Origin of the sequence: Citrobacter europaeus (assembly GCF_037482245.1) — a bacterium.
Classification (GTDB): Bacteria; Pseudomonadota; Gammaproteobacteria; order Enterobacterales; family Enterobacteriaceae; genus Citrobacter; species Citrobacter europaeus.
The window spans coordinates 1-53,198 of sequence record NZ_CP148085.1 but is presented as its reverse complement, the minus strand read 5'-3'; the positions used below and the strand labels follow the sequence as shown (position 1 = coordinate 53,198).

Sequence of the window (53,198 nt, the reverse complement as noted above, 5' to 3'; positions counted from 1 at the left end):
CAACACCTTTGGTAGAATGCCTGGCCTGCTTCCGCAGGCTCATCAGATATCCAATAACACCAATGATCCCAACGATTGCAGCGACACCTATGATTAGCCTTGTCAGCGGTTCCTGACCACCGTTAGCAACCTGAATTAATACCGATTCTAAATCCATAGTTTCGCCTTTTTAGGTCCTGATTAGCGGATAAGGCCTTTACTTGTTGTAACGATTCTATTTTCAGTATCGATACCTGTAATGGTGACTCCGCCAAGTTGACTTCCGACCTTCACAGCATACGTCTGGTTTTTGTATTTTACCCAAGCAAGATCGCCAGATAAATCATTAATTGAAAAACCTCTCAACAAAGGTAATGCCTGTGACGTTGCACCGGAAATTGTTCCACTCTGATTACCAAATGAAGGCCCATAACCAGCGGCTTTCATTTTCAGTTCCTGAACCTGATTGTTCAGATTTTTAATTTGTTCATTAGCGCTTTGTAACTGACTGGAAAGGATCATCATTCCATTTTTAGAAGTTGATTCTATCGCGTCCAGCCGTTCCTTTTGCTGCAGCAGAATCCCGGAAATCTGCTCGCGGAAGTCACCAGAATCCTGCCCTGCAGGGGCAGACTGTACGCGCGGACGTTGCGCTGAAGACTGGATCGCCCCATTCCCCGTCGCTGGCGCAGTATCACTATCGGAGCCCCCAAACAACCAGACTAAAAGCAGGATAGCGATGACAGCGATACCACCAATCCATGCATAGTCACTGATATTAAGCGGCTTTTTGCTCGCTTTTGCTGCTGGCGTCACTGTCGGTTTTGGCTTTTCAGCAGGCTTAGCAGACACCGGTTCCTGGGCAGGAGCTGCTTCGTTTTTATTGTCATCTTCAAACAGATTCATTATCAATCTCCTTAACGGTAATACGGGTTATTGGTGCCATACCCGTAGCCGGGGTAGCTTGGAAAGTTTTGCTGAGGGTAATTAGGAGCCGGAGGCTGAGGCATCTGCTGAGGTTGCACACTAGATAGTGTGGGAGTTGCTTGCTGCTGCACCTGCTCTGCAGAAGCATTTTCCATATTCTCGCCACAGTCGCTTTCATACACAGGCGCGACAAACTGGATGCCTATGAGTTGGTTACGGTCAACCGTAACCTGCTTAATCGGCAGGCGGGCTGCATCGTCGGCCAGGACACGCCCTGCTTGCTCACCCATCCCGCCAATAATGGTACCGGCAACCGCTTTGCCATCAGGTGTACCAGTTGAACGATATGCATTCCCGCCGTCAGTGATAATCATCTGCGAATTGCTGTCCGCATACAGCTGACCAGTTCGGCCTAATCCGTTAGCAACAGCCGGCAGAATAATACGGCTGAACCAGCGGTTATTTACATTTGAGGAAACGGCCGCGCGCAACGAGTCGGAAGCCACGCCATACGCATCGACCTTACACTGCACTCCGTTCAGCTCCATGCCGGTGAAGTGAATTCGAATACCATCGCCGGCAAGACGGTTTTGGCCAGAATAGAATTTGGCGCCGGCCTGCGCTCCAGTTGGAACATGGGCAATAGCAATACTGTTCTGATCGTCACTGTCCATCGCCGTATCCATTACTGCCGGCACAAGCGTGTAAGCCGATACAAGCCGGGCTCCTTTATCTTTGACCTTATTCTTCGCCCCCTGTTGTTTTTCAGCATCCGGCTTTTTGTTCTGCGGATAGACCGAATCGGTCCACCCTGAGAAGGTGCCGCCGTTCTTGTCATTACCCTCTGCTCCCAGAGGGGTTGCAAGAGCAACACCCGTGACAACCGGTGTTCTGGCCTGGTCTATTTTCTGCAGTAACGTAGCCACAGCTTTAGCCTGACGCTCACGCTCTTTCTGCTCAGCATCATTAGCCTTACTGTTATCGCCCGACTGTTTTGCTGACGATTCCCACGAATATTTTGGTGGCGGTGCTTTGGTGCCGTAATCAACGGCCACCGGGTTACTGGCTGACAACGTGGATATGAAACTATCCCCCGTGAGAGCCGCTTTTTCTGAGTTATCAGCATTCCACTCATTCAGCAGCTTGTTGTATTGGGGATCATTAGCTTTTTCCCTGCCAGTTTTCCCTTCCAGCCCCTGGGCCTTCACCTGCGACCCGCCCGTTGCCGGCTCATCTGATGAGCCAAACAACCAGTACCCTCCCAGAAGCGCCACAACTGCAGCGGCGCCACCGACGTAGAGCATCATTTTTCTGGTTTCTTTACCTTTATCTGTAGCCATCGTCGTTCCCCTTAATTCAGCTCAACTTCAACGTCACGCGCCTGACCGTTAACCGAAAAAGTCAGCACTGGTGTTGCCGGCAGCACGTAAACATGTGTGCCATCGATAGCGGAAAGCGTTTTTTCAAACTCATCCTGCAGCTGCATGTTACTTCTGACGTAGAGCTCATCACCGATCTGCCAGACTTTGGTACTCCCTGGCGCGTTTTTAAGTTTCAACCGCTGAGCATCTTCAGGCGGGATGCCATCGAGCACGCTCTGCAGCTGCTTGTCATACAGTGAGATTTTTTTCTCAGGAGTAGCGGTATAAACCGGTGTGTCAGGACTGCGCTTCGGGATACGGAGATCCAGACGATAATCAACATCAACGGTTTTTGATTTAACGGAGGGTTCTGCCCCCTTCACGTTAATAATGACCGGCGTAGCCAGCCCCTTCAGAAGCACTGTGATGTTCCCGCTGGCATAGGCATTGGTCGGCTGGATTGTGAATACCGCCGATCCTGGAATATAGCCAACACACAGTTCACCACCAGATGCACAGGGACTCGAATTATATGGAGGGGCGCCTAATACCCAGGGGTGTCCGGTTGCATCTGAAAACGTCACTGTGGTTGCCTGGTTTGGAAATACCCGTACCTGCGGAATGGATGCACCAGCTGACAGTGATACCGTCTGGCTTGAAATTCGTGGGATCGGCGTTAATGGTGAGGTTTTGGCCGCCGCGCTCATATCTTCCATTGCGCTGCGGGCAGACCGCACCTGACCAGGGGTAATAGGCTGGATCTGCTGCAGAACAGGTGCAGGTAACTCTTCCAGTGTCTGCGGATTAACATGAGTAACCTGCTGCTGTGGTGGAGGAATCTGCGGCATGGGTGCAGGAGGCAGTGCAGTAGTTGGCTGCTGTTGGGCCTGTGCCTGTGGTTGTTGGCCTTGCGCCTGCTGCTGACCTTGTTCCTGTGCTGTTTGCTGTGGAGGCTGTTGCACCTGTGACTGCTGATTTACGGGCAACCCGGAACTGGCCTGCTGCCATTGAGCAATATCACCACCAGGCACAGCTGGCGCCGTTTGCTGCGGCGCTCCATTACCAGTCGGCGCATCAGCTGCAGATACAGAATTTGCCGAAAACAGTGCGGCCATAAGTACAGTTAACAGTTTAATCTTCATGATTGACCTCAGTAGTTCCGGGGTTTGAGAATGGCCTGTGCTACTTGAATACCCCGTGGATCTTCGTCTTCTTTTACGCGGCGTACCTGAACCATCAAATCGTAAGGTTGCGGTCTGTAGTCCTGAGCCTGCCCAACAAGCTGAACAGTCACCGGAATGCGGTATTGCCAGGCATAGGTTTTGGTGCCACGGATAAGACCTTCCGTGATCAGGGTTCCAGGAGTTGTGGAAAGTTTTACGTTCAGACGTTTTTCACTGATATCTTTCAGCAGCCCACTATCGGACAGCGCTTTACGGAAACTAACGTACCCTTCAGCGCTAAAATCGCCGCGGACGCTGGTTAATTGGTTTTCGTAATTCACAAAGTTCAGTGAAAGCGATTTGATCATTGTACGGTTGGCAAAGTCCATCACCTCTTCCGCCGTGTAAGCGGGTTCATCGGTTGGATGAACTTCTGTGATCATGCCCCCATTCGTTGCAATATATTTGGTTTTTTTCTGGTGAAGCCAGTAACCCTGAAGACCAATGATAATGATTGCGACTAATATGATTAGCGTTTGAATCAAAATTACTTTTAAACCATGTTTCGATACGATTTCTTGTACCGTTCGGTTACTCTCTTCAGCCAGAGCTGGAGCAAGGGCGTTGCTGTCATCATCAACGACTGAGTTTTGATCCGAGTCAGTTTGATCCATAATATTTTCACCATTTTGTGTTTTCATAGAGTTTCTCTTTTCAAAAGTTTGTGTTAGAAAATCACGCAGATCGTTAATGAACAATGAGGTATACATGAGCGAACATAATGATTACGAATCCTGTGCAGTTATCATGTGCGAACGACGAAAAGCCACCGCCGTTTTGCGCAAAATCCCGCCAGAAAACCTTGAACAACTCATTAATATGTGGTCCGACATTGCACAGGGAATGATCGAGAAATTTAAGGAAGAACAGAAGGCCACTGAAGAGAAAGCCGCAGCCACAAAGCGGTTCATGGAAGAACACAATATTACGGCTGATGAAGCTCTCCAGATCTTCGAAAATCTCTTTGGTCCGTCCACGAAAAGTAAATCCACTTTTGGAAAAGTGAAGTACCGGATCGAAGTTGATGGAAAGTCCATAACCTGGACAGGAAAAGGTCGCCGACCTGCAGCGTTTGCCGAGATGAGCGACGATGAGCTCAAAAAATATGAAATCAGCTGAAGACTGGCTGCATACTGTCAGACGTTTCATGAATGAAGATTCGCTTGATACGTATGTAGACTCAAAACGTGATGTTCTACCTGCCACAGAATTTATGCGTTTACTAACCGCGGCGGAACACCGCCGCGTTGAAATACGAACCGGCAAGCTATTCGATAAAATCCCGAAAGGACTCTTCCGGTAGTTACAAATGGAACGGGAATGCATCACTGTTTGCATCCTCACCACTTCCACTCGCAGCTGCCGGATTGTTTAATTGCACATTTTTAGAAGATGCGTTGGGCAGGATACCTGACGTATCTGGCAGTCGGGATGAAATCGTTGACCACGGGTCCAGCGTCGTATTAGTCAGGCTCCCCCACTTCTCATTAATCTTCGATTTAACCGTATTGCATACCTCATCCTTCACCTTATCAATAATGTCGCTGATAGACGGAAACTGTGGGATTTTAAGTGATACCGATAGCGACCCCAGGCACTGTCCGAGAGAATCAGACGTACTGGATTCGCTTTTTGCGGCGTTGTTAATCCTTTCCACTTCCTGCTTATAGGCAGCATCTGCACCAGCTTTTGCCAGTTCGTATGCTGCACAGGTCTGTGTTGCCGCAAATGAGCTCACAGAAATGCAGGAAAACCCTACTGCAACGAGTAGGGTTTTTGTTTTATGGCCGAGGCGCTGACTTTGCGACTGGTGCATGAGTCTGTTCTCTCCTTTCATCATCTTTTCTTTTTGCAGAATTTGAAGGATGAAAAAGCTGCTTCATTACTGTTTTGTTTTTTACCTCATCTGAGGCCGCTTGTAAATGCTGAGGCTGTTTTTCATTTGCAATTGTGTTTTTGTAAAGCAAATTTTTACCCCCCTGATCTACATGTCCATAACCATGCAAAACAATTCCACTTTCGGCATTTTTATTGATTGCTGAAAGAGTCATATACGTTTTCCAGTTTCCGTCTTTATCAATACGCTTGTTCACTTTTCCAATCACGCTATGGTACTCACCGGACTCCTTATCCTTTGCGATCCCCTGCATGAATCCTTTACGCGACTCAACAAGGAAATAATCTGGGCGTTCGCCTTTTTTATGCGGTGCGATCAGCAAAGGTGTACCCGCGGTTTTTGACTCTTGAGGGAGTTTATAGCCTGTGGGCTTTGTCATGCTTTCTGGAGCTGGCTTACCATTAGGCAAGAACCAGTACAGTTCTTTTTCAGGCACGGCCTCACGGCTGAGATCAACACCGGTAATCTGCTGAATTGTTGTGCGGAGCTTCTGGAAGGTTGCAGCATCATACGGAACCAGTTCAGAAGGCTTATAGGCCTGTTCATTCCCTGCTGTTGGCTGTGGGTATACAGGCTTTACTTCCCACTCATTACGTTTGGTCTGGATAGTTTCATAACGAACGATCTTGTTGCTTTCATCACGGACAGGTGCATTCACCTCAACATCCACAAATCCCAGCTTTCTGACTGTAACAAGACGTTCTGTGTCTACACCAGCATCTTTAACCGCTCTCTCAAGGTCTTTCCCCCAGAGTGTCTTCTCTCCATGTTCATTTTTGAGGGTGACAAAGTAGTTCATGGATTCATCTTCTTTCCACTCATACTTAGCACGTCCATGCGCGACGATAACGCCTTTCTCCCAGGGTTCACCTGCAGCTTTATCTTCCTTTTGAGTATCAGATGCATTCTGCTTCTTCGGCTGCACAGAGGCCGATTCTTCCCAGCGCATTCCATTCTGCTGAACTGATGAATTTGTCTTTTCGTTTGCCCCTTCCTGCTTATTCGCATTTGAATCAGCAACATTTTCTTTTGCCGTTTCTTTTGCTGTTTCATTTGCTTTTTTGAGTTCGAGCAATTTAACCCTTTGTTCTGGGTTAGTCAGTTTCACCTCAATGTTGTATTCACTGATAAGGTTAAACACTCGCTCTTTAAATTCGTCACTGCCGGTGATTTCAATACCACGATGATGTTGCTTATCCGCGGTTAGAACGGCCGCCAGGATCATCTCGTCACTCTGGCTGGCTTCAGGGGTAGCCATACGCAGATGTGAGCCGTAATCGTAAAACGCATCCTGTCCATCAAGCGTATACGCCGTATAGTCTTTCTCTGCTCTGTACCCAAACCGGGCAATTAACCCTTCCAGGTCTATACGTTCTTTTGGGGGCGTTTCTGCATTATCGTTGGTTGCCCAGCGTATGCCGTTTTCCAGTTCTTCGTTTGTTTTTTTCTTCTCCTCGGTTTCATTTTCAGCCGGGGCGGTATTAGCTACAGATTCGCTGGGCGCTATCCTTTCAGGCTTTTGCTGAGCGGAGTCAGTTGTTTCACCGCCAAAGGCCATCATAGCGGCATACGCCTCAAGATCACTGGCGCTATTACTCTCTTCATCATCGCCGTCTCGATCTGTTGGTGCGGTGTATTCCGGTTCAGCAGCTGCAGGGGTGCTGGACACCGGCACAGCTTCCTCCGGTTCGGCAGCTGCAGGGGCGCTGGCCACCGGCGCGGTTTCCTCCGGTTCAGCAGCTGCAGGGGCGCTGGCCACCGGCGCGGTTTCCTCCGGTTCAGCAGCTGCAGGGGCGCTGGCCACCGGCGCGACTTCCTCCGGTTCAGCAGCTGCAGGGGCGCTGGCCACCGGCGCGGTTTCCTCCGGTTCAGCAGCTGCAGGGGCGCTGGCCACCGGCGCGACTTCCTCCGGTTCATCAGCTGCAGGGGCGCTGGCCACCGGCGCGACTTCCACCGGTTCATCAGCTGCAGGGGCGCTGGCCACCTGCGCGGCTTCCACCGGTTCATCAGCTGCAGGGGCGCTGGCCACCGGCGCGGTTTCCTCCGGTTCGGCAGCTGCAGGGGCGCTGGCCACCGGCGCGGCTTTTTCAGGATCTGCAACGGCAGCGCTGTCAGTCGAGCTGTGATTAACGTCAGTAATGTTCGGGTTATCAGTCGGCATAGTGTCTACCCTGTTCATTTGATTAATGGCTCCTTCTACCTGCAATCTGACTTGCTCCAGCCCTTCAGAGACATGCAAATCGTTGTAGTCAGTAAGCCCTTCTTTCGGGTTGCTAAAGGCAGGGACCAGAACATGGCCGGCAGTCAGCTCTGCAGCTTCTGTCGCTTTTTCTAGCCCAACGTTCTCGTCTTTATAAATGTCATTGTCAGCAAGGAAGTAATGAGTGCTGTTTGGAAAGGTGTCTTTCAGGCGGCCAGCAACTTCCACCATGTTGCCGGCATTAACCGTCATGATCACAGGCTGATTGATGGCTTCGCTGATACTGGCTGCTGTCGCATATCCCTCGGCATAAAGCAGGTTGTCACCATCCTTCAGTTGACCACCCACAACGAAAAAACTCCCCCATGCCTGGCCGTCTTTTTCAAGGTGTTTACTACCGTCGGACCAGATGCGCTCAAGGGTCCTGAACTCGCCATCAGCATTAAACAGAGGGATCACAACGTTGCCCCGCTCATCAGCTTTAAGGCCGTTAGCGGCAATGACCTGTTTGTTTTTCAGGTATGCCAGATCTCCCGTGGCATCCGGAAGCCGGTTATATTCTTCCATCAACCGGTTAGCGGTCTGATCAAACTTATCCGCTTGCGCTGCAGCTCTTTGTTCACGCCTTGCCGCAGCATCAGCACGGAGCATGGCCATTTGTTCAGGGTTAGGGGCTGCGCCGGTAGATACCCATTTCTGAATTTCACCACCGTTCTTATAGTCCCTGTACCACCCTGCAGGTCGGCCATCCAGAAAGGCGGCATACACCCCCTTTCTTGAACCAGCTTTACCGTCCACGGTATCGACATAATGCTTCTGGCCATCGAACTCTATGGGGTCTTTGATAATGGCACCGCGCTCTTCAAGCCACGCCGTAAATTCATCTTCAATGGCCTGAATATCCAGGGGCGGTTCTTCGATCACTTTATTGGGGTCAAAAATCCACTCTTTCAGCCGGCTCAGGTTGGCCCCCGGCTGTGCATACCACACCTTTTCTTCCTTCACGTAGTCCAGAGCATTACTGCCATCAGCCAGTTTGCCGGCCGCACGTATTGCACGTTGGCGATCGTCAAAGGGAATACTCAGACGGGTTCTTTCAGTTGCAATTTCAGGTTTCGCCATACTGTCTACCCCTGTAGTTATGTGTTATCGCTGAGAGCGCCGGTACCACCACGGCCGCCCGGTAAGTTTTTTCCCGCGGATAACCCGGAGAATGACCTGGTACAGCACCGGTAACGTGTAGCCCATCATGGCCAGCAGAAAGTAAAAGAGAACCACACAGGTGCAGATAACAAAGGTTTTTACTGACGGGAACGGAAACCAGATGAAGTACACAAGAAACGAGATAACAGGCACACCAAAAACCGTCAGTGGCCGGCCGGCATAACGCCATTTGTTAATGTCCATACTTGCCCTCTTTTAACGCCAGATAGTCCATATATCCTGCGACCTCGATGACTTCCGCTTCGTCGATCAAACCTTCCTGGTGCATTGCCCAGGCGTTCTGAATCAGACTGCGGTTTTCAGCGATCAACAGGTCGTCGATGTAGCGGCCCCACTTGCTGTAATCAACGTCATAGAGTTTGCGGCGCAGGCTGTTATCAATGACGAGATATTCACGGACAGCCTTGCGCCGGCCGTCTTTTGTTTTAAGCAAGCGTTGCACGATGATGTAAGAAAGGATACTCAGCAGGTCAAAGGCGGCAGCTTCACGCATTTCCGGCGGATAGTTCTGCAATGATCGGGAAATGGCTTCTCCGACCGTTTTGACGTGCAGTGTGCCAAGACAAAAGTGGCCGGATTTACCTGCCAGTACAGCAGCTTCAAATGACAGGCGGTTAAGGAGCTCACCAACCCCCATAATCTTCGGAGAACGACGGAGCCCGGAGAGAGTGATAAAATTGTGGAAGGAATCAATATCGCGCCCAATCTGTGACTGTGCCGGCGCCGGCGCAATCCAGTCTCGACTTCCCAGGCGATACTCGATGGGATCTTCAACCGTGATGATTTTCCGGTCCTGGTACGTTTCACCGCAATACTGGAAGATGCTGGCCATCAGGGTTGACTTGCCCGATCCCGTCTCGCCGCATATCAGTCCGAGGCCGGCAGCCGGCAACAGAGAATTAAACAGGTCCGGCTCAATACCCATTTGTTTAAGCTGAGGAATAACCTCATTCAGAACACGGAGTGTCAGAGACATTGCCGCTTCTGTTTTATAAATATCGGCCTGAGTAAAGTTCGCGCGGAACCGGCGGGTTTCGCCGCGGCCGAGTCCAATCGTGCCCGCTTCATCACCTCTTAGCTGGATAGCGGTATTAACGACCGCAGCACTTTTCAGCGTCCCTTTGATCTCCTGACCGAACACCTTATCAACGGTACGTTCCAGCTCCAGGTTGTCGAGCGGGTAAGATGTCATGGGCAACTGGCGCCCATGACGTTCTACCCAGATTTTATCTCCGCCCTGCAACAGAATATCGGACACTTCATTGTTTGAGCAGTGTACGAGAAAACGTTCCAGCGTCTGGGGCGTCAGCGTTGGACCAAAATTGAATGCTTCCATCTACTGCCCCTTAACGTATGGTCGGTTTCCAGCTGCGTTTGTTGATGTCAAACTCAGCTTGCTGCTTCATACGTTTCGTTTTATCGCCCAGCATGAGGCGGTTTTTATCCCCTGTAACTGTTTGCTGCTGCTGTGTGATGACTGGAGCCTTAATCATGCCCTGCTGCAGTAGCGTGCTGTAGCGCAACATGCCGGTGTAATCCCGTGTGAGGCGATTGAAATTAGCAGTGAATATCTCATCAGCTTTTTGGCGACCGTCAGACCAGCCCAGCGCGACAGCTTTTTTCCAGATATCACGTTGTTTCCCGTCCTTCGGCATTGCAGCCGGTTCAGGCAATTCGATCCGCTGCGCCATCAGCCCGGTCAGAAGATAGCTTTTCCAGGTCGGCGGGTTACTGACAAAGCGCGCCGGCACCACAATGTCATAGGCACGGTTGGCCGTTCGGATTTGCTCATTGGTAATGTGTGCAACGTCTTTAGCTTCAGCAATGACCGGAGGCAGGTAGCCTTCAGAAGAGATCAGCGGCTGGAACGAATACATGTAATCAAGGTTGCTGCGCTGATTTTCCAGCGCGGCGCGAATTTCTTTAGCGCGTTCTGCCTTTCCGCCGCGAAATCCAATGGTGTGCGCTGCGTCGTTTAGCATACTGCCAGTAACATCGGCCTCATCGTCACTTTGGCTTGGCGGGTCCATGTAGTAATCCAGGCCTTTAACATCGGAGTCGTCCGCGCGTGCAACGTTCGCAGCAAGCAGCGGTAACGTCAGAAGCACGATCAGTTTAAGTTTCATGGGCGGGTCCCTCTGAGGAATGAACCTTTCTTCGATGGTGTGAGGTAAAGCAGCTGCAGTTCACCGGGTTTCTGGTTGATGGTGGCACGGTACTGCGTTTGTTGTCGGATCAGGGTCAGCAACTGTTCAAACGTAACCTTCGAACCACCAACATCGATATTGAGTGGAAGCGGTAACTTGATCCCCTGACTGGTGAATTGAAGGCCACGCTGTTTAGCCAGTTGCTCCAGTAATTCGTAAGCATCACCCTGCCAGCTCACACGAACATACTGACTGTTTGCATTGATAATGGTAGGGAATTTGTAACGGGTCCTGTTAATGGCTCCAGCCTGGTAAAGCTCATCCTGTGCGAGTTTTATCTTAATGGCTTGCTCACGCAATTCCTGATCTACCAGCTGCTGTGCAGAGATTTGTTTTTCCTTTTCGCTTTGAGAGGCACACCCGGCAAGAGCTAACACAGAAACGGCCGCGAGGACCGTTTGCATTTTGATTTTCATTTCTTACTCCATTTTACTTCGGATTGAATTTGTCGTCGCTTTCACTTCTGAATTGCATTTCATTTTTACTATTATTTTGCTCACGAATCAAACGATGTTTCTCGTTTTGAGCATACGCCTGCTGAGCGGCATCTGTGAAGGTAATGCCCTGCGCGACAGGGTGATTGTGGTTCACAGCTGCATCGACGATACGATTACAGCACAGTTCCTTAAACTCGCCGTCACCATCAACACGAACAGATTTGGCTTTACCAGCAATCGTTAATGCAATTGCAAGGTCAGCCGTTTTCTCTTTGTCGATTCCATTACTTTCTGTCAGCACAATATGACCACGATCAGCCGCTACCGGTTTACCGTCGCGCTCAAAGATAACAGTACCGTCTTTCAAAAGCCGTGGCTTGACACCATGACGTGCTGAGGCCATTACGGCCACATCATCACGATCATGACTGGTGATGGCGTTAAAGGTACGGTTGAACCCGATCTGCTCAACCAGTTGCTGTTTATACTTCTCCTTCTTCCTGGAGGAATAGGCAAAGCCCCTCATTTGGCTGAGCGCTGCCTTATCACCCTTCAGTGCTTCCTGTTCGACCCACTCCCGGTAAGAAAGCCGTGGGTTAGCCGCCCTGAAGCCGTTGCGTTCTTCACGCAAGCTAAGACGCAGATTGGCAACCGCCTGCAGGCGTTTGAACTCAGCCAGGTTGTACATCAGCTTTCTGGTATGAGGATCTGAAACAGAATGCCGGACGTTATTTTTCACCAACCGGGTATGTTGGGCAATTTTCCGGTATTCATCGGCGATGCGATCCTTATCCGGAGAATATATCGGTAAATTGTTTCGGTAGGCGCGATAGCGACCCTTGAGCAGCATTCTTTCTTCTGCGCGCTCAATTTTACGCTGCAGACGTTTATTGGCATCTCGACGATAAGCACCAGGGGTATATGCGGTTTTAAATACCGATACTTTGGCCGGTTCAATATGTGAAGGCTGGTATTCACCAAAGCGCTCTTCCATCGACTTCAGGGTATATTGCGCCTTGTTAAATACCAGACTCGCCTTAACAGCCGTCTTCTGGTTTTGATGTTCGTGGGTAATGACGTAGCCCTTTTTCCCCTGTGCTTTTTCGACACGAAGACCGATGTCTGCAAATGTCTTATGCACATCATCCCAGCTTTTGGCTTCACGAAGCCCAGCTGAAACATGGATCAAGTTTTGACGACTACCGCCTACCTGTTCATCACCAACGATATAGCGATAGAGCGTTTCAACCCCCTCTTTATTCTCCATCTTGTTGATGCGATCGAGTGAGCGCCAGTTGCCCCGCTCTTTCTTGCTGTGAGGGTTCCGGACAATCTGTTGACGGTCATTAACCACATATGCACCGTTTGAATGGGACCAACCATTCTTCAATTCCAGTAAGCGGCACGCCTGATGAAGAGTGTCTTTGGTAAAGCTCGATGAGGCTGCTTTATATGTCTGGGGATTGATGCGGTTAACAGCAACATGCACATGCAGGTTATCTGTATCCCGGTGGATGGCAGCAACATACTGGTGATCGGACATGCCCATCGATGCCAGTGTAAACTTCACCGAATCGAAAACCTGATCATCATTCGGCTTTTCATAGTCAGGCCATGAGAGAACATAGTGCATAACTGGATCTTTACAGCGTGTGCTTTGCTGAGAAACTGAATTCATTTCCTGTGCTGCACCATCGAGCGAGAAGGTATTGTACTGGCAGGTAACATCACCAACCACAACACGCTGTACACCTGGCTCAACATCCACCGGTGTGCTGATCACTTTCTGCTTACGGGTCAGGTAATTGTTTAACCCTTCGAACATATCTGATTTAACAGCCAAAGCCGTCTCAGGAGTAGGCTGAACTGTATCAGTCAACTCCTGAGACGGCTTGTCTGCCATGTACTTAATCAGCTGACCAAAGCTGGACTTTTTGTCCCTTCGGCCCTCAATGATTTTAGGTATCACCATCCATCTCCTGTTGCAGTTTCTGTGCGGCCTTTTTGACCTCGATCAGAATCTCTGAATACTCCTTGCTATGAACTCCGGCACCTTCGTTAAACAGATGTTTTTGAAGGGCTGTTATCTTTACAAGAGCGGCAAGTGCATTGTAATTGCCTTTCGATTGAATGCGCTTTCCAAGCCCAGATTTGATAAGATATTGACTAAGACTAAGCCCTGCTTCATGGGCCTTTTCGGTGAGTTTAGCTTTCACTTCTGTGGAACATCTCACCTGGATTCGATCGTCTGTTTTTCTGCTCTCGCTACGGCTCATCAGATAGCTAACCTCGTTAGGGGGTGTCGGGGCTTGCCCTGACCAAGACGTTTTTGGACGGCCGCCGCGTGTCGGCGGTACTCCAAAAACACATCTTGTCCCGTACTTAAATACCTCATTGAATTCTACCATCGGCGAGGTTTGAAAGCCAGCAGCGAAGGGCCTGGCAGGCAGAGCAATTGAATCGTGCCGGGCATCATGTAAAATCACCCGAATAGCCTGGGTCGATTTTCTCCGGTTCGGCATGGCGATTTTGACATTATTGGGAGGGCATATGCCTGCAAAAAAGAAAGCATTTTATAGCAGTGAGGACATCGGAAAATTCAAAAGCATTCTCGACGACTTGCCTGATGTGACGTCGGAAAGGCTTGAGAAAAAGCACGTACTCGACGAGCTTAAGTCTGACATTAAGAAGCTGAAAGATTCGAAAGGATATGAAGATAAAGAGATACTGAAATTCCTCAACGATGCGGGTTTTTCAGACGTTACATTACGTGATATCAAGGACATTACTGCCGGACGAGTTGGAAAAAAAAGAACCAGCAACAGCCGAAAAAAAATCACTGGAGTTGACGAAGAGCAGCGCACACAAAATAGCTCTACCGCTCAGAATCCTGACGCTTCAGGTCCGCAGTATTAACCTTCACCTTTCACATATAGCATCCCACATTATGATATAGCTCCCGGCCTGTCAGGCCGGGCATGGGTGCTGCCTGTTCGTGTAATTGTGCGTGCATACTTGTCACCGTTCCGGTGACAAGGGCACTCATTGGCCGGAAAAAAATTTTCCGGTTCCGCTGCGATGCAGCGCTCAATGGTGCGCACGTTCAGGGCCACGATCCGCCCTTGATCCCGATAAATTTACAGGGAAAGGAGTCCGGGCAAGGATATTAAAAAGGGGCGCATACAGCGCCCCTGAGACAGTTACAGATTACATTGCGGCTTCTTTAATCCGCCGGAACACTGCCAACCAGAAACGGAAGTGATCCCATTGCGCTGCGTTCATCGGATGCGACTTTGTTTGCACTCCGTTTGCGACATCTTCAGCATAGTGTATAATCCACAATGGCATTTTGAACCTCACAATTTAAATTGCCTACCCAGCCGGATTGTTGGCGCAATCCGGCACCTTTTCTGGATTTCAATGATTCATCACCTCCTTCACATCCAGAACCAAAAAGTTATCGTTAGCGTGACGCTGCCCTACGATGAAAACAGCATCAAAGCGACTTACTGCAACTACGTTTAGTTTGCCTGTAACCTCCTTTCCGTTGATGTTGATGGTTTCATAGAGCACCTCGTATTCCTTCGCAGAATCGGAATACTTCTGCTCTTTCCAGTTTTCTATCTGTGCGATCAGCTCCGGGGCCAGCTGCTGACGAACACGGTTTAGTTCATAGTCACGATTGAGAATCAGGCGGTAATCTTTAATTAGCTGGTTGATAACCTTGTTCTCATCCCACTCGGATAGCAGTGGGCACTGTTCGCACTGTATAACACCATCTTCAATCAGTTTTTCTCTGATGCCATTAACTACCTGTACAGCACTTAATTCACTGTCGTAGTTCTTTTTAATTTCTTCGCTTCCCGGATATACCATAGCGACATCATTAAAATGGCTTACGATTAATTCTGACACAATAAGGGTATAAACCTCATAAGGGTATAAGGCCGCCATAATATTCTCTCCACGTTATTTACAGAGCGTTTTAATCAATATCCACTTTTAAACTTCACGATTATTATACGTCTAATGAGCCATTTCAGGCAAGAAAAAAATGCCCCTTTTCGAGGCAAATTTTTAACCGGTTTACCACTCCCAAACGGTCAGTTCTGGCACCTGTTCCGCATCCCGGTCAAACCAAATCCAGTCGAACCCGGCACCATTTAACGCGGCTATATTATCCAAAGCACTTGCACTGATCCCCGCCCTGGTTAATTCCACTCGCCATTGTTCAGTAGCAGAAATACGCAATATCCACCCATAGCGATTTTTCTCGATCCAGAACAAACCTTGACCGGACAAGTCATCGTTACAGACCTTGTCCAGTAGTTCCGCGTCTTCTTTTTTTACATGGCCGGTACTGACGACCGCCACCCGATATTGTTCACTGATATTCATACTCCCCCCTCTGGATTGGCGGCCCGCGTCCTGCGGGCCGTTCTAACTCAAATACTCACTGCGGGTAATCATTCATATCCGGGAACGGCGGTTCATCATGATTTTCAATGCCTCCCTGGCCTTCTGCACTGGTGTTACGTGGCCCAGCTCCCGGCAGCATCTGCATTTCGCCGTTATTATCGATCACAATTTCCTTATTGCTGCGCATTTTGCCGTCTGTCCCTTGCCATTTGTTATTACGAATGCGCCCGACAAAATACAGCATCATACCCTTTTTGAAGTACTTCCCAGCTGCTTCGGCTTTCTTTCCAAAAATGACAATATCATGCCATTCCGTTTCTTTTTGCTCCTTCCCTTCGTTGTCGCTGTAGCTGATTTCTGTAGCCAGCGTCAGGCTCGCAATGGCCGTTCTGTTTGGGGTGTAACGCACTTCTGCATCTTTGCCAGCACGCCCCATCAGAATCACTTTGTTTTCGCCACGTTTCCACATAATACACCTCATATATTTGATGTTTATCAGTAAAAAATGGGAGGATTAAGGGGGATTTCTCCCCCTCTTTTTCAGTAAAACTTCACGTTCGATTTCAGGGCTTTTTCAAAGTCTTTTACAAAGGAATTTGCAAAAGTGTAATCACGATGAATAAGCTGTTTTGTTTTAGGATTTCGCCACTCAACCTGCACTGATTCGGCTGAGTATTCGATCACCTCGATTTGATTTTTCACACCGAGATAATCAGCAATTGCCATTACGGCATTCACTTTTTTTTGGTCTGCTTCTTTCATTTCAACTCCTTCGCCAGTCGGGGCGCTACCGCGAAAGACTCAACTGCCTTTCGATGTAATAATTATACGTCTAATGAGCCATTTTATCAACTCATCAGACGTATTTTTTTTATTTAATTTTGTTCAAATATGAACATCAAATGATGCCAGACATCTAACCTAATGGCTTGAATTTGGCCTTGTTGTAGGTGATCCGGTAGTCTTTGCACTTCCCGTTCTGCCGCAGGAACTCCAGCGAGACAACGTTAGCAGCGGCAAAATTGATGCACATAATGCTTTCCAGCGCCTCGAACAGGTCGGCTCCATTGGCAAGCGGAAACCACAGATCGTTGTCGCTACCGCTTAATTTTTCATGCAGACAGAAATGCACAGCACGCACGCCGCCAAATTCCGTAACCAGCACCGTATTGCTGGCGCGAATATCAGTTAGTGTTAACATTTTTCCCCCTGTCAGTATTGGCCCCCTCACGGGGGCCGCCGTTTCAGTCAATCGCGCGGTAAATCAAACCGGCTTCGGCGTGCTGGTCGGCATATAATTTGAGCTTTTCCTGCTGGGTGATCAGCATGTCGCAGATGTGCTGATAGCCTTCATCATGTGCGTGCCAGATCATGTGGTTCAGGGTGAACAGGGTCAGCACGATACCGGTAGCTTCTGCGGACAGTTCCCCTTCGAACCAGTTACCGCTAACCGATACCGTGAAGCGCTCTGCGCTCAGTGGGTACATGAAGCCGCTACCGCAAGACAGTTCGACGAACTCCCAGGAACCGCCTTGATAATCGACGCAGAGAGAGCGTGCGAGGTTGTAGACACCGGCCTCACCTGTGAGATACCAGGCGCCGAACAGACGTGGCAGAAAGGCCATGCGGCGGTTATTGGGGATAATGCGTGCAGTGATGGCGGGTTGATTCAGTTCAGTAGACATTTTCTGTACTCCTGCGCCAGTCGGGGCGCTACCGTCGAAAGACCGGATTGCCTTTCGATGTGATTATTATACGTCTAATGAGCCATATTAATCAAGCAAAAAATTCCCGCCTGCCTGAATATTTTCAGGCGGGAGAACTCTTTCCCCTGTCCATTTTTGGGGGCAGGATCACGCCTGCCCCCTTCTGATTCACATGATTACTATGACTTTGTTTCAGCGTTAAAGTGTACGGCGGCGATCCTGACCAACGGGATCACCGCGCTTTCTTCATCGAGCACACGAAAATTTATCGCTTCCCCCAGGTGCATCAGGTTAGCGATAAAATCAACGATGATTTCGGAAACCGGGTGTCCGTCGCAGTCCTGCTCATTCAGGCGCGCAAACAGCGCCAGCGCCTTAGCGGCCTTGATTGCCCGCTCTTCGTTTTCTTCGTCCATACTGCCGAAACACCATTGCCCCTTTTCAATCAGGGCCAGCGTGTCGTAATAGGCTTCATTCTGGGACATGTTTTTTCCTCCTGCGCCAGTCGGGGCGCTACCGTGAAAGTTCGCTGCGTTACTGCGTGAATTAGCCGTTAATCACCTTCGTGATGCACTCCAGCGCCTCAGACTCCTGCGGATAAAGTCGGCGTGCAGCTCCTTCACCAGACTGGATTTCTTCCAGCCGGATAAACTGCGCCGCCAGCGCCACGACTTTTTGCAGCGCCTCGGCATTGACCTCTATTTTTCGATCGCGGGCGGCATCTTCGCGCACCTGCTTTGCCAGGCTCCAGACGGTATCTTTTCCGACGCCATAACGGCTGTGTGAACTGCATTCCGCGATTTCTGCCAGAACGGCTTCGGCCTCATCGTCAGTGAGGTTCATATCACTGGTGCAGTCATGGACATCTTCAGCAGTCCAGATCAGCAGGCTGATCCGCTGCTGTGGATCAAAACTATCGAGAAGCCTTGCGCAAATTTCATTTACGTTACCGTGCATTGTAAAACTCCTGCGCCAGTCGGGGCGCTGCCGCGAAAGACCGGATGCCTTTCGATGTGATAATTATACGTCTAATGAGCCATATTAATCAAGCGATTTTTCACGCTCATAGCTGCTACAGGCAACGCTGTAGCCGTTTGCATCCAGTTCTGAAGGCCAGTCGTCACGCCCGCAACCTGACAGCAGGCAGGCGCTGAGGTGCCCAGGGCGATAGTCGAGATGCTGGCATGAGGCGCAAAGGTCATCATCTGAGATTGAGCGGCCTGCACAGATAGGCGGCGCTCCATCAGTGGGAATTTCTCGAATATGCAGCGTTGTCACTTTTTTTACTCCTGCGCCAGTCGGGGCGCTGCCGGTTAGGGATGCAGGGGGCTGTCGCCCCCTGCGGCGGTTCAGTCCTTACCTTTATCCTTCATGACTTTAATCAGCCCGGTAATGGCTGTAATGAGGGCGGCCACGGCCGTGATAATCTGAGGGAGGTTATGGAGGATTTCAGAAGAGGTCATAATGCACCTGTAAGGCTGTTTAGGAAGGTACTGATTTGAATCAGTAAAAACATTATACGTCTAATGAGCCATATATGCAAGCAAAAAAACGCCCCGTGTAGGGGCGCTGTGATTATTTTACATACTGCCAGACATGCGGCGGGATCTTATCCCAGATGCGTCCCGATGCCAGCTCTGCGCGGCGATGGTCGGCGGCAGCCTCAAAAGCCTCGGTGTCCTCCGGCGGCACCTGTCCACGATCCCGCATGGATTCGTACATTTTTTCCAGTGTGTCCGGGTTACGACTGCGCCGAAAACGGAGAAGGTAAAAACGCCTCCGCGCCTGATAAACTGTTTCCGCCATGTATCTGCGTCCTGAGCGCCTTGTTATTTCGCATAGTATTCACGTTTTGGTTGAATAAGTCTTCGACTATACGCCCCTTGCGGGGCGTAGCAGGCGGTCAGCCCCAGGTGCTGTAAAAATGGCTTTCGTTAGGATCGGTCTTATAAGCCTGTTCGTACTCGTCAATGCTGACAGACGGATGCTCATGGTTTTCACAGATGCGACGGGTCACGGGTTCGCCTTTAAAGTCGTTCAATACCGGCTTTAACTCGCCAGACATTGCACTGTCTGCTTTCACCTGCTGCGCAGCGATGCGGCGCAGTACGGCGGTTTTCTTACCGCGCAGGGCGATCACCTGATAAAAACAGGTATTTGTCTGCTCATAACCCCAGCTGGAAACAAAAACATCACCAAGAGAAACGGAGCCGTTACGGAACTGAAGGGATTGAATAGCCATATTTATTACTCCTGCGCCAGTCGGGGCGCTACCGCGAAAAGCCTCATTGCCTTTCGATGTGATTATTATACGTCTAATGAGCCATATTAATCAAGCAATAAATACATGCCCGGCATGATTTTTTCAGGCCGGGGAATACTTCCTTTCCCTGTTTATATTTCAGGCCGCAAATGCGGCCTGCCGTCTGCATTACACGCGAGGGGGTAACATTCCGGGATAGTGACTGGCAACCAGATTATTGATCTTCTCAACCAGCTCCGGGCGTTTAAACGTAATGTGCGCGCTGCCCTTTTTGTAATATCGCACGCTGAAGTAATCACACTCGAACACCTTACCGTTGAACTGGTTTTCACTGAAAAAGGCATCCAGTTTGGCACCGTCAGAAACGCGGTAATCAGGCACGTTACGCCCGTCCAGCACGTAGAACGGCCGCGCCAGATCGTCAATTTTGGTGTGCCCGTCTGAGCTGAAGCGCACCCAGCTACTGCGCCAGACATCGAGCAACGGCGCGATGATGATACGCTTGCCAAACATGCAGGGGTTATTGGTTTTATAATCCCACGACAGGGATTTAAAGATATCAATCAGCCCTTGCGTGAAAGTATCGGCCTTGCTTGCGTTCAGGTGCCGGAACGTACTCATAACGTTCTCCAGCGTTATCGGCGGCATTTCCTCGCCTGCCACCTGCCGATCCCATTCCTGACGTTGTTTGTTGCTCATCAGCGTATACATGCCGGTTTCCGACATCAGCCGATCCCAGATTTTTCCGTCGATAACGCGGGAAATAGCCGTTTCGGCCTGGTCTGGTCTGGTGTCGCTCCATTTGATCGCGCTCTCTACGGCTTTGTCGTAGTCATACAGGTACTGACAGCCTCCGGCCTGCTGCATCAGATCGCGCGCTTTTCGCAGCTTGTCTATGCCGTCGAGATAGACGCGAATACCTTCATTCCGCAACGAGATAATGCGCTCAATAGCTATGGACGGGATCACTTCACCGCCATGCTGGCAGGACATCAGATCGACCGACGGGAGAGTTTTTTCAGATGACATTTCAGACTCCTGCGCCATGCGGGGCGCTACCGTAAGGGGTGAACAGGGCTGGCAATGCCAGCCCATCAATGATTATTTGCAGCGCTGAAGCAGTTTACTGACCTGCTCGGCCAGCGCATACGTGGACGCATACGGGCCACTTAAACGACGGTTAGGGATTTCGTTGAGGGCATACAGGCACGCCTTCAGCAGCGCATCTTTCTGCGTTTCCAGTTCAGCTTTAAGCTGGGAGGGGGTCAGTGCTTTACTCATAATTTGTTACTCCTGCGCCAGTCGGGGCGCTACCGCGAAAAGCCTTATTGCCTTTCGATGTGATCATTATACGTCTAATGAGCCATAACAATCAAGCGTTATCTGATTAATTTTCTTTGTTTTTTCCTGAACTCCTTTCCCTGTAAATTTTGCTTTTCAGATCCCCATCAGCCCGATGAAGGTGCTTTGCCGGCATGGTGCAGGGGTTCAGGCATCAGACACTAGCGATAGCCCGAAACCCCGCAGGGGGTTCGGCGGAGCTGCCAGGCTTTGCCTGGCTAGCGGAGTGTGGCTGACGACTGCCCGACGGGCAGGAGCCGAAGGGGCCCAGAGGTGTTTTAGTACGACAGGCCAGCCAGAAAACGCCGGCAACTGAGCAGAAATGAACAGGGAAGACACGCTGTGCGGGCGTCAAAATTAAGTTAACTTGCAGACACCAGGGCGGGATCACATCAGAAAAGGCCAGAATAGGGGGCAGGACTCGTCAAAGACATAAAAACGATGATGGGTACAGGTTTTTTAAATGCGCGCCCAGAGAGCGGCTCAGCGCGTTTCAGGGCAATACGGGTTCGATGCCCGTATTGCCCTGCAGGCGGCAACCACCGCGTCAGCCTTCAGCCCCGGCCAGATAGCGGCTTAGCCCCTCACGGGAAGCCAGCACCGACGCTCTGAACTGCGGTTCGCCGTCACCCAGCGCCTTCAGCTTCTCCACGATATTGATCATCGGCACGGCTGTGCGCTGCTTATAACTCTCGATGTCAGCAGCATATTTCAGTAATGCCGTATCACTCGCCTCTTCAACTGGCAGATAAGCACGCAACCACAGCGCATCTGCGAACGGGTCTATCAGCTTTTGCAGCGCTTCAGCCGTTGCTTCAAGCGCCCGCCGGTCAGTTTTAATGGTGCCAGTCTCCGGATCAACACACTTCCCTTCCCAGCACTCAGGTACAAACGACTCCCGATAATGAAAACCGTTGTCTCCGTTTTCCGCACAGGCCAGAAGGTTCTCGATGCTTTCAGGTGTTCTGTGCCGTAACATCCTGGCCGTTGCCATACCGATCGCATTTATCATGATGCCATGCAGTCCCAGCGCCTCCTGACGGTACTCCGCAGCGATATCATCCTGGGCAATATCATTCCAGCGCATCGCCTGTGCCCAGGCAGTCCAGAGCTTTTCTGCCATATCACGCTGTTGCGTCGAGGGAATGCTGTTGGCCCGCAGGTTGAGCATTTTTTTCGTCGCATCGTTCAGTGCTTTAAAGCTGATCAGCCGTGAGCTTTTCGCCGGGACCACGTTGTGTTCAAAATCCACTGTGCCCGCCAGCCCGGTGACGGTTCGGGCCAGATGCATTGCCAGCTGGTTGACCGGATCATTGTTGTTATATGCCATACTGATCGCCGCTGCCGGTTTGCTCGCGTTGTTATTAATATCAGCGAAAAACTGCTGGCGTAACTCAAGTGGCAGGCCAACGGTAAGCAACAAGCTGATCGTATCTTCCGTATTGGAATAATCGCGTACAAATTCAAAAATACCCAGCGCACGGTGCTGGCCATCGAATAATTTTAAATCAGCGTCCATCGGAATTTTAAGAATCCCGGTGATGCTGCCAACTTACTGATTTAGTGTATGATGGTGTTTTTGAGGTGCTCCAGTGGCTTCTGTTTCTATCAGCTGTCCCTCCTGTTCAGCTACTGACGGGGTGGTGCGTAACGGCAAAAGCACCGCCGGACATCAGCGCTATCTCTGCTCTCACTGCCGTAAAACATGGCAACTGCAGTTCACTTACACCGCTTCTCAACCCGGTACGCACCAGAAAATCATTGATATGGCCATGAATGGCGTTGGATGCCGGGCAACCGCCCGCATTATGGGCGTTGGCCTCAACACGATTTTCCGCCATTTAAAAAACTCAGGCCGCAGTCGGTAACCTCGCGCATACAGCCGGGCAGTGACGTCATCGTCTGCGCGGAAATGGACGAACAGTGGGGATACGTCGGGGCTAAATCGCGCCAGCGCTGGCTGTTTTACGCGTATGACAGGCTCCGGAAGACGGTTGTTGCGCACGTATTCGGTGAACGCACTATGGCGACGCTGGGGCGTCTTATGAGCCTGCTGTCACCCTTTGACGTGGTGATATGGATGACGGATGGCTGGCCGCTGTATGAATCCCGCCTGAAGGGAAAGCTGCACGTAATCAGCAAGCGATATACGCAGCGAATTGAGCGGCATAACCTGAATCTGAGGCAGCACCTGGCACGGCTGGGACGGAAGTCGCTGTCGTTCTCAAAATCGGTGGAGCTGCATGACAAAGTCATCGGGCATTATCTGAACATAAAACACTATCAATAAGTTGGAGTCATTACCAGAATCCCCACTGCCGGCGAGAGTTCGCTGGGAAGGAATTCAACATGACTATCAATATTTCCGGTAATTGACGGCAAAATATAGGGAGCTCGTTTTGATGTTGCGCCGGCAACATAATTCCGTATTTTTTTGGCCCGCGTTTTGTTCGCTTCTCGCTGGCTGCGATCCATAACATCGCCATCATTGTCCATTGCAAGAATACGACGTAACACGACCATAGGAACCGTCAGCATGTATTGTTCTATGCCGCCCTGTATTCCGCGTGTGGCCGGGACTCTGAAAAAATAGTTATCAGTATTCATAATATTTCCTTCGTATATCCGATACGTTCAGGAAGCACGTTTGCGCGTCGGTGTTTTGCGCTGCTATTTCCAGATCGGCGGTAAGCCGGCATCGATGCAAAGGACGCACCAGACGGAATACGCGATGTCACTTTCTCCGTTCACCCAGCGGCGCACCGTTCTGCCGTTCACGCCGACATGTCGCGCCAGTCCCTCCTGACTCAGGTTGAGCACATTTTCCAGCAGATAGCGGAGTTCATCCCCCGTCGGCGGGGTCCATTTATCAGCGGGACGGAAACAGCTTTCGCGGATCGCGCCCACGTTAAGCGGCACGGTATATTTATTGCCCATAGCAAGCCTCCAGAGCCGGCCGCACCACTGTGCGGCCGCGGTTATCAAATCAGACCATGTTCAGCAAAAGAGTAAATATCGCTGCCGCCCACAATCAGGTGATCGAGGACTTTGACATCAACCATCCCCAGCACCTGCGCCAGACGCTCGGTGATCAGCTTGTCAGCCTGGCTGGGTGTAGTGTTAGCGGAAGGATGGTTATGCGCCAGTACCACGGCGGCGGCATTATGATGCAGGGCGCGTTGCAGGACGATACGCGGATGAACGGTGACGCTGCTGATAGTTCCCTTAAACAGTTCTTCAAACGCAATCACGCCGTTGTGGCAGTTAAGAAAGAACGCGCAGAATGATTCGCGTGGTTCTGCAGCAAGACGAAACCGCAGTAAGGAACGCGCGGCGTCGGCGCCGGTGATAAAATCCGTTGTGGTAATTTTACCGGCAATAATGGCGTCCGCCTGGCGGATAATGTTGAGTTCTTCTGCTGAAAATTTCATATATTTCCCTCGTTAGGGGACCTGAGCACCATGCCCGGCCACAAATATATAATAGGACATTTTGTCCTAGATGTAAATACAGTGAAATATAAAAAAGCCCGATTTAACGGGCTTTTATGGTCTATTTCTGTCCCCCTGCAATAACTTCCAGTTCCGTCTCTGAAAGCATAATTTTCAGGCAGGGTTTGGTACGGCTGAGAAGTTCAATCGACCTCGGATCGAGCTCCAGGGATTCGCAAAAATCATCTCCGCCACAGGCATCACGCATCCGGTCCCAGAGCTCGTCAAAATCCGTTGTATCCGGATTAAAACCATTGGCGTAACAGACATTGTGCATCCCATTACTGTTTTTCTCACCTTTCGCCGCCATCACATACACGCCATGATCTTTGACAAAAAGAAGCGGGCAATTAAAACGCTTAACTTCAGCAATAACGACGTTGAGCATAGGATCAGTAAAAACAAGTTCTGATTGCATGGTCATAGTGTATTTACTCCCTGAAAGCTATTTGTTGACCGCAGCGGCGGTGAGAATGTCAGAAAGCGACCCCAGCAGATATAATTCGGTGAGCTCGCCTGTTTCATTCAGAATAAATAGCCCTGCAGGTCGGCCATTATGAAAAATAATGGCTTCATGCGATTGATGTAATTCACACTGACACAGCGAGAAATAAATAAGTGACCATTCAGGGGAAATAACGGTTTTATTGCCATGTTCCCGGATATAGCGGGCAACATCAGCCTGTTGCTGAGAATTGAGAGCAGTCATAAGGTGACTCCTGCGCCGGTCGGGGCGCTACCGTCGAAAGACCGGATTGCCTTTCGATGTAATTATTATACGTCTAATGAGCCATATAAATCAAGTTAATTTTGTTATTTCCCTGGTTTAAGGAGACTCTTTCCCCTGTAAATTTTGCATCACAAGCGCACCGTTCGGGCGCTGCAGGCGAATAATATCGTTCTGGCGAGCGTCTTTTTCCCGGATGATCCGCCAGGTTTCGGTGACGGCGCCGGCTGGCTGATACAGTCTGACCTTCACCTCGGAACGCTCTGCAGACAGCACAATGCAGCCTTTCTCATCTTGTGCAGCTGCGTGCCGGGCTTCATCTTTTTCCCGCGGACAGTCATCAAATCCTGATATTCGGACCGGGTGGCCATCGATATCAACCTGATAGCCGGGCGAAATCACGGGCACGGGCTGTGGCACATTCGGGAAATAATCAGCCAGATCACACCCTGTCAGGGCTACGGGCACAAGGCAGGCATACAGCATTAACATTCGGCGTGTGGTGATCATAAAGGGTCCTCTCTGGTCGCCGCGGGCCTTATTTCGCCTTCTCAACCAGCTGCAGTGACGGATGCTCACCGGCCAGAAGTAACAGGAAATTGAATTCCCCGGTCTTGAGCTTTACGCCGCGCTGAGCAGCCTTTTCTTTGGTCTGCCATGACGCCGGTTTATAGCCAAACAGCGCTGCAATTTCAGCGTGCTTCAGCCCCAGCGCCAGACGCAGGCGGCGAACGTCTTCGGCCGTGGCGGGATCTTTGACCATATCATCAGGACTGAATGCCCTGTTCAGGCGGTAATCAGGATGCACGCCGGCGATCAGCATCAGCATGTTATATTCGCCTGGGCGAAGACTGGTCTTGTTGTACTGGCTGAGATCGTCGCTGATAGCTTCCTTACGCTGCCAGGCGCGCAGTTCGTACCCCATGACAGCCCCTAATGCGGTTTCAGTCATGCCCATTTTTTCCCGGAGCGTCTTCACTGTTTCCGGCTGCGGAACGACGCTAACCATCTTAATCATTACCCTTCTCCCAGAAGTCTGAATTCAGAAAAATTTTCACCTGGCGCGTGCGGGGATAGTCCTGGTGCTTCAGCCCCTCCCGCGTGTCAGACAGGTACTGCGTTTCCTGCTGCACCTTGTTGATTTTGCCATTCCATTTGCGGGCCAGCGCCCGGTAACTCCCGTTCTCCAGCTGATAAACTTCAAACGTATACTTGTTCGGACCGCTCCAGCCTTCGTTGTAATAGACCTGTTTCATAGGATCTGCCTGATCGATGCGCCCCGTAAACATGACATCCCGGCTGCATTGCCTGAACCAGTAACCGCGGGGCATAGCCGGTGGCCGGTCGCTTATTTCCCGTCTGGATAGCGTGCCGAAAGGCTGTGAGCGCAGGTGACAACCTGATCTCAGGTCAATCTGGCATGGCGTGTTGTGCAGGGACCAGCGCCGCTGCCGCAGACAATGGCTCAGGGTGATCACAGGAACGACACGGGAAACGAACAGGGGGAATGATTGCATGGTTTTACTCCTTCGCCAGTCGGGGCGCTACCGAAAAATGAGCCTTGATAATACGACGAATGAGCCATATAAATCAAGTTAAAAATCAGGCGGCAGAGTTTCTGCCGCTGCTGTAGGTCAGTACCGTGGAGCCACGTCCTTTCCTTCGTCCCATAAACGGGAAAACTCGTTCACGTAGGCTTCAGTTACTGCAGGCGCGCCGCTGATCAGCACCACATTTTCCGCATTACGACTGTCTGCGCTGGCGCTGAAGTTAAACGAGCCGGTCAATACGGCGCGGCGGTCAAAGACCATGAATTTATCATGCATGGCCTCGTAGTTATCGTTGATCCGCACCGCCACGCGGTTATTGGCCAGAAAGTTCACTTCGGTGTACCGGTTGTCGTTCGCTTTGCGATCGGCCACCACCACCACCGATACGCCCCGTTTTTTTGCGGCACGCAACGCGCCGGCAACAGGACGACTGGTCAGGCTGTACGCGGCAACCAGAATCTCATGCTGCGCGTGGTCGATTGAATCCAGAACCAGATTTAATGCGGTCCCGCCGGGTGAAAACCCGGTTTTCACTTCAGTCGCAGCTTGCGCCTGGACATCGCCGGCAATATTGCCGGCCGCTGTTACCGGGTTTGCTGCCACGGCGCCGGCGATGAGGGTCAGGGTTAACAGCACATATTTTTTCACGCAGCCCCCTTAATCATCATCCGGGAACAGATGCTGGACGTTCTTACGGGTTTCTTCCAGATTCTTATCCTCCGGTGCTGCCGGTTCGGGAGCCACGGCGGGACTGTTTTCCGGCGCAGCGCCGCCTGCCGGCGACACCGTATTGCTGCCACCGCCGGTGGCCTGCAGAAACGCCTCAACCAGACGCGCCATTTCTCCTGTATCCTGCTGCGGCAGCGTACTGCTGATGATCCGCTGAATATCCTGCATCGTGGTGCTCTCCGTCAGGAATTCAGCGATCAGGAACGGCAGGCGTTCGTCCTGCTTCATCAACGCGGCACCACAGAGCATCATGGCGCGCATCGCGCGGCCACGCTCTTTCTGAGGCAGTTTCTCAAGAAAGCCGTCGGCTACCCGGTCCGCCGCATTGCGCTCCGGGTAGATATAAAACGAGCACTTACGGTTATCAGTCATACTCAGCCCTTCATTGCCACCATACCCAGAACCAGATCGAATTGCGGGTTATCACTGACGAAGAAACGATCGTCACTCACCCCCGTGGCCTGCTTCACTGCGCCGGCGACCAGGCTGGCACCGCCACCGACAACCATGACGTGCGTGAAGCCGGCAAAGCGGCCAACTGAATCGGTGACACGGTGCGTCAGGGCTTTTTCCCGCTCATGCAGTACCTTCATCACCTGGGCCCGCTGGTCAGCATTCTGGAGGTAACGGGAAAGAAACGTTTCGTCATTTCGCGCCTGGATCAGACGGTCGGCAAAATACGAACTGGTACGGGTGCTCACACTGGTATCCAGTGCATGTTTTACGGCTTCGGTGATGATGGATACGCCGGTTTTAGGATCGCAATGCGTCTTGGTGAATCCGGACATTTTGCTGCGAACGTGCGCGATATCCAGCGTGGTTCCACCGATATCCACAATCAGCAGGGAGTCCAGATCGTCCAGATCCTTCAGCACACTGAAGCCTGCAGGGACCGACTCTGGCAGTACGCTGACTTTACGCACGGTAAAGCTCTCACGCCCCTGAACGGCCACCGCGCGCTTCACGTTCGCTTTTTTCCGCTCGATGTTGGCCATATTAGGCTGATCGTTTTCATCCAGGTACTCGCCCAGCGGCAGCGTCACCACAACATCAACCGGCTGCGGTTCAATGCCAGACTGCATCAGGGCATGGTGGATAGCGACGACATTCACATCACTGTACTGATAGCGTGTTTCCGTGGTGCGCACGGCATCCGGGCTCAGCTGGTCAAAGCTGTACTTTTCCCCGTCAATTTCATAGTTGGCGGAAGCCGGCACCGATGAATCTGTCAGCAATGTCATGGACCATTCGGGCTTGAAGCTGTTCGGACTGATCAACGTTTTCACTGCGCCTTCTTCCATCCAGGCCAGTTTGATGTTGGTGGAACCGTCATCAACAAAAATACGCATTTTGAACCTCACATTATTTAGAAAAAAACCGTAGAAATCAGGAAAAATACAGCTTTCAAATGGATTATTACGCATCTCTGCTGACGTGTAAAGACAAAAAGATGCACCAATATAGAAAAATACAGAAAAATACCGAATAAAAATCAACAAAAGACGGTCAGACCGTCCTGAAAACGGTCTGACATAGAAAGAAAAGGGATTTATTTAGATTTATACGGAAATATCAGGGAGGGATACAGATTATTCCGGGAGCGTTAAATGACTGTCTGGCAGGCTGAATCGGACGCCATACTGACGACCAACATCGAGCGCAAACACGCGCGTGTAGGTTTCTGTGGTTTCCAGCCGGGAATGCCCGGCATAAGCCTGTACAACTTTCAGCGGAACCCCATGCTGGATCAGGTGCATACAGAAGCTGTGACGGAACGTGTGGCAGGTAACAGGGATACTAAAAGTGACAGAGTCACGTTTTGCGAGGTCCAGTGCCTTCCTGATCCAGTTACGCGGCGTGTTATCACTCTGCACCGGCCAGAGCAGCTGCTGTTTACCAATACGCAGGGTGGTCAGAAATTCACGCACCTTCCTGACATATTGAGGATCGGTCAGAGGAACAAGACGGAACACCTCTTCATCCTTGCCCGGCCTGCCGCGGCCACGCTGACGCTGTTTAAGCGTCTTCAGCCGGACAAACGGCCGGGAACCGTCAAGCTGAAAGCTGGCGCCGGTCAGCGCCAGCGCCTCATTAATACGCGCGCCCGTGTTCCAGAGGGTATCGAAAAGGACCTGCTGGCGCAGGTCTGGCACATACCGCAGAAACACCGACACCTCCGGGGCCAGCAGGTATTTGGGTAAATCAGCCTGGCTGGCCATCTCCCGCAGCGCCAGCGCATCGGCATAATCGAAGTAGGCATATGTCACGCGCCCGGTCCCGATGGCGTCGCTACGTGAATTCTGGGAAATTTGCAGGGGGAAAGTGTTCAATTTTTTAAAATCCGCTAATCAGCCGTCAGGCGACTGAATTTTATGAAATTTCTCGCTGAATTCGACCGCATCCTGCATATCAAACGTCATACTGCGGGTGGAGGCGGTCGAGCTCCAGCTTTTCCCGCCTTCGATTCTGTAAGGGGGTAGGGTCAGTCCGCGTAAAGGCTTGTCATGCCGGGCTGCAAAAACCAGCTGCCCGGCAGATACTTTTAACATCATAGCAAACATATCCGCGCTGATTCGGCGGCCTTTCAATCCACTCATAACAACCTGTAACTGAATCCTGTACCACGACTTTTGTTGTAAATCTGCTGACCAGACTGACCTTCATCTTCACTGAATACCACCATACGGCGGCCGTTAGTCAGTGAATCCATTTTACGCTGTGCGCCATTATCGTCATAACGCACAGGCAGGCACGCACCTTTATGGCTGTTTTCACTCTCGACGCGGAACACCCTTACCCTGACGGCGTTCTTCCGCACCTGGTCAGGATCTTCACCACTGACCACGCCCGTCAGTTTCTGAAGCGTATCTGCCGGACTGCTGTACTCAGCCTGGCTGAGATAGCGGCCGTTCGGGGTTAACCAGAAATCCTGGCTGTCACTGACACGGTAGGTTTCGCCGTGGCTGGCGATGCCTGAGACGTTACAGAAGCGGTCATAATCGGTGGGCTGTCCGGGGAGCATGGCGCACCCTGTCAGCAGCAGTGCCGGCAGGGCGGCGACGTATCCTTTGAATTTCATGTTGTCTCCTGTTCAGGATGAACCATTTCGGTCGGTGGCCGGTATCCCGGATACGGGATAAACGGCGCATCGGTGGCAATAAGGTCTAGCAGCTTCTGGCCACTGACCAGGATCATGCGGCTGTCTCCGCGAATGAGCGATTTGGTGCCTTCGCGCGTTTTGCCGGTATGGCAGAAAAAACCGCGGGCACCGGTGGCGTTCAGCAGGTCGCTGAAGTCACGGACGTGGCCAACGGCAATATAGCTGGTATAGCGTTTGGCCTGGATAAGCCAGGTCTGGCCATCAATCTTCACACGGCCATCAATCCCGCCGTCACCGGTATACCGGCGGTTACGGATCACTTCAAAGCCCCGGCGTTCAAAGCCTTCAAGCAGCAGCTCTTCGAACACAAACGGGTCAATCTTGCGCAGATAGGCAATTTTCTGCCCGAAATGCGGAAACGTATTAATTTTATCGATCACACGTACCGCGCTGGCCTGTTTCCGTTCGTGCCGGCGCCGGCGTCGCCGTGTACCCTGCCAGAGGCCATACAGCAGGATACCCGCAAGGATAAAAGAGCCGACAACATGGATGGACTCATTCATTATCGATCCTCAGCACTTCATACTTCAGCTGCCGCAGCAGCCTGTCTTTGCTCATGGTTTTCAGGGTGGGCCATTCCGCTTTCAGCGTCAGCGCGACGGTGGCAAGTTGTATGGTCCGGGGTACTGTCTCACCGTCCTCATATTTTACCAGGCTGGTACGGCTGATACCGAGCTCAGCCGCGGCGCGTTCCTGGGTCCAGTTCAGGCCCCGTCGCCACAGGATCAAGTCAAAGCCGGTCAATCCGCCGCACTCCCATGCTCAGTGCCGGGCTTCGTGCCGGCGGGTACGGCCTCTTTCCCCTGTGCCTTTTTTTCCGCCGGGGCCGGGTAGGCCGAGGCCAGTTGTGCCCGGAAATCACGCCACGCTGACAGCCAGAGCGCATCAGATACCTGGTCAGACGACAGATTAAGGACCGCATTGCGGTCACGCCAGTGGCTAAATGTCTGAGCCGGAAGGCCGGCACGCCGGCGCAACTGCTGCTCGTCGAAATAGGCACACTGAACCAGGAGGTGTCTGACGTTCTGCGGGACAACTTCATCTCTGGCCCCTTCCGGCACAGCCAGCATCCCGGCGCTGCATATACCCTGAATGCCCGCCTCGGTATAAATCTGCTGCAGATTGGTATCATCAACCTGCGCAGCGCCGGCGGTGTGCGCCACAACCAGCATGATGCCGGCAATAAGTGGTTTCTTTATCATGCGTACTCAGCTCCTGGCCGAATCCTGGTGGACTGGCCTGTTATAATCTGCCTGTATTTATAGCCTGAAAATGTTCATATTTGAACATTTTTTATGTATATTATTTCCGCAAATTCGCCATAAACACAACAGGAGACGCGATGGATATCAACTACTACGATAAACATCAGGAAGAATTTGAGGCGGTCACGCTGGCGCTGAAAGCCAATCTGGAAGAAGTTTGGGGCAGCAGCCTGAAAAATCAGGGGGAAAGCCTGGATGATCAGGTGACGTATATGAAGCTATTTGAAGAGCTGCAATACAACCTCAATCCGTACTACTTCAAGGAGAACACCTCAGCAAAAGAGATGGATGAAGATAAAGTAGCGGCCTTTGTGGCCAGAACCCGCGACTATAAGCACGGCATTACCATTAAATCCTGGCCGGGACGCCCGCAGAAATGGCTGAAAGGCCGAATCAAACCTCTTCATCCTGTGGAAGGCACAAACCTGTGCTGGATCGACACGTCCAACATTGTGCATATCGGTGCCGATAGGCAGTTTGACGATCAATATTACCTCACCGTGACCACACAGAACGGTCAGAGTTACCGCGTGAATGATGTCCTTCTGCCTGGACGCCTTCTGGATGCCGCTCATGAAGCCCTGTTCAGGGCGCTGGATTCAAGCACTGGCGGTAATTTCTGATACGGAGTTGCACCACGTTTATCGGGTACTTATACTGACAGTGATTAACAAATTAATTTTCCGTTTACTCCGACAGAAAGTTAAGTAGTAAAAACGTCTAGTAATTAAAAGGAGCCCTTCCTCACCAGTTGGGCTCCTTTTGTATATCCTTATTCATTTCATCAAATGTCGGTCCGAGAACTGTCCGCGGCCAGTTTCTGAATTGCACTGATCTCATCTCCGGTCAGCTCAGCACGACTGTCCAGCTGCTGCACGTTTTTGCTCCGGACCTCCCAGAAGTAGTACAAAAAGAATGCCTCGCATGTTCATGACTCTTCTCCCTGTTCGTTTTCACCTGCCCGGTATGCCCGCTGCCCCTTATAACCCAGCAGGGATTCGCACATCAGGTCAGTGATGCGTGCAATAGCGAGATCCGCATTGTCAGCACGCAGGGAAATCACGGCCGTTTCGCCCCGGTTCGCGGCATTCCAGACGCCAGGCAGCAGCGTCTGGAACCGGGCCCGGTCATCCCCCTCCGACAGCAGGGCCATTTCCGGTAGCCGTTCGCGGATCACCGCTTCACTGGCCTGCCGCAGGATATCGTCACGACTCCAGATGCACAGCGTTGCCGGTCCGCTGCGCATGAGGATAGTAGCAGCGTCAGCCATACTCAGTGTGTCCAGCTTCAGCATCTCCATGCCCGGCCGACGCAGCACAAATCCTATGGGCCGGCGGTACTTGCCCAGCTGCAGCAGATCGTCGTCTGTAAGCAGCTCCAGGCCACGCTGCAGAACCAGATGAAGCACGTCCGCTTCTTTGACCGGGCGGATCAGGTTTTGCCTGGCATTTGCCCGGACGGTCAGAACTTCAATACGATGCCAGAGCTCGTCATTAATATGCTTGGTGGCCATCAATCCTCTCCTTTACGGGCACGAATATAAATCAGCGTCACAACCACAACCGCGCCTATGGCCCAGCTAATCGCGGAGTAACCCTCCGGCATGTAGATCATGACCAGCATTGCCAGCAGTAAATATATAACGGCAGAAATCACCCCCTGACGCATCATAACCCCCTCTCTGTTAAACATTGTTCACTGGCCACCGGAATGCTCCCCGCCGACATAAAACCGTTTTCCATCCGCCGCTTTGCCCAGGCATACGGTTTGACCTGTGCTTAGCTGGCCGGCATCCATCATGAACGGCGCGCCCGGACCGCGAAAAACGTCCGTATCGAGGGCGGCAGGTTCGCCGGCAGCGACCGGCCGGACCATGCCCATATCGTAGCTGTCCGGCAGGTTATCCGGCAGGCAGGCCTGCGTGTAGTCGTCCGCGACCTTCTGCGCCTCTTCCTGCGTGGGGTAACGACCCAGCACGCCGGTGATCTCTTTCTTCAGTCCGAAGCCGTAGCCGCGAACCTTGTACGCTTCATATTCCATACCATTCACTCCGCTTGCCGTTGTTTACTGAATAACCACACTCTAATAAATTAGGTTTCATTCGTATATTATAAATATTTAGATTTAGCACTAAAAGCTAATTTAATAAAGCAACACACCGGTAATCATCACGCTGCGTGACGACCGCACGATTTACCCCGCCGGATGATTTGCGCCCTTATCTTTTCACCCTGTGACTTTTACGCCCGCAACCACCGGAAAATACCTTTTGGCCGGTGCCGCCATTGCGGAAAAAACGTAAATACCGGAAAAAACGAAATCAACAGGGAGAGGAAGGCAGGGGAACGGTCGCGCGGCTGCCGGCGCGGACACCATATCTTGTGCCGTTTCCGGCTGACGGAGCCACTACATATAGCGTTATCCACAGAAACGGTGGATAAGTGGCGGCGCTGCGGAGAATACCGCTAAACCGCAACGGCGAAAAAATGTGGTCCCGCGCGCAAAAGTGCGGTACAAATGGCTGTACATTATGTAAAGCCAGATGACTGTACAAAAAGGAAGGAGCATGACCGGTTTTTTTGAACGTAAAAAGCGGGCCAAAAACGCCCAGCTGACCGTGCGTCTCGATGAGCAGCTGAAGAAACGCGCCGAACTGCGTCTGGAGGCAATGGGGATGACCGCCACGGAAGCGGTGGAGCAGCTTTACCGCTTCATCGCCGATCACGGCCGGATGCCCGTCACGGAGCGTATCGTCACATTTGACATCCAGTCACAGCGCGGCCGCGCCATCGCCCTCAATCCCGCCGACGCTGTGACCGAAAACACCCGGCGGTTTCTGCAGTCGCTGGGAGCTGTGGAAGTGGTCTGCTGCGATCCCGCTGCATTTGAACAGGCGGTACTGGAGTACTTCAGCCTGTATGTGGCCGACCAGGCTGCCTGTTTACTGGCCGGTGTACTGAACGTCACGTTCATGGTTAATGCCGCCAGTCGCGTGAAAGATGACTGGCATGACAGGCTGCTGTCCCTGTTACAGCGCGACTTTGATTTCAGCGAAGAACAGTCAGTGACGTTCATTAACAGCATCGTAGACAGCGAACATGTCGATCCTGCCATCGTCAGTCGAAATAATACGGCCTGGCGGAGCGGAAAAAGCACCGGGTCCGGCGCCGCCGTCCTGCAGCGTTTCCTGACGTTCCTGGCGGAGCGGGGCGTCAGCTGCAGCGATCCGCAGAGACTGACCGAAAGCGCCGGCCGTGCATGGGGCGTGCGTGAAAATATGATCGGGAATATGCCCCCGGACATGCAGCAGGCCATAAACGATGGCGTCATTTTTGAGGCCAGCGCTGACACGCCGGACTTTTCCCCTGAGCTGGCGGCGGCGTTTGGCTTCACACAGGCCCAGGCAGAAGCGGTGCTGAAACCCGCCCTGGCCGCCAGGGATCTCCCCGGTTTCCTGCAGCGCTTTCTGGCGTTCCTGGCCGACCGGGGCATCAGCTGCAGCAATCCCCGGCGGTTTACTGAAAAGGTCACTGAACACGCCAGCCATGAGGGGCTGCACCGGCTTATTGCGATGTTGATGTCGCGCATCAGGGATGAGGGGGTCTGTTTTGTCTTTCACAATGAATCCCCGGACGAACTGCCGCGCCTGGCCGCGTCACTGCCCGGCGAACTGGCCGATACCTTCGGGTTTACGGGATGGCAGGCAACAACAATACTGCGTCAAATCCAGCCGGCACGGCCGGGGCAGGATTAGGGCCGGGAGCCTCACGCGATGAAAACGACCTGTTATGCGGACGGCATCACGGCGGCGCCACTTTCCCCGCAGGAGTGGCGGGCACTGCTCAGGGCGAAAGGCTGGAAGCAGAAGGATCTGGCCCGCCGCTGGAATGTGTCAGAAACCTGGATCAGTAAGCTGGCCAATAACCCCGATCGGGGCACGCACTGGAACGATGCCTGCCGGGGTCTGCCCGATATGCGTGCCCGGCGGCCCGGCGAACCGCGCGCGGCAGGCACAGACGCACCAGAGCCGGGAGGCCCTGAATGAACAAACGTCTTCACCTCATCACCACCTGTACCCGGCGCAAGGCGGGCAGCGTGGAGGATACCGTTTTTCCGGGCGACACTTCCCTTGATGACGCCTTTGACGGCTGGTACAGGCTGATCGCCCAGGCCGCCCGCCGTCCTGGCAGGGTGCTGGAAACGGGAGAGCTTTACCGGGGCGCACACTGGCTGCGTGCCCGCGGTATCGCGGCGCGGTGGCCGGGCATCGAGCTGTGGGCCATGTCGGCCGGTCTGGGGCTGCGCCACCATACCGATCCGGCGGTCGCGTATGAGGCAACGTTTCACGCCATGCCCTTCGCGCCGGCGACCGTCTGGGGCTCACTGACGGCACGCCCCCCGCTGGCGGGCCGCTGCGCCTCCCTGGCTGAGCTGATGCAACGCTGCCCGGACGATCGCTTTGTGATCGCCGGTTCACCCGTGTATATCAGCGCGGCTGAGCAGGATATTCTGGCCGGCGTGCCGGCACTGCATGATGCGGCCGCTCAGCTGATTATCGTGACCTCACAGGGCTATCGTGGTCCGCTGCAGCCGTTTCTTAAAAGAAGCCGCGCGGACATGATGGCGACCCTGAAATCGAACATGACGTGCCTGAATATTGCCTGCGCCGGCGCCCTGATTGACGCCATGATGCAGGCAGACGCCCGGCAGGCGGCAACCATTTAATACAGACAGAGACTGGCGCTACCGTCGCCAGAAGGGGGTTTTACATGTTCAGCATCATTTATCACGCCGGCGCAGCCGTCCTTTTCCTGGTCATGAGCCTGGCGGCCGGCGCCGGCCTCCTGCTTCATAGCCATGAATATACGACAGGTCATTTCTGGAACATGACGGGGCTGTGCATTGTGTCAACTCTCGTCTGGATCTGGGCTGTAGCTCAGGCAAAAGAAGCCTGGTACATTTCACGAAACATCAAAAAAGGACTCTGACCATGAAAGATGAAATTCGCCACGAAAAACCCGTTGAAGTGAATATACAGCTGACACACAGAGAAGCGCAGGCTCTGGCGCAACTGGTTAAGCGTCTGGGATTCAGTGACTGCCGCGGCCTGGCGACGTCAGATATTGAGGCATATCTGATGATGGATGGAATCAACCAGATCATGAAAGCACTGGCTGAAGAGGGCTATGCACCACGATAAGGGCCGGGACTATCTGGAATTAGCCGGAAATACGGCCCTATCACGCGGGCAGTAAGGAGAGGTTTTAATGTTCCCGACACCAGGGAAAACAAGCCGCCGTCAAGAGCGGCTGCACATCGCTGTTATCGCATAAACGCCGCGGGAATATCCTTCCACTGCGTGGTGTAGGCCGGGGACAACATTTCACGGCGCATGGCATATTCCGGATCAATACCTTCTCCGGCGAAGAAGATCCTTGACCTTCCTTCCCTGTTTATTTTGTCGATGGTGGCCATCAGTTTTTCGCTGCCCGGCCGCACAGCAGCCGGCGAAAACAGATCCAGCTGGGTTTCATATCCCTGCAGATCGCTGAGCATCACGCCGGCTTTTGCATACCGCACGCCCTCACGCCAGATACGCGACAGTCCCAGCTGCGCCGCGGCGATGATGTCGCGGGTATCCTGGCTTGGCACGGGAAGCACTTCCGTAGCCTGGTTACTGTAGGGCACACCGCCGGCGTCATAAGCACTGCTGCGGATAAAGACCGTTACCACCTTCGCCAGACGGTTTTCCTGGCGCAACTTTTCTCCTGCCCGTGTGGCATATTTAGTCACCGCCTGCTGCATCTGCGCCAGTTGCGTGACCCGCGATCCAAACGAACGGGATACAACAAGCTGCTGTTTCGCGCCGGTACCTTCTTCCAGGGCAAAGCAGGCCTCGCCACGCAGCTCACGGATGGTGCGTTCCAGCGTCACACCGTACAGCCGGCGTGCCAGTCGGATATCCATCTCTGCGAGCGCCAGCGCCGTTTTGATCCCCATTGTCGCCAGCCCTTTTTCGGTACGATGGCCAACCCCCCACACATCGCCGGCCGACACCAGGCTCATCAGCCTTTTCAGTCTTACAGGATCACTGAGCGCCACAACCCCCCCGGTGGCAGGCCACGTCTTCGCGGCGTGGTTGCACAGTTTGGCCAGCGTCTTCGTTGGCGCGACGCCGACTCCACAGGTGAGCGTTGTCTGGCGCAGCACTTCAGCCCGCAAAAGCTGGCCAAACGCCTGCGGCGTCATCACTCCCTCCATATGAGAGGCATCCGCAAAGAGCTCATCAATTGAGTAAACAAATGTCCGCGGCGCCAGACTCTCCACCACGGTTGCAAATCTGGCGGAGAATGAGGCGTAAAGGGTGTAGTTGGAACTGAATACGGCAACGTTATGCTGTTCCAGCAGGCGGCGGCAGCGGAAATAGGGCTCCCCGCGGCGCACGCCAAGCGCTTTCGCCGCGCGATTGACCGCAACAAGCGCCCCGTCGTTGTTGCTGAGAACGACCACAGGGCGACCTCGTAAATCAGGGCGGAACGCTTCTTCGCAGCTGCAGTACATCGAATTGACATCGATTAAGGCGTACACGGGCGGTGTCTCATGACAGTGAACGTAACCACACCCCATATCTGCAGCGCCTCCGGATCAAACCTGATTGGCGGAAAAGCCGGATTCAGCGGCATCAGGCAGGGGTAAGGGCGGAGCTGCAGCTGCTTGACCGTAAATTCATTATCGATGCTGGCAATCACGATGCTGCCGTGCCGGGGCTCTTCTGCCCGATCGACGACCAGCACATCGCCATCATGAATGCGGGCATCACGCATAGAATCGCCGGACACACGCAAGAAGTACGTTGCGGCCGGACGCCGCACGCAGTAATCATGCAGGTTAAGTTCATTGGCCTCATAGCCTGCGGCCGGGCTGGGAAAGCCGGCCGCAACGGGCTCGGCAAAAAAAGGGAGTGCGTCACCTTCCACTGAAGGCCGGGGATAAACGAGATCCAGCGCCATAATTTAGCCTCCAATAACTGTTTATACATACAGTATATTGCAGGCTTCAGGAAACAGGCAATGCCGGCATATTTCATGCCGGCACGCTGGGGTCAGGTCAGGATGGTGGCCAGACGGCCAAGAACGTCGTCCATGATAGTCTCTGGCACCCGTTCGAGTCGTTTGCCGCCGCGGGCTTTCATATCGATCGTCCGGGGTTGATCGCAACGCACAACGCCGGTGGTACGTATGCCGGCGCCGTCAAGCGACACAGCAAAGCCTGCTGTGCGGGCAAAATTGCCTCCGCTGGTCACGGGCACAACAACAGGCAGGCGGGTCACGCGGTTAAAAGCAGCCGGCGTGACAATCAGTACCGGCCGCGTTCCCTGCTGCTCATGACCTGCGGTAGGGTCAAGCGAGACAAGCCAGATTTCCCCTCTTTCCATGTCAGATTTCCTCCTGACCAGCCGCCGGCGCATCCAGCCATTCACGTTCTTCTGCCGAGATTTCAGCGTTCGGATCGCACTGTGCCAACAGCTCAGCCAGTGAATACTGCGGGCGTCTGTGCGGCTCCACAATCAGCCGGCCATTATCAATGACCATGCCAACTTCATTATCTGTACCCAGCGACAGCGCATTCAGCAGTGCCGGTGGGACGGTCAGCATGACTGAGCCGCCAACCTTCTTCAGTCGAGTGGTATGCATTTTTCACCTCCATAAAAGTTATATTTAAATATAACATTCACAAAAAAACATACCAGCCTTTAACGCACAATATTTAATAAAAATATAACTTTCAGCCCAACAGTAAACCCAGCGCGGTAGCTTCCATATGCAGCAATACCGGCAGCAGCAGGCCGCCACTTCTGATCCGGGCAGCTGATGTAATCAGCCCCACCAGGAACATTTCTGCCAGGGTCAGCAGGTTCTGATACTGCATATGCACGGCGGCAAACAGCAAAGACGTTATCAGCGCGCCCAGCCACATCGTCCAGTTGTACCTCGAACGGAAGACGTTCAGCACTGAAGGATCCCCTCATAAATCAGCCATAGCATAGCCATATTTGAGCAACTGATTGGCGAATAATACCCAGGCCGCCAGCAATTCTTTCTCCGTGATTTGATAATCAGGCCGCCTGAGTACCTCCAATCCCAAGCGAATCGTTGAGAGTACCGTTCGATGCCCAATGGTATTGGCCTGAAAATGCTTATCCCAGCCCTGTTGCTGTGCGTGTAAACCAACTAGCCACAACAGGCATTGAACCATCAACGCTATCAGTAGGATGATGTCGAATCGCTCTGGACTGTTGGTACGACTTTGGCGTAAGCCAAAGCCGTATGCCGGGCTTTTGAGGTCACGAAAGGTTTCCTCTATTTGCATACGTTTGGCGTACAGGTTTACCAGCTGCTTTGGGCTCCGAGATTCTGGTGGTAAATTGCTGGCTAACACCCAAGGCTCTTTCGCCGATGTTGAGTACGTTTTTGCCGATGGATGGTGGCAATTAGTCCTCGTTGAACGCTGATTTGTACGCCCCTTAGGTTTGCTACGATAAAGCGTGAGATGGCAATTGATAGGGTTAGTTTTGGTCAAAGTCTTACAACCCAGGCTCTTCGCTTGACCGTTGGCCAAGTCATGTGTACTTCGAACTGCACGCCAATTTTCAGCGCCAATATCTGCAAATTGAACTGTACCGCGAATACGGCTTAGCCAAAACCAACCATGCGCCTCAACCTCTTTGTACCAAGGCACTTTGAACCCCGCGTCAGTCACGATGAGAGGGGTAACATGCAAAGGTAAAATCTTGGCTAAGTCCGCTAAAAAACCGTTGTGGGAGGCCTTAGAGCATTGTTCTGATAGGGGATAGGACTTCTCATACAGGGTAATAGAGCGGCCATTGAAGGCTATTGAGGCGCGCAGAGCCATGATGCGTTTATGCTCTCGGATGTCTGACCAATCGACGAGCACAATCGGCATAGGGTTACCAGAACAGATGAGGCTGGCATGCCATTGGTAGACAGCTAACCGTTCTTGATGCAGATGCGTGTTGCCGAGCAAACGATCAATGCGCTTGATGTTGTGCTTGGTTCGGGCCGTGGTTGGTAAATTTCGACCTAACTCAGTCAAGGTCAGTGTCTTACATTCAATCAGCGCCTTAGAGGCCAGCATCAAGCTGTTTAATCGTTTTAGGTGAAGTTCTGGGCAGTATTGGTGTAAAGAATGTTGTAGGATATTGGCTTCGCGCATCTTGTTGTCCAAGTGTAGTTTTTGGCGAAACCATTTGATCATGCAACAAGATGCGCTTCCACCCTAATTTGATGATTTATTTGTAAATCATCAGGGGATTCTTCAGTGCTCGGCCTGTAAAAAAAGCGGATCGGGCGTTTGGGCTTGAGTCATGTGTTTGGGCTGATTATTGCTGGTCATCAAAAGATCCTCTGCTTTAGCCTCTGAAAATTTTTAGCCAATAAATATAACTTTGTTATCCCGCCAAATGCCATTAAACTGCATAAGACGCTATGTTCCAAATATGAGACAGTGGGAAAAACATGCCAGATTTAAACGGTATGATGCTATTTGCAGCCGTAGTGAGAGCAAAGGGATTCTCCCAAGCTGCACGTGAAACCGGCCACCCAAAATCCACCATAAGTCGCAAAATCGCGCAGCTTGAAGAACAACTAGGCGTGCGATTGTTACAACGCGACACCCGTAACCTGAGTCTTACCCAAGTCGGGGCACTCTTTTATCAACACTGTGATTCCATTCGCAATGAGGTGGAAGCGGCCAAGGCTGTTATCGAGAGTACCCATGATGATGTATCAGGATCATTACGGATAGCCATTCCGGTCTCTTTTAGCCAAGAATTAATTGCTAACCTCTGTAGCGGATTCATGCGTTTATATCCCAATGTGGAATTAGATGTCCAGTTTACCGACAACGATATAGGTTTGGTGGGTGAAGGATATGACATAGCTATCAAATATGGGCCACTGCAATCCTCTGATCTTGTTGCAAGATTACTGTTCGAGCGTCAACCAATTCTGGTAGCAAGCCCTGGCTATTTAAAAGCACGCGGCACCCCCGCAACACCTAAGGAGCTGAGCGATCATAGTGGTATTCTGCTAGGAACATCCCGCTCAGCACCCATATGGCCCTTAGGCAAAGGTGCTCGCAAAACCATGGTAAACTTTCAGCGTAAAGTCAGGGTCAATAGCCCGATTATGGTTAAGCAGTTAGCCCTCGATGACTTTGGGATTGCAATGCTATCAAACTCCGCCTGCAAAACCGAACTCGCCAACGGCCAGCTAGTGCCAATCTTACAGGAATGGCCGATTGAACCCTTTAAGGTCTACGGGGTGTATTCGAGCCGCAGACAATTAGCCACCAATATCAGCGCCTTCTTGGACTTTTTCGTCAAACGCTTTAGCAGCCAAGAAAGCCTACAATCCTTGATGGGCTAGGCACTTTATCGCAGCGGCATTCACCTTTACTGACATCGCCATTCCTTTATACACATCCCAATGTTGAGTGACCATGACCATTTAGATAACAAAAAAGCCTAGCAAATTGGCTAGGCTTTTTACGTTGAGGAATGTGATGCTAATGCTCAGGCTAAAAGTTAACGCGCGGAGCTTAAGTCGATTAGGCCTAACCGATTAAGTATGAGCCATTAACTACAAGCGCATCGAGCATCAGCATTTTGTCCATATATCTTTACAGCTTATATGACGGCTATTTCACACAAATACGCGCTAACCACTTCTAGGGAATAATTTTTTCCTGTTTGAGCACTTCTTTTGTGATGGCTTGGCGCAGCCCTAAACCATCCGATGTGGGCATATCCATATTCATCGCAAAAAACCACACATTATCATCAAGTTCAACCCAACCGACCCACCAGCCAATCTTAGGTTCGATTCTAGTCGAGTATCCAGTTTTAGCCCGAATAATATAGTCACCATTGGCTTCGGTCAGCATGGCTTGTTTGACAATACGCTGGCTGCGCTCCGATACGTGTAACTTATTGTGATACAGCTTTCTTAAAAAGCTGATTTGCTCCGTGGCCGAAATTCGAATACCACCGTCGAGCCAGAAACTGTCTACATTGCCCGAAATGTCCTCATTACCATAATCGAAAGCATGTAGCATCTTGCTCATACGTGCCTCGCCAATTTGGCGGGCAAATTCTTGATAAACAGGCACAACTGAATATTTCATCGCGGTGATTAGATTATGATCGCGATTCCAAGTGGCGATATCGCGCGTCTGTCCATCCCACTTAAAGACTTGGTGTTCATCCTTAACCACGCCCAAATCGAGGGCGATCAAGCTATTGGGAATTTTAAAGGTAGATGCGGGTAAAAATGCTTGGTTCGCCCGTTTAAGATTATTGGTAAATCCTTGCTGCTTATTCTCATTCCAGAGCACAACTACGCCCTGTGATTTATGTTCAGTAAAGTGAGCATTCCAACTTTTGTTTTCTTGCCATTCCTTTGCTACCGCAGGCATTCCGATAATCGATGCCACCAAAAACACAGCCGATAAGGCTAATACACGCATAACGTCCCCTTGCTTAATGCAATATACTGAAGAATCCCCTGATGATTTACAAATAAATCATCAAATTAGGGTGGAAGCGCATCTTGTTGCATGATCAAATGGTTTCGCCAAAAACTACACTTGGACAACAAGATGCGCGAAGCCAATATCCTACAACATTCTTTACACCAATACTGCCCAGAACTTCACCTAAAACGATTAAACAGCTTGATGCTGGCCTCTAAGGCGCTGATTGAATGTAAGACACTGACCTTGACTGAGTTAGGTCGAAATTTACCAACCACGGCCCGAACCAAGCACAACATCAAGCGCATTGATCGTTTGCTCGGCAACACGCATCTGCATCAAGAACGGTTAGCTGTCTACCAATGGCATGCCAGCCTCATCTGTTCTGGTAACCCTATGCCGATTGTGCTCGTCGATTGGTCAGACATCCGAGAGCATAAACGCATCATGGCTCTGCGCGCCTCAATAGCCTTCAATGGCCGCTCTATTACCCTGTATGAGAAGTCCTATCCCCTATCAGAACAATGCTCTAAGGCCTCCCACAACGGTTTTTTAGCGGACTTAGCCAAGATTTTACCTTTGCATGTTACCCCTCTCATCGTGACTGACGCGGGGTTCAAAGTGCCTTGGTACAAAGAGGTTGAGGCGCATGGTTGGTTTTGGCTAAGCCGTATTCGCGGTACAGTTCAATTTGCAGATATTGGCGCTGAAAATTGGCGTGCAGTTCGAAGTACACATGACTTGGCCAACGGTCAAGCGAAGAGCCTGGGTTGTAAGACTTTGACCAAAACTAACCCTATCAATTGCCATCTCACGCTTTATCGTAGCAAACCTAAGGGGCGTACAAATCAGCGTTCAACGAGGACTAATTGCCACCATCCATCGGCAAAAACGTACTCAACATCGGCGAAAGAGCCTTGGGTGTTAGCCAGCAATTTACCACCAGAATCTCGGAGCCCAAAGCAGCTGGTAAACCTGTACGCCAAACGTATGCAAATAGAGGAAACCTTTCGTGACCTCAAAAGCCCGGCATACGGCTTTGGCTTACGCCAAAGTCGTACCAACAGTCCAGAGCGATTCGACATCATCCTACTGATAGCGTTGATGGTTCAATGCCTGTTGTGGCTAGTTGGTTTACACGCACAGCAACAGGGCTGGGATAAGCATTTTCAGGCCAATACCATTGGGCATCGAACGGTACTCTCAACGATTCGCTTGGGATTGGAGGTACTCAGGCGGCCTGATTATCAAATCACGGAGAAAGAATTGCTGGCGGCCTGGGTATTATTCGCCAATCAGTTGCTCAAATATGGCTATGCTATGGCTGATTTATGAGGGGATCCTTCAGCGTTCAGCATGACACCACGGAACAGGATTTCCTCATTCAGCGGGGCAAGGATAAAGACGGCCAGCAACGTCAGGATCACATCGGGTATGGACTTATCGGCAAAAAGTTTCGTCATAAATGGCTCAGCGGGCAGGTCCAGCACTTTACCCAGCAGAAATTCACCGACATACACCACGGCCATCGCGCCAACCAGCCACAGTGCGCCAACGTTGCTCAGCTGGCCAACGACCGGTAGCGGAGCAACCCAGCGGCGGTATACCAGGAAAACACACAGGAGGTACACCAGTACAGCACCATGACTGAAGAACAGCGTATTTTTCCCCAGCCCATAGAGCAGAACAGCCTGCCCCATGACAAACATGGCCCCCCAGGCTATGGCCCAGGCTGCCAGCAGAACCAGCATAAACTGCAGATATTTATTACGTGACTGAATCATTTTATCCCCTGTTAATTTTTAAACAGAATCGGCTTGACACTCAGGCCGGTTTTCAGACCTAATTTAAATGATACAGAAAATGATTGCCGATTTTTTTAATGGAGAAAGTGAAATGAAATTCAACACGAAGATTGCTCTTATTCTGGCTGCATCCGTAATCAGTTGCAGTGCCTTTGCTCAGAGCGTATCCGCGCCGAAAACCGATTCTTTACTGAGCAGCATTCTGGGTGAGCAGGTACAGACAAACCAACATCTTGTACAACTGCTGGCAAAGGATCAGGATGCCGGTATTACACTGACCCCGGAACAAAAGAAAACCTCTTGCCTGTATGAAAGTCATTACTACAGCAGTGGCGCACCACTTACCGTCGGAAAAGAAACACTCCGCTGCACGCTGAGTGGCGAAATCCCGACATGGGAAAATGTGAACGAGGGCAATATTGTCTCTGTCGAAGGCAAATAAAATCCCTTTGACAGCCTCTCAATTATCCGCACCAAAATGATTTAAAAAAATCTCCTTTTGATGGTATATTTTTTACTCGAAATAGAAATCATTAGGAGATTGTTATGGTTGATGCCCCGCCCTCAATCCCGCTGCCAACTTGCATGGTTGAAGCAGCACAGATTTATCACATTCCTCTCCGTGGATTCCTCGCCTTGTGGCTGACTGAAGGCGGAAAACCGGGAATGAAAAATAAAAACAAAAACGGCACTTACGATTACGGCGCATTCCAGATAAACACCATCTGGGCGAATAAGCTGGCGTCCGATTTTGGCGTGAAAGCGGAGCAGCTGCAGCATGACTTCTGCGCCTCTGCAATGGCCAGTGCCTACATCCTCAAATACAACATCATTCTCGAAGGGGGGGATTTCTGGCAGGGTGTCGGCCGCTATCACTCCAACACGCCGGCGCGTAAGGCCTGGTATATCGGGAAGGTTTACCAAAATTCTCTGAGGTTCTGATGCAAAACCAGCCACAACGGAAAGGGGGAGGGGATGATGGCCTGATGATTATCGGGGCCCTTCTCATCATGATCACAGTGATGTGGTTTGGCTTTCGTGATTATGTGATTTACGGAGTCTGTCGCCTGCTTTACTGGATCTACGGTGTACTGCCGGACGCCATTACGCCGGGTAATGCGGCCGAGCGCCGGGACATGCTGCTGTCGGCGGCGCGGTATAACCACCAGGTTTCGCTGTGGGACTTTATCAGCGTGATGAACGACACGGCCAGCGTGCTCTTTCCCCTGTTCATTTTAATCATCGGGTTGTTCGTCTGGGTTATCTCGCGCAATCCTTACTACCGTCTGACCCGTAAACTGACCATCCGGAACCTTCCCTGGGTGATGGTAAAAAACTATCCGGGGATAGCTCATATCCTCGCCCGGTTTGGCCACCTCGATCAGCTGCTGCTGAATGAAGATCCGGAAGAAGCACGCAGCGCGCAGTCACCCGTTGAGTTTGCCCAGGAACATAACCTGATTGATACCGCTAAGCGCCGCCTCCGTAAAAAAGCCGCACATAAAGTCTTCCTGTCACAGGTAAACCTGGCCCCCGAAGGGGCGGCCCTTTCCCTGGCGCCCTGGGAAAAAGCGCTCGCAGCCTCGTTTGTACATCTGCGGTTTATGGGCGACCGGCCAACGGCTAAATCCATTCTCGACGATCTCAACCGTTCCTGCCTGCGGACTAAAGACGGTTTCCCTGATTATTCGCTGGCCGCCGGGTTCTGGACCGTCGCCAGCCAGTGTGAAGCGTTCCGAGAATTTGCAAAGGGGCGCCGCAGCTCCCGTTCGCTACTCTACGCGCTGTTCGATGATGACCTGCAGCTGCCATCCGCTAATTTCCGGTGGCTTAAAGGTGTGGACCGCACGTTATGGTATGCACTTTCAAGCGCCGGCCGCGGGAAGTTCTTCATTGAGGGAGGTGGTGTTATTGCCTGGAGTCAGTGCGAAAGTTACCGGCTGACGCTCGATGAAGAAAAGGCGGCGAAATTCCCGCCGACCGTGCGGGCGGCCGTGCTGGGCCTTGAGCTGGATCTGCTCCATTACCGCCATATTGACCGCCGCGATCCCGCCATTCCGGTCGCTCACTGGCAGGAAGACGTTATACCGCCATTTGCATTTGAATCTGACGCTGAAGCGGAAGACGAGCCGGCTACGCCGCCTGCAGCTCCGCACGACACCCCGAACAACAGTCTGCGACTGACAGACGATGAACCGACGCCGGCTAAACCTCAGCCGGCAACCCGACCCGATCACCTGGAACTCTAAGCGAGGAAGTATGAAACTCACCGTAAAAACCGATCGCAACACACTTTATCTTTCCGCTGACGGAAACTACCAGGAACAAGCCCTGCACTCCTTCCCCCTGTCAGCCTGTCATTTTGGACTTGGCCATGATGCCGGCAGCGGCCACATCCTGACGCACAATACGTTTTCTGGTGAAGCGGTGCAGCTGTTCCGCTTTGAAAACGAATATCAGGCCATCGAGGCGCTGAACAATATCCGTAAAAAGCTGAAACAGCAGCGCGGACTCAATGCCGTGCGCCGGCTGTCTAACTTTATCTTCTGGCCAGTCGCCGCGCTGGGCTTTATCGTCTCCATCAACGGCGCGTTGATGAATATGCATCAGCCGGCACAGCCACTGCAGGCAAACTCGTATGCTCCCGCGCCGGGTCTGCAGCAGCCTGCCACTGCGCCGGAGCAGCTGCAGGTTCAGGCAGCACCTGAAGCCCCTAAAAAACTGGCTGATAACGACTTGCTGTCACTGAAAGATGCCGTCACCAGCGGACGCTTTACAATCTCGCTTTCAACCGGGCATAAACACACCCTGTATGTGTTTTCCGATCCGATGTGCCCGCACTGCCGCGCGCTGGAACCCCGACTGCAGGAACTGAGCAAACGCTATAACGTCGAGATTTTCCCCGTGTCCGTTTATGGCGACCTGCGCTCGATGGTCCGCGCCGCTCCTGTACTCGATACCGGGAAAGATACCCGACTGAAAAGCTGGGAAGACACGATTAACATGGGATACACCACCATGAACCCGAAAATTGACGATCCGAAAACAGCCCCGGATACCACCGGCGCCCGCCTGGTTGACGCGAACAATATGGCATTTGCGAAATTCGGGTTTATCGGTACCCCGTCCATCGTTGCCGATTCGGGTGATGTGATCCCGGTTTCCGTCGTCAAAGACGATGCCCGCCTGCAGCAGGCAATAGGAGAATAACCCGGAGCCGCTATGCAACAGGAATCTGTAGACAGTAAAAAAGTCCTCCGCCCGGATGGTTCGTTCATGGAGTGGTTCCTCACTCCGAACGTACAGTTTGGCCTGCTGGCCATACTGACCGTGCTGGGTCTGTTTCTCCCCTTTACCATGCTGCTGAGCATCCTCATCCTTCCGCCGCTGATGGTGGCATTCACGGATCGTAAATTCCGGCCACCGCTGCGAATGCCGAAAGACTGCGAAATGTTCGACGACACCCTGACCACGGAAACCCAGGCGGAATACCGTCTGGGGCCCATTCGCATCCCGCATAAGGTCCGGGAGCGAAAGAAAGCGAAGGGAATTTTATATGTCGGGTATGAGCGGGGACGCCTGTTCGGCCGCGAGCTGTGGCTGAACATGACGGACCTGCTGCGCCACATGGTATTTTTTGGTACCACCGGGTCGGGTAAAACCGAAACCTTCTATGGGTTTATCGTTAACTTCCTGCTGTGGTGCCGTGGCTACTGCCTCTCAGACGGTAAAGCAGATAACAAGCTGGCCTTCGCCACCTGGTCGCTGGCGCGCCGTTTCGGCCGTGAGGATGATTATTACGTTCTCAACCTGCTGACCGGCAGTATTGACAGGTTCGTGAACCTGGTGAAGCAGGAAAGCATCCCCGCGCAATCCAACTCAGTCAACCTCTTCAGCGTTGCCCCGCCGACCTTCATCATCCAGTTGATGGAATCCATGCTCCCCCAGGTGGGCGGGGATTCGGCACAGTGGCAGGATACGGCAAAAGCCATGATGTCGGCGCTGATCAATGCCCTGTGTTATAAGCGCGCCCGCGGCGAACTGCTTTTGTCACAGCGCACTATTCAGAAAAACATGTCGCTGCCGGCAATGGCCGCGCTGTACGTGGAGGCAAAGAAAAACGGCTGGCACAGCGAGGGTTACGCCGCGCTGGAAAGTTATCTGGAAAATACACCAGGCTTCCTGCTGGCCAACGCGGAATACCCGGAAACGTGGGAAGCCCGCGCCTTCGAACAGCATAACTACATGAGCCGTCAGTTCCTGAAGACGCTCTCCCTGTTCAATGAAACTTATGGCCATGTTTTTCCGGAAGACAGCGGCGATATCCGGATGGACGATATTTTCCACAATGACCGCATTCTCATCGTCATGATCCCGTCGCTGGAGCTGTCACGCGGTGAAGCGGCCACGCTTGGCCGTTTATATGTGACGCTGCAGCGAATGACCATCAGTAAGGACCTGGGCTACCAGCTGGAAGGGAAAAAAGAGGAAGTCCTGCTCACTCACGCGCTGAATAATCAGGCGCCATACGGGCTGATTTATGACGAGCTGGGCCAGTATTTCACCAGCGGTATGGATACGCTGAGTGCGCAGATGCGTTCACTGGAAAAAATGGGCGTATTTTCCTCCCAGGATCACCCGTCGCTCGCCCGCGGCGCGAACGGCGAGGTGGATTCGCTGATCGCCAACACCCGCGTGAAATATTTTGAGTCGATTGAAGACCGGAAAACCTTTGAAATACTGCGCGAAACCGTCGGCCAGGATTATTATTCTGAGCTCTCCGGGCAGGAAGCCGAACACGGCACGTTTTCCAAAACGGTCCGGGAAGGGGATCTGTACCAAATCCGTGAAAAGGACCGCGTGAACATTCGTGAGCTACGTAAGCAGACCGAAGGTCAGGGGGTAATTTCTTTCCAGGATGCCCTGGTACGCAGCGCCGCGTTTTACATTCCGGACAATGAGAAGTTTTCCAGCGAACTGCCGATGCGGATAAACCGCTTTATCGAGGTATTGCCGCCATCGCCGGCAACGCTGTACAGCATTTATCCGGAACGCAAGGATGATGAACTGGCGGAAACCAACCCGGATGCAATGCGATTCCCGCCGATCAAGCTGTTCGGCTACGACAAAGCGGCCAACAGCCTGCTGGAAAAAATTGAGGTCTTCTACGAGCTGCAGTGTGGCGCAATTTCACCGGAGGAAATGTCGGTGTGCCTGTTTGAACTGTTCGCTGAATGGCTTGATGGAACGGAAACGGACGACGTGCTTTACCACCAGGAAGACGATCTGTTCCCGATGATCGAGATGTAACCCTGTTAAAAGGCGGGGAGTGGTCCCCCCGCCTTTAGTTACGTTTCCGGTCAGTCAAAATACTGCCGGATCAGCTCCAGGACCGCTATCACAGCGTTAGACACTGCAACAACTGCCCGCAGAACGACGATTAACAAGTTAATCATCCGTTTGCTCCATACAGAGCAGGAACACCGCTGATCGCCCTTACATTGCCTGTCACAGCGGCTACCTCACGTCAATTGTTTAGATGTTCCCACTCCAGCCAGGGCATTGAAACAGCACCACCTGTTTTTCAACCAGGGCTTTAAACCGTTCACGCCGCGTAAGCGGGGGCTGGAGAAGAACGTCAACAGATTGACCCGCGCAGTATACCCTATTCCCGGTGGTTTGCATTTACTGCACTCATGGCGTAATATTTAACCGTCAATTGTTTAGGTGTTCCCGCCTCCATCCGGGGCAAAACATGAAAACCCGATCTCACCAGTCGGGTTTTTTTGTGCCTCCACCCTGGCAGAAATCGCATTTCCTCAAATAAGCGCCTGAAACGCTCTCTGTGGCCTTCACTGCAAAAAGAGCAACATTCCCCTGCCTTCACCCTTTTTAACGCGCCTGCGAGCGGCTGACGTGGATAACCGCGGCTAAATCGATCCTCTTTTCCCTGTTAATTTTAAAACTGACAGCAGACACTGGCGTTGATTGCCTGAAAGGCATTGCACGCCATAGCAGATGATTTTCCTGCCTGACTGCCCTGCAGGTGACGCTGTGGCCACATTACCCCCTGGCTACTGCGAGCGGGCGGTGTGACGTTAGCGGCGCACCGGGCGCGTGGGTAGTAGCGTTGACGTCAGGGGTGCGGGTCGCAGCCCTTCCGTCTTACGGGGGTGTTCTTAGTTACATCATCCATCATGCTTTTTTCTGCCGAGCCGTTGGCTCGGCGGGGAAAAGCACGGTGGGGCAAAGAAAAATCTACAGTGGTGGTTTCTGCTGGCCACCCTGCCCGGCATTTGCCGGGTGCTAACCTGGGAGCATAGCGACCATTCTGGCCGTCGTGCCGCGTAGCGGCGCTGAAAGGCCAGGCATATTCCCATAATCCACAGAAAATTGAGCCTGAATAACAGTGATCTCTTTATTGAATAAACATCTTTTTAAAGAAGTTAAGAGTGTATTGCAGCTTGCTTTGACCACGATTGCAGGTGACTTTATTTCCTCCTTTGCGGATAACTGTGGATAGTGGTGATCTCGCTGCCGGTTATCCACCGGCGGCGCCAGAACGTCAAAAAATCACGATGGCCACACGTTAAAACTGGAGGAAATTTGAGCAGGTCGCGCCGGCTGGCGAGCACGAAAACCGCCAGGCGGCGGTAAGAGAATTACAGGGGGAGAAAATCAGTGATAATCAGGGGGACCGGATTCCCTCTCCAGCCCCAGATCGAGCTGATACAGGTGGCTGCGTACTCGCTGGGTAAACTGCTCAGGCGACAGCGCGTGCAGTTCGTCTTTCGGCAGCGTCCGTATCAGATGAACGGACATGGCGTAAGCCCGGTCGTCATAGGGCTGTTCTGCCAGCGCTTTCAGCTTCTTCTCGCGCTTACCCTTCAGGGCGGCTTCACGCCGGCGAACCAGCGTGGCGTGCATCATTTTTTCATACCAGCGCCGGCGCGCGGCTTTAACAGAGATTTCTTCCGCCTGGCCATGTTCATCACGGGTTATCCAGCCTGCAGCTTCAGCGGCCACCTGTTCGGCCTGCTCCGCATACAGCTTATCGAGATCAACACCGATCATCTTCCAGAGGCGTTCCGTCAGCACGACATGCTTGGGGAACCACTTGCGGTTAAACGGGTCCCATGTGACGCCTTCAGGCAGCGCCAGTAACCCGAATTCCATCATGTGCTGCAGCAGCCGGCAAACCCGCGGTACCGTCACTTTCCGGATCACGTTCCCTTCGCTGTCCTTTTCGCTGAGCTGCCACGCCATTTTACTGAGGTTGATAGTGTCGATATGGGTAGCCCGGTCAACGGTGCTGACCAGGAGCGGCACAATCGCATCGAGTAATTTCTCCCGCTCCGGGCGGAAGTCGCGCTTCCGGCCAGCCTGCTCGCGCAGCTGCACGAAGTACGGGTGGCGGCTGATCCGCATACGCAGACTTAACGCGCCCGTTTTGCGATCGCGGCGAACAAGGCGGTTGTAGGCATGGCCAAGCTGGCCAGGGAGCTTTTTGAAATTGTCCGGTCGGTACCAGCTGGGCTCCGGGCAGAGACACGCCGTTGAGTGCGTACCGCGACGACGGCGGGTTTTGCGCACGGGCTTGGTGCCTTCATCGAGAAGCAGCTGCAGGGGCGATTCTTTAGGGGACTGGCTTTCAAGCCAGGAGATGAACTCCGGCGAAAGACCTTCTACTGACTCAATGTCAGAAAGCTGTAGGTATGGATTCTTTTGATTCAC

Annotated in this window: 72 protein-coding genes and 2 pseudogenes (1 of these 74 running past the window's edge); 17 read left to right on the top strand and 57 right to left on the bottom strand. The window is 52.2% G+C overall.

Translation table 11 applies throughout. From position 1 onward, the window contains the following. The 5 genes in view from traQ to WHR59_RS24385 are tightly spaced (at most 23 nt apart) and all read right to left on the bottom strand, a layout consistent with a single transcriptional unit that may run on beyond the window. Nucleotides 1-157, bottom strand: the 5' portion of a protein-coding gene (traQ, locus tag WHR59_RS24405) for a conjugal transfer protein TraQ (RefSeq protein WP_004187478.1). It extends 374 nt beyond the left edge of the window; only the first 157 of its 531 coding nucleotides appear in the window; the start codon lies at nucleotides 155-157; its stop codon lies off the left edge, out of view. A 23-nt stretch (nucleotides 158-180) separates the two neighbouring features. Continuing rightward, nucleotides 181-885 (bottom strand): conjugal transfer protein TraP, encoded by a 705-nt coding sequence (gene traP, locus WHR59_RS24400; protein ID WP_015060002.1) that lies wholly within the window; start codon nucleotides 883-885, stop codon nucleotides 181-183. An 11-nt stretch (nucleotides 886-896) separates the two neighbouring features. Next, complete coding sequence (gene traO, locus WHR59_RS24395; protein WP_004187474.1) at nucleotides 897-2,246, bottom strand: conjugal transfer protein TraO; 1,350 nt, start codon at nucleotides 2,244-2,246, stop codon at nucleotides 897-899. A gap of 11 nt (nucleotides 2,247-2,257) precedes the next feature. Continuing rightward, nucleotides 2,258-3,409, bottom strand: coding sequence for a DotH/IcmK family type IV secretion protein (locus WHR59_RS24390; RefSeq protein WP_004187471.1), 1,152 nt, complete (start codon nucleotides 3,407-3,409; stop codon nucleotides 2,258-2,260). An 8-nt stretch (nucleotides 3,410-3,417) separates the two neighbouring features. Beyond that, a complete protein-coding gene (locus WHR59_RS24385) occupies nucleotides 3,418-4,131 on the bottom strand; it encodes a DotI/IcmL family type IV secretion protein (protein WP_004187467.1) in 714 nt (237 codons plus the stop codon). Nucleotides 4,132-4,198: 67 nt separating this feature from the next. Here WHR59_RS24385 and WHR59_RS24380 point away from each other — a divergent pair, with 67 nt between their 5' ends. Together WHR59_RS24380 and WHR59_RS24375 are read left to right on the top strand one after the other, a co-directional pair. Further along, nucleotides 4,199-4,609 carry an H-NS family nucleoid-associated regulatory protein gene (locus WHR59_RS24380; RefSeq protein ID WP_004187465.1) on the top strand — a complete coding sequence of 137 codons (411 nt, stop codon included), beginning with the start codon at nucleotides 4,199-4,201 and terminating at the stop codon, nucleotides 4,607-4,609. Further along, the gene (locus tag WHR59_RS24375; RefSeq protein WP_305953721.1) at nucleotides 4,581-4,793 is read left to right on the top strand and encodes an Hha/YmoA family nucleoid-associated regulatory protein; all 213 of its coding nucleotides are present in this window, start codon (nucleotides 4,581-4,583) and stop codon (nucleotides 4,791-4,793) included. Before WHR59_RS24380 ends, WHR59_RS24375 begins: the two co-directional genes overlap by 29 nt. Here the strand turns inward: WHR59_RS24375 and WHR59_RS24370 are convergent, their stop codons facing one another. Genes WHR59_RS24370 through mobA form a run of 8 tightly spaced genes read right to left on the bottom strand, consistent with a single transcriptional unit; the run spans nucleotide 4,794 to nucleotide 13,941 of the window. After that, a complete protein-coding gene (locus WHR59_RS24370; RefSeq protein WP_011091071.1) occupies nucleotides 4,794-5,306 on the bottom strand; it encodes a hypothetical protein in 513 nt (170 codons plus the stop codon). It abuts the gene before it with no gap. Then, nucleotides 5,272-8,709 (bottom strand): LPD7 domain-containing protein, encoded by a 3,438-nt coding sequence (locus tag WHR59_RS24365; protein ID WP_015586048.1) that lies wholly within the window; start codon nucleotides 8,707-8,709, stop codon nucleotides 5,272-5,274. Before WHR59_RS24365 ends, WHR59_RS24370 begins: the two co-directional genes overlap by 35 nt. Before the next feature lie 24 nt (nucleotides 8,710-8,733). After that, entirely contained in the window at nucleotides 8,734-8,994 is a 261-nt protein-coding gene (gene icmT, locus WHR59_RS24360) for an IcmT/TraK family protein (protein WP_004187310.1), read from the bottom strand. Then, nucleotides 8,984-10,147, bottom strand: a complete 1,164-nt coding sequence (gene traJ / locus WHR59_RS24355; protein WP_004187313.1) for a plasmid transfer ATPase TraJ — start codon at nucleotides 10,145-10,147, stop codon at nucleotides 8,984-8,986. Before traJ ends, icmT begins: the two co-directional genes overlap by 11 nt. A 10-nt stretch (nucleotides 10,148-10,157) precedes the next feature. Further along, a complete protein-coding gene (locus tag WHR59_RS24350) occupies nucleotides 10,158-10,937 on the bottom strand; it encodes a type IV secretory system conjugative DNA transfer family protein (protein WP_004187315.1) in 780 nt (259 codons plus the stop codon). Then, entirely contained in the window at nucleotides 10,934-11,434 is a 501-nt protein-coding gene (locus WHR59_RS24345) for a DotD/TraH family lipoprotein (RefSeq protein WP_004187320.1), read from the bottom strand. Before WHR59_RS24345 ends, WHR59_RS24350 begins: the two co-directional genes overlap by 4 nt. A 13-nt stretch (nucleotides 11,435-11,447) precedes the next feature. After that, nucleotides 11,448-13,427, bottom strand: a complete 1,980-nt coding sequence (traI, locus tag WHR59_RS24340) for a TraI/MobA(P) family conjugative relaxase (RefSeq protein ID WP_004187323.1) — start codon at nucleotides 13,425-13,427, stop codon at nucleotides 11,448-11,450. After that, on the bottom strand, nucleotides 13,414-13,941 hold the full coding sequence (gene mobA, locus WHR59_RS24335) for a plasmid mobilization protein MobA (RefSeq protein ID WP_172740549.1): 528 nt from the start codon (nucleotides 13,939-13,941) through the stop codon (nucleotides 13,414-13,416). Before mobA ends, traI begins: the two co-directional genes overlap by 14 nt. Nucleotides 13,942-13,975: 34 nt before the next feature. On the opposite strand from mobA, the gene WHR59_RS24330 reads away from it, so the two are divergent. Further along, entirely contained in the window at nucleotides 13,976-14,371 is a 396-nt protein-coding gene (locus WHR59_RS24330) for a hypothetical protein (RefSeq protein WP_019725163.1), read from the top strand. Between the two features lie 501 nt (nucleotides 14,372-14,872). Here WHR59_RS24330 and WHR59_RS24325 read toward each other — a convergent pair. From WHR59_RS24325 to WHR59_RS24260, 14 genes are all read right to left on the bottom strand, one after another. Then, on the bottom strand, nucleotides 14,873-15,409 hold the full coding sequence (locus WHR59_RS24325) for a hypothetical protein (RefSeq protein WP_004187332.1): 537 nt from the start codon (nucleotides 15,407-15,409) through the stop codon (nucleotides 14,873-14,875). 132 nt (nucleotides 15,410-15,541) lie between these two features. Continuing rightward, nucleotides 15,542-15,853, bottom strand: coding sequence for a hypothetical protein (locus WHR59_RS24320; RefSeq protein ID WP_004187333.1), 312 nt, complete (start codon nucleotides 15,851-15,853; stop codon nucleotides 15,542-15,544). A 55-nt stretch (nucleotides 15,854-15,908) separates the two neighbouring features. Next, nucleotides 15,909-16,343 carry a single-stranded DNA-binding protein gene (gene ssb / locus WHR59_RS24315; RefSeq protein WP_019725164.1) on the bottom strand — a complete coding sequence of 145 codons (435 nt, stop codon included), beginning with the start codon at nucleotides 16,341-16,343 and terminating at the stop codon, nucleotides 15,909-15,911. Between the two features lie 71 nt (nucleotides 16,344-16,414). Further along, nucleotides 16,415-16,636, bottom strand: coding sequence for a hypothetical protein (locus WHR59_RS24310; RefSeq protein ID WP_004187336.1), 222 nt, complete (start codon nucleotides 16,634-16,636; stop codon nucleotides 16,415-16,417). Nucleotides 16,637-16,790: 154 nt separating this feature from the next. Further along, nucleotides 16,791-17,075, bottom strand: coding sequence for a hypothetical protein (locus WHR59_RS24305; RefSeq protein WP_004187337.1), 285 nt, complete (start codon nucleotides 17,073-17,075; stop codon nucleotides 16,791-16,793). Nucleotides 17,076-17,118: 43 nt separating this feature from the next. Next, on the bottom strand, nucleotides 17,119-17,559 hold the full coding sequence (locus WHR59_RS24300; RefSeq protein ID WP_015059999.1) for an antirestriction protein: 441 nt from the start codon (nucleotides 17,557-17,559) through the stop codon (nucleotides 17,119-17,121). Nucleotides 17,560-17,759: 200 nt separating this feature from the next. After that, a complete protein-coding gene (locus tag WHR59_RS24295; RefSeq protein WP_004187339.1) occupies nucleotides 17,760-18,065 on the bottom strand; it encodes a hypothetical protein in 306 nt (101 codons plus the stop codon). A 61-nt stretch (nucleotides 18,066-18,126) separates the two neighbouring features. Beyond that, complete coding sequence (locus tag WHR59_RS24290) at nucleotides 18,127-18,537, bottom strand: DUF1380 family protein (RefSeq protein ID WP_004187342.1); 411 nt, start codon at nucleotides 18,535-18,537, stop codon at nucleotides 18,127-18,129. 84 nt (nucleotides 18,538-18,621) lie between these two features. Further along, nucleotides 18,622-18,858: a hypothetical protein gene (locus tag WHR59_RS24285; RefSeq protein WP_011154457.1), complete on the bottom strand. Its 237-nt coding sequence runs from the start codon at nucleotides 18,856-18,858 to the stop codon at nucleotides 18,622-18,624. A gap of 297 nt (nucleotides 18,859-19,155) precedes the next feature. Continuing rightward, complete coding sequence (locus WHR59_RS24280; protein WP_004187345.1) at nucleotides 19,156-19,386, bottom strand: Hha/YmoA family nucleoid-associated regulatory protein; 231 nt, start codon at nucleotides 19,384-19,386, stop codon at nucleotides 19,156-19,158. A 97-nt stretch (nucleotides 19,387-19,483) separates the two neighbouring features. Continuing rightward, nucleotides 19,484-19,822 carry a hypothetical protein gene (locus WHR59_RS24275; protein ID WP_004187354.1) on the bottom strand — a complete coding sequence of 113 codons (339 nt, stop codon included), beginning with the start codon at nucleotides 19,820-19,822 and terminating at the stop codon, nucleotides 19,484-19,486. Between the two features lie 189 nt (nucleotides 19,823-20,011). Continuing rightward, a complete protein-coding gene (locus tag WHR59_RS24270) occupies nucleotides 20,012-20,872 on the bottom strand; it encodes a DUF4942 domain-containing protein (protein ID WP_015059998.1) in 861 nt (286 codons plus the stop codon). A gap of 72 nt (nucleotides 20,873-20,944) precedes the next feature. After that, entirely contained in the window at nucleotides 20,945-21,124 is a 180-nt protein-coding gene (locus WHR59_RS24265) for a hypothetical protein (RefSeq protein WP_004187364.1), read from the bottom strand. 607 nt (nucleotides 21,125-21,731) lie between these two features. Then, nucleotides 21,732-22,703 carry a DGQHR domain-containing protein gene (locus tag WHR59_RS24260; RefSeq protein WP_019725165.1) on the bottom strand — a complete coding sequence of 324 codons (972 nt, stop codon included), beginning with the start codon at nucleotides 22,701-22,703 and terminating at the stop codon, nucleotides 21,732-21,734. Between the two features lie 73 nt (nucleotides 22,704-22,776). Here WHR59_RS24260 and WHR59_RS24255 point away from each other — a divergent pair. Then, nucleotides 22,777-23,474 (top strand): IS1-like element IS1B family transposase gene (locus tag WHR59_RS24255; RefSeq protein ID WP_095033700.1). Its coding sequence is split into 2 segments (ribosomal slippage): nucleotides 22,777-23,026 and nucleotides 23,026-23,474, totalling 699 coding nucleotides; the frame shifts between segments, so codons are not numbered across the junction. Here WHR59_RS24255 and WHR59_RS24250 read toward each other — a convergent pair. From WHR59_RS24250 to WHR59_RS24170, 17 genes are all read right to left on the bottom strand, one after another. After that, nucleotides 23,468-23,791, bottom strand: a complete 324-nt coding sequence (locus tag WHR59_RS24250; protein ID WP_019725063.1) for a DGQHR domain-containing protein — start codon at nucleotides 23,789-23,791, stop codon at nucleotides 23,468-23,470. The genes WHR59_RS24255 and WHR59_RS24250 overlap by 7 nt on opposite strands. Before the next feature lie 63 nt (nucleotides 23,792-23,854). Continuing rightward, complete coding sequence (locus WHR59_RS24245; protein ID WP_004187367.1) at nucleotides 23,855-24,121, bottom strand: helix-turn-helix domain-containing protein; 267 nt, start codon at nucleotides 24,119-24,121, stop codon at nucleotides 23,855-23,857. A 44-nt stretch (nucleotides 24,122-24,165) separates the two neighbouring features. Then, on the bottom strand, nucleotides 24,166-24,615 hold the full coding sequence (locus WHR59_RS24240) for a JAB domain-containing protein (RefSeq protein ID WP_004187369.1): 450 nt from the start codon (nucleotides 24,613-24,615) through the stop codon (nucleotides 24,166-24,168). Nucleotides 24,616-24,736: 121 nt separating this feature from the next. Beyond that, complete coding sequence (locus tag WHR59_RS24235) at nucleotides 24,737-25,099, bottom strand: DUF3085 domain-containing protein (RefSeq protein ID WP_004187371.1); 363 nt, start codon at nucleotides 25,097-25,099, stop codon at nucleotides 24,737-24,739. Between the two features lie 21 nt (nucleotides 25,100-25,120). Beyond that, nucleotides 25,121-25,384: a hypothetical protein gene (locus WHR59_RS24230; protein WP_004187372.1), complete on the bottom strand. Its 264-nt coding sequence runs from the start codon at nucleotides 25,382-25,384 to the stop codon at nucleotides 25,121-25,123. Nucleotides 25,385-25,501: 117 nt separating this feature from the next. After that, nucleotides 25,502-25,912, bottom strand: a complete 411-nt coding sequence (locus tag WHR59_RS24225; protein WP_004206907.1) for a hypothetical protein — start codon at nucleotides 25,910-25,912, stop codon at nucleotides 25,502-25,504. Nucleotides 25,913-25,940: 28 nt separating this feature from the next. Beyond that, nucleotides 25,941-26,420: a hypothetical protein gene (locus WHR59_RS24220; protein WP_004187375.1), complete on the bottom strand. Its 480-nt coding sequence runs from the start codon at nucleotides 26,418-26,420 to the stop codon at nucleotides 25,941-25,943. After that, entirely contained in the window at nucleotides 26,413-26,919 is a 507-nt protein-coding gene (locus tag WHR59_RS24215) for a hypothetical protein (RefSeq protein WP_004187377.1), read from the bottom strand. Before WHR59_RS24215 ends, WHR59_RS24220 begins: the two co-directional genes overlap by 8 nt. 117 nt (nucleotides 26,920-27,036) lie before the next feature. After that, complete coding sequence (locus WHR59_RS24210; protein WP_019725065.1) at nucleotides 27,037-27,600, bottom strand: phospholipase D family protein; 564 nt, start codon at nucleotides 27,598-27,600, stop codon at nucleotides 27,037-27,039. A 9-nt stretch (nucleotides 27,601-27,609) separates the two neighbouring features. Next, entirely contained in the window at nucleotides 27,610-28,053 is a 444-nt protein-coding gene (locus WHR59_RS24205) for a plasmid partitioning/stability family protein (protein ID WP_004187380.1), read from the bottom strand. Between the two features lie 2 nt (nucleotides 28,054-28,055). After that, nucleotides 28,056-29,030 (bottom strand): plasmid segregation protein ParM, encoded by a 975-nt coding sequence (locus tag WHR59_RS24200; protein ID WP_004187382.1) that lies wholly within the window; start codon nucleotides 29,028-29,030, stop codon nucleotides 28,056-28,058. A gap of 240 nt (nucleotides 29,031-29,270) precedes the next feature. Beyond that, a complete protein-coding gene (locus WHR59_RS24195) occupies nucleotides 29,271-30,011 on the bottom strand; it encodes a tyrosine-type recombinase/integrase (RefSeq protein WP_004187383.1) in 741 nt (246 codons plus the stop codon). 18 nt (nucleotides 30,012-30,029) lie between these two features. Beyond that, nucleotides 30,030-30,278, bottom strand: coding sequence for a hypothetical protein (locus WHR59_RS24190; protein WP_004187387.1), 249 nt, complete (start codon nucleotides 30,276-30,278; stop codon nucleotides 30,030-30,032). Continuing rightward, a complete protein-coding gene (locus WHR59_RS24185; protein ID WP_004187390.1) occupies nucleotides 30,275-30,760 on the bottom strand; it encodes a hypothetical protein in 486 nt (161 codons plus the stop codon). The genes WHR59_RS24190 and WHR59_RS24185 overlap by 4 nt, the downstream gene beginning before the upstream one ends. Continuing rightward, nucleotides 30,757-31,344 carry a restriction endonuclease gene (locus WHR59_RS24180; RefSeq protein WP_004187392.1) on the bottom strand — a complete coding sequence of 196 codons (588 nt, stop codon included), beginning with the start codon at nucleotides 31,342-31,344 and terminating at the stop codon, nucleotides 30,757-30,759. Before WHR59_RS24180 ends, WHR59_RS24185 begins: the two co-directional genes overlap by 4 nt. Next, entirely contained in the window at nucleotides 31,337-31,585 is a 249-nt protein-coding gene (locus tag WHR59_RS24175; protein ID WP_004187394.1) for a helix-turn-helix domain-containing protein, read from the bottom strand. The genes WHR59_RS24180 and WHR59_RS24175 overlap by 8 nt, the downstream gene beginning before the upstream one ends. Continuing rightward, nucleotides 31,582-32,043, bottom strand: a complete 462-nt coding sequence (locus WHR59_RS24170) for a hypothetical protein (RefSeq protein WP_004187397.1) — start codon at nucleotides 32,041-32,043, stop codon at nucleotides 31,582-31,584. The genes WHR59_RS24175 and WHR59_RS24170 overlap by 4 nt, the downstream gene beginning before the upstream one ends. Before the next feature lie 140 nt (nucleotides 32,044-32,183). Between WHR59_RS24170 and WHR59_RS24165 the strand changes: the two genes are divergently transcribed. Then, a complete protein-coding gene (locus WHR59_RS24165; RefSeq protein WP_004187400.1) occupies nucleotides 32,184-32,729 on the top strand; it encodes a hypothetical protein in 546 nt (181 codons plus the stop codon). 305 nt (nucleotides 32,730-33,034) lie between these two features. Here the strand turns inward: WHR59_RS24165 and WHR59_RS24160 are convergent, their stop codons facing one another. Genes WHR59_RS24160 through WHR59_RS24150 form a run of 3 tightly spaced genes read right to left on the bottom strand, consistent with a single transcriptional unit; the run spans nucleotide 33,035 to nucleotide 34,146 of the window. Then, a complete protein-coding gene (locus tag WHR59_RS24160) occupies nucleotides 33,035-33,619 on the bottom strand; it encodes a hypothetical protein (RefSeq protein ID WP_015059997.1) in 585 nt (194 codons plus the stop codon). Beyond that, entirely contained in the window at nucleotides 33,619-33,777 is a 159-nt protein-coding gene (locus WHR59_RS24155; RefSeq protein ID WP_004187405.1) for a hypothetical protein, read from the bottom strand. Before WHR59_RS24155 ends, WHR59_RS24160 begins: the two co-directional genes overlap by 1 nt. Nucleotides 33,778-33,801: 24 nt before the next feature. Further along, a complete protein-coding gene (locus WHR59_RS24150) occupies nucleotides 33,802-34,146 on the bottom strand; it encodes a hypothetical protein (RefSeq protein ID WP_004187406.1) in 345 nt (114 codons plus the stop codon). 526 nt (nucleotides 34,147-34,672) lie between these two features. On the opposite strand from WHR59_RS24150, the gene WHR59_RS24145 reads away from it, so the two are divergent. From WHR59_RS24145 to WHR59_RS24125, 5 genes are read left to right on the top strand one after another with little or no spacing between them, the layout of a single operon-like run. Beyond that, a complete protein-coding gene (locus tag WHR59_RS24145; protein ID WP_015059996.1) occupies nucleotides 34,673-35,860 on the top strand; it encodes a type II toxin-antitoxin system RelB/DinJ family antitoxin in 1,188 nt (395 codons plus the stop codon). A gap of 18 nt (nucleotides 35,861-35,878) precedes the next feature. Then, nucleotides 35,879-36,151 carry a helix-turn-helix domain-containing protein gene (locus WHR59_RS24140; RefSeq protein ID WP_015059995.1) on the top strand — a complete coding sequence of 91 codons (273 nt, stop codon included), beginning with the start codon at nucleotides 35,879-35,881 and terminating at the stop codon, nucleotides 36,149-36,151. Beyond that, complete coding sequence (locus WHR59_RS24135; protein WP_015059994.1) at nucleotides 36,148-36,831, top strand: hypothetical protein; 684 nt, start codon at nucleotides 36,148-36,150, stop codon at nucleotides 36,829-36,831. Before WHR59_RS24140 ends, WHR59_RS24135 begins: the two co-directional genes overlap by 4 nt. A gap of 44 nt (nucleotides 36,832-36,875) precedes the next feature. Beyond that, entirely contained in the window at nucleotides 36,876-37,094 is a 219-nt protein-coding gene (locus WHR59_RS24130; RefSeq protein WP_004187411.1) for a hypothetical protein, read from the top strand. Between the two features lie 2 nt (nucleotides 37,095-37,096). After that, the gene (locus WHR59_RS24125; RefSeq protein ID WP_004187413.1) at nucleotides 37,097-37,306 is read left to right on the top strand and encodes a DUF7706 family protein; all 210 of its coding nucleotides are present in this window, start codon (nucleotides 37,097-37,099) and stop codon (nucleotides 37,304-37,306) included. Between the two features lie 122 nt (nucleotides 37,307-37,428). On the opposite strand, the gene umuC is transcribed toward WHR59_RS24125, so the two are convergent. From umuC to WHR59_RS24095, 6 genes and pseudogenes are all read right to left on the bottom strand, one after another. Beyond that, nucleotides 37,429-38,694 (bottom strand): translesion error-prone DNA polymerase V subunit UmuC, encoded by a 1,266-nt coding sequence (gene umuC, locus WHR59_RS24120; RefSeq protein ID WP_019725070.1) that lies wholly within the window; start codon nucleotides 38,692-38,694, stop codon nucleotides 37,429-37,431. Further along, nucleotides 38,682-39,116 (bottom strand): LexA family protein, encoded by a 435-nt coding sequence (locus WHR59_RS24115; RefSeq protein ID WP_004187425.1) that lies wholly within the window; start codon nucleotides 39,114-39,116, stop codon nucleotides 38,682-38,684. The genes umuC and WHR59_RS24115 overlap by 13 nt, the downstream gene beginning before the upstream one ends. 92 nt (nucleotides 39,117-39,208) lie before the next feature. Beyond that, nucleotides 39,209-39,541, bottom strand: a complete 333-nt coding sequence (pemK-mt, locus tag WHR59_RS24110) for a type II toxin-antitoxin system toxin endoribonuclease PemK-mt (protein WP_004187427.1) — start codon at nucleotides 39,539-39,541, stop codon at nucleotides 39,209-39,211. 1 nt (nucleotide 39,542) lies between these two features. Further along, entirely contained in the window at nucleotides 39,543-39,800 is a 258-nt protein-coding gene (gene pemI, locus WHR59_RS24105; protein WP_004187429.1) for a type II toxin-antitoxin system antitoxin PemI, read from the bottom strand. Nucleotides 39,801-39,891: 91 nt separating this feature from the next. After that, nucleotides 39,892-40,119, bottom strand: a pseudogene (locus tag WHR59_RS24100) (type II CAAX prenyl endopeptidase Rce1 family protein); the annotation flags it as partial. 12 nt (nucleotides 40,120-40,131) lie between these two features. After that, entirely contained in the window at nucleotides 40,132-41,340 is a 1,209-nt protein-coding gene (locus WHR59_RS24095) for an IS4-like element IS10A family transposase (RefSeq protein WP_001206290.1), read from the bottom strand. A gap of 302 nt (nucleotides 41,341-41,642) precedes the next feature. Here WHR59_RS24095 and WHR59_RS24090 point away from each other — a divergent pair, with 302 nt between their 5' ends. Further along, nucleotides 41,643-42,554, top strand: a complete 912-nt coding sequence (locus WHR59_RS24090) for a LysR family transcriptional regulator (protein WP_015586033.1) — start codon at nucleotides 41,643-41,645, stop codon at nucleotides 42,552-42,554. A 301-nt stretch (nucleotides 42,555-42,855) separates the two neighbouring features. Here the strand turns inward: WHR59_RS24090 and WHR59_RS24085 are convergent, their stop codons facing one another. Continuing rightward, nucleotides 42,856-43,653 carry an OXA-48 family carbapenem-hydrolyzing class D beta-lactamase OXA-48 gene (locus WHR59_RS24085; RefSeq protein WP_015059991.1) on the bottom strand — a complete coding sequence of 266 codons (798 nt, stop codon included), beginning with the start codon at nucleotides 43,651-43,653 and terminating at the stop codon, nucleotides 42,856-42,858. A 132-nt stretch (nucleotides 43,654-43,785) separates the two neighbouring features. On the opposite strand from WHR59_RS24085, the gene WHR59_RS24080 reads away from it, so the two are divergent. Then, nucleotides 43,786-44,994, top strand: coding sequence for an IS4-like element IS10A family transposase (locus WHR59_RS24080; RefSeq protein WP_001206290.1), 1,209 nt, complete (start codon nucleotides 43,786-43,788; stop codon nucleotides 44,992-44,994). A 14-nt stretch (nucleotides 44,995-45,008) separates the two neighbouring features. Here the strand turns inward: WHR59_RS24080 and WHR59_RS24075 are convergent. Continuing rightward, nucleotides 45,009-45,443, bottom strand: a pseudogene (locus WHR59_RS24075) (CPBP family intramembrane glutamate endopeptidase); the annotation flags it as partial. Between the two features lie 112 nt (nucleotides 45,444-45,555). On the opposite strand from WHR59_RS24075, the gene WHR59_RS24070 reads away from it, so the two are divergent. The 5 genes from WHR59_RS24070 to WHR59_RS24050 all read left to right on the top strand — a co-directional run bounded on the left by WHR59_RS24070 (nucleotide 45,556) and on the right by WHR59_RS24050 (nucleotide 50,774). After that, entirely contained in the window at nucleotides 45,556-45,906 is a 351-nt protein-coding gene (locus WHR59_RS24070; protein WP_124065455.1) for a DUF1496 domain-containing protein, read from the top strand. Nucleotides 45,907-46,010: 104 nt separating this feature from the next. After that, nucleotides 46,011-46,406, top strand: coding sequence for a lytic transglycosylase domain-containing protein (locus tag WHR59_RS24065; RefSeq protein ID WP_004187436.1), 396 nt, complete (start codon nucleotides 46,011-46,013; stop codon nucleotides 46,404-46,406). After that, the gene (locus WHR59_RS24060) at nucleotides 46,406-47,713 is read left to right on the top strand and encodes a hypothetical protein (protein ID WP_015059988.1); all 1,308 of its coding nucleotides are present in this window, start codon (nucleotides 46,406-46,408) and stop codon (nucleotides 47,711-47,713) included. Before WHR59_RS24065 ends, WHR59_RS24060 begins: the two co-directional genes overlap by 1 nt. 10 nt (nucleotides 47,714-47,723) lie before the next feature. Further along, nucleotides 47,724-48,674: a DsbC family protein gene (locus WHR59_RS24055; RefSeq protein ID WP_004206886.1), complete on the top strand. Its 951-nt coding sequence runs from the start codon at nucleotides 47,724-47,726 to the stop codon at nucleotides 48,672-48,674. A 12-nt stretch (nucleotides 48,675-48,686) separates the two neighbouring features. Further along, a complete protein-coding gene (locus WHR59_RS24050) occupies nucleotides 48,687-50,774 on the top strand; it encodes a conjugal transfer protein TrbC (RefSeq protein WP_004206885.1) in 2,088 nt (695 codons plus the stop codon). A gap of 50 nt (nucleotides 50,775-50,824) precedes the next feature. On the opposite strand, the gene dqlB is transcribed toward WHR59_RS24050, so the two are convergent. Continuing rightward, nucleotides 50,825-50,920: a DinQ-like type I toxin DqlB gene (gene dqlB / locus WHR59_RS24045; RefSeq protein WP_004206884.1), complete on the bottom strand. Its 96-nt coding sequence runs from the start codon at nucleotides 50,918-50,920 to the stop codon at nucleotides 50,825-50,827. 1,222 nt (nucleotides 50,921-52,142) lie between these two features. Continuing rightward, nucleotides 52,143-53,198: a plasmid replication initiator RepA gene (repA, locus tag WHR59_RS24040; RefSeq protein WP_015060006.1), complete on the bottom strand. Its 1,056-nt coding sequence runs from the start codon at nucleotides 53,196-53,198 to the stop codon at nucleotides 52,143-52,145.

Coding starts and splice junctions, on each gene's coding strand:
- WHR59_RS24310 (WP_004187336.1), bottom strand. CDS start 16,636: ATGAAAGAAGCAGACCAAAAAAAAGTGAATGCCGTAATGGCAATTGCT.
- WHR59_RS24160 (WP_015059997.1), bottom strand. CDS start 33,619: ATGGCCACCAAGCATATTAATGACGAGCTCTGGCATCGTATTGAAGTT.
- WHR59_RS24170 (WP_004187397.1), bottom strand. CDS start 32,043: ATGATAAAGAAACCACTTATTGCCGGCATCATGCTGGTTGTGGCGCAC.
- WHR59_RS24320 (WP_004187333.1), bottom strand. CDS start 15,853: ATGAATATCAGTGAACAATATCGGGTGGCGGTCGTCAGTACCGGCCAT.
- WHR59_RS24225 (WP_004206907.1), bottom strand. CDS start 25,912: ATGATCACCACACGCCGAATGTTAATGCTGTATGCCTGCCTTGTGCCC.
- WHR59_RS24380 (WP_004187465.1), top strand. CDS start 4,199: ATGAGCGAACATAATGATTACGAATCCTGTGCAGTTATCATGTGCGAA.
- pemK-mt (WP_004187427.1), bottom strand. CDS start 39,541: ATGGAAAGAGGGGAAATCTGGCTTGTCTCGCTTGACCCTACCGCAGGT.
- WHR59_RS24375 (WP_305953721.1), top strand. CDS start 4,581: ATGAGCTCAAAAAATATGAAATCAGCTGAAGACTGGCTGCATACTGTC.
- WHR59_RS24150 (WP_004187406.1), bottom strand. CDS start 34,146: ATGGAATATGAAGCGTACAAGGTTCGCGGCTACGGCTTCGGACTGAAG.
- WHR59_RS24165 (WP_004187400.1), top strand. CDS start 32,184: ATGGATATCAACTACTACGATAAACATCAGGAAGAATTTGAGGCGGTC.
- WHR59_RS24135 (WP_015059994.1), top strand. CDS start 36,148: ATGAACAAACGTCTTCACCTCATCACCACCTGTACCCGGCGCAAGGCG.
- WHR59_RS24060 (WP_015059988.1), top strand. CDS start 46,406: ATGCAAAACCAGCCACAACGGAAAGGGGGAGGGGATGATGGCCTGATG.
- WHR59_RS24090 (WP_015586033.1), top strand. CDS start 41,643: ATGCCAGATTTAAACGGTATGATGCTATTTGCAGCCGTAGTGAGAGCA.
- WHR59_RS24300 (WP_015059999.1), bottom strand. CDS start 17,559: ATGTCTACTGAACTGAATCAACCCGCCATCACTGCACGCATTATCCCC.
- WHR59_RS24295 (WP_004187339.1), bottom strand. CDS start 18,065: ATGTCCCAGAATGAAGCCTATTACGACACGCTGGCCCTGATTGAAAAG.
- WHR59_RS24240 (WP_004187369.1), bottom strand. CDS start 24,615: ATGAAATTTTCAGCAGAAGAACTCAACATTATCCGCCAGGCGGACGCC.
- WHR59_RS24275 (WP_004187354.1), bottom strand. CDS start 19,822: ATGGCTATTCAATCCCTTCAGTTCCGTAACGGCTCCGTTTCTCTTGGT.
- WHR59_RS24115 (WP_004187425.1), bottom strand. CDS start 39,116: ATGGCGCTGGATCTCGTTTATCCCCGGCCTTCAGTGGAAGGTGACGCA.
- WHR59_RS24130 (WP_004187411.1), top strand. CDS start 36,876: ATGTTCAGCATCATTTATCACGCCGGCGCAGCCGTCCTTTTCCTGGTC.
- traI (WP_004187323.1), bottom strand. CDS start 13,427: ATGGTGATACCTAAAATCATTGAGGGCCGAAGGGACAAAAAGTCCAGC.
- WHR59_RS24190 (WP_004187387.1), bottom strand. CDS start 30,278: ATGAGTGGATTGAAAGGCCGCCGAATCAGCGCGGATATGTTTGCTATG.
- WHR59_RS24080 (WP_001206290.1), top strand. CDS start 43,786: ATGCGCGAAGCCAATATCCTACAACATTCTTTACACCAATACTGCCCA.
- ssb (WP_019725164.1), bottom strand. CDS start 16,343: ATGTGGAAACGTGGCGAAAACAAAGTGATTCTGATGGGGCGTGCTGGC.
- WHR59_RS24215 (WP_004187377.1), bottom strand. CDS start 26,919: ATGCAATCATTCCCCCTGTTCGTTTCCCGTGTCGTTCCTGTGATCACC.
- WHR59_RS24145 (WP_015059996.1), top strand. CDS start 34,673: ATGACCGGTTTTTTTGAACGTAAAAAGCGGGCCAAAAACGCCCAGCTG.
- WHR59_RS24390 (WP_004187471.1), bottom strand. CDS start 3,409: ATGAAGATTAAACTGTTAACTGTACTTATGGCCGCACTGTTTTCGGCA.
- WHR59_RS24095 (WP_001206290.1), bottom strand. CDS start 41,340: ATGCGCGAAGCCAATATCCTACAACATTCTTTACACCAATACTGCCCA.
- WHR59_RS24055 (WP_004206886.1), top strand. CDS start 47,724: ATGAAACTCACCGTAAAAACCGATCGCAACACACTTTATCTTTCCGCT.
- WHR59_RS24070 (WP_124065455.1), top strand. CDS start 45,556: ATGAAATTCAACACGAAGATTGCTCTTATTCTGGCTGCATCCGTAATC.
- WHR59_RS24140 (WP_015059995.1), top strand. CDS start 35,879: ATGAAAACGACCTGTTATGCGGACGGCATCACGGCGGCGCCACTTTCC.
- WHR59_RS24345 (WP_004187320.1), bottom strand. CDS start 11,434: ATGAAAATCAAAATGCAAACGGTCCTCGCGGCCGTTTCTGTGTTAGCT.
- traJ (WP_004187313.1), bottom strand. CDS start 10,147: ATGGAAGCATTCAATTTTGGTCCAACGCTGACGCCCCAGACGCTGGAA.
- WHR59_RS24385 (WP_004187467.1), bottom strand. CDS start 4,131: ATGAAAACACAAAATGGTGAAAATATTATGGATCAAACTGACTCGGAT.
- WHR59_RS24265 (WP_004187364.1), bottom strand. CDS start 21,124: ATGAGTAAAGCACTGACCCCCTCCCAGCTTAAAGCTGAACTGGAAACG.
- dqlB (WP_004206884.1), bottom strand. CDS start 50,920: ATGATTAACTTGTTAATCGTCGTTCTGCGGGCAGTTGTTGCAGTGTCT.
- WHR59_RS24330 (WP_019725163.1), top strand. CDS start 13,976: ATGGCGATTTTGACATTATTGGGAGGGCATATGCCTGCAAAAAAGAAA.
- WHR59_RS24050 (WP_004206885.1), top strand. CDS start 48,687: ATGCAACAGGAATCTGTAGACAGTAAAAAAGTCCTCCGCCCGGATGGT.
- WHR59_RS24180 (WP_004187392.1), bottom strand. CDS start 31,344: ATGAATGAGTCCATCCATGTTGTCGGCTCTTTTATCCTTGCGGGTATC.
- WHR59_RS24270 (WP_015059998.1), bottom strand. CDS start 20,872: ATGTCATCTGAAAAAACTCTCCCGTCGGTCGATCTGATGTCCTGCCAG.
- WHR59_RS24280 (WP_004187345.1), bottom strand. CDS start 19,386: ATGGCGGAAACAGTTTATCAGGCGCGGAGGCGTTTTTACCTTCTCCGT.
- WHR59_RS24305 (WP_004187337.1), bottom strand. CDS start 17,075: ATGTTAACACTAACTGATATTCGCGCCAGCAATACGGTGCTGGTTACG.
- WHR59_RS24245 (WP_004187367.1), bottom strand. CDS start 24,121: ATGGGCAATAAATATACCGTGCCGCTTAACGTGGGCGCGATCCGCGAA.
- WHR59_RS24220 (WP_004187375.1), bottom strand. CDS start 26,420: ATGATTAAGATGGTTAGCGTCGTTCCGCAGCCGGAAACAGTGAAGACG.
- WHR59_RS24325 (WP_004187332.1), bottom strand. CDS start 15,409: ATGGCGGCCTTATACCCTTATGAGGTTTATACCCTTATTGTGTCAGAA.
- WHR59_RS24370 (WP_011091071.1), bottom strand. CDS start 5,306: ATGCACCAGTCGCAAAGTCAGCGCCTCGGCCATAAAACAAAAACCCTA.
- WHR59_RS24235 (WP_004187371.1), bottom strand. CDS start 25,099: ATGACCATGCAATCAGAACTTGTTTTTACTGATCCTATGCTCAACGTC.
- WHR59_RS24125 (WP_004187413.1), top strand. CDS start 37,097: ATGAAAGATGAAATTCGCCACGAAAAACCCGTTGAAGTGAATATACAG.
- WHR59_RS24260 (WP_019725165.1), bottom strand. CDS start 22,703: ATGGACGCTGATTTAAAATTATTCGATGGCCAGCACCGTGCGCTGGGT.
- pemI (WP_004187429.1), bottom strand. CDS start 39,800: ATGCATACCACTCGACTGAAGAAGGTTGGCGGCTCAGTCATGCTGACC.
- WHR59_RS24365 (WP_015586048.1), bottom strand. CDS start 8,709: ATGGCGAAACCTGAAATTGCAACTGAAAGAACCCGTCTGAGTATTCCC.
- WHR59_RS24250 (WP_019725063.1), bottom strand. CDS start 23,791: ATGAATACTGATAACTATTTTTTCAGAGTCCCGGCCACACGCGGAATA.
- WHR59_RS24290 (WP_004187342.1), bottom strand. CDS start 18,537: ATGCACGGTAACGTAAATGAAATTTGCGCAAGGCTTCTCGATAGTTTT.
- WHR59_RS24155 (WP_004187405.1), bottom strand. CDS start 33,777: ATGATGCGTCAGGGGGTGATTTCTGCCGTTATATATTTACTGCTGGCA.
- WHR59_RS24200 (WP_004187382.1), bottom strand. CDS start 29,030: ATGCGTATTTTTGTTGATGACGGTTCCACCAACATCAAACTGGCCTGG.
- WHR59_RS24085 (WP_015059991.1), bottom strand. CDS start 43,653: ATGCGTGTATTAGCCTTATCGGCTGTGTTTTTGGTGGCATCGATTATC.
- icmT (WP_004187310.1), bottom strand. CDS start 8,994: ATGGACATTAACAAATGGCGTTATGCCGGCCGGCCACTGACGGTTTTT.
- WHR59_RS24230 (WP_004187372.1), bottom strand. CDS start 25,384: ATGACTGCTCTCAATTCTCAGCAACAGGCTGATGTTGCCCGCTATATC.
- WHR59_RS24065 (WP_004187436.1), top strand. CDS start 46,011: ATGGTTGATGCCCCGCCCTCAATCCCGCTGCCAACTTGCATGGTTGAA.
- traP (WP_015060002.1), bottom strand. CDS start 885: ATGAATCTGTTTGAAGATGACAATAAAAACGAAGCAGCTCCTGCCCAG.
- WHR59_RS24185 (WP_004187390.1), bottom strand. CDS start 30,760: ATGAAATTCAAAGGATACGTCGCCGCCCTGCCGGCACTGCTGCTGACA.
- WHR59_RS24205 (WP_004187380.1), bottom strand. CDS start 28,053: ATGACTGATAACCGTAAGTGCTCGTTTTATATCTACCCGGAGCGCAAT.
- traO (WP_004187474.1), bottom strand. CDS start 2,246: ATGGCTACAGATAAAGGTAAAGAAACCAGAAAAATGATGCTCTACGTC.
- WHR59_RS24350 (WP_004187315.1), bottom strand. CDS start 10,937: ATGAAACTTAAACTGATCGTGCTTCTGACGTTACCGCTGCTTGCTGCG.